This is a genomic window from Xanthomonas sontii (assembly GCF_040529055.1).
GTDB classification, from domain to species: Bacteria; Pseudomonadota; Gammaproteobacteria; order Xanthomonadales; family Xanthomonadaceae; genus Xanthomonas_A; species Xanthomonas_A sontii.
The window spans coordinates 4,563,477-4,621,147 of sequence record NZ_CP132342.1 but is presented as its reverse complement, the minus strand read 5'-3'; the positions used below and the strand labels follow the sequence as shown (position 1 = coordinate 4,621,147).

Genomic DNA, 57,671 nt, shown 5'->3' with positions numbered 1-57,671 from the left:
TGTCCGCCGGACAGCAGGGCGACAAACGCCATGCGCACCTGTTGCGGCTTGCCCAGGACCAGCGCGTTGACCTGCTGCTGTGCGCGCGTGAGCGCCTCGCGCAACGTATCGGTTAGCATTTCCGGCAAGCGGGGCGGAGTAGGCATCGCATTCTCGCAACGGTTTCAGGGAGTGTACGGGCAATGCAAGGGGAACAACGTGCACGCAGCGTCTTCATCGTGCTGTGGACGCTCGTCACCGCCGCCAAACTGCTGGTCGCCGCGCGCCTGCCGTTGTTCGTGGACGAGGCATTCTATTGGCAGGAAGGCCAGCATCTGGCGCTGGCCTACTCGGATCTGCCAGGGCTGACCGCGTGGCTAGCGCGGCTGGGCGTGGCGCTCGGCGGCGATCATCTGCTGGCGCTGCGTGCGCCGTTCCTGCTGCTGGGTGCGGCCGTGCCGTGGCTGATCGCACGCATCGCCACGCGCTGGTTCGGTGCGGTGGCGGGTTGGCGCGCCGGCAGCCTGGCCTTGCTGATGCCGTTGTCCGGCACCCTGGGCATCCTGGCGCTGCCGGACGTGCCGATGGCGCTGGCGACGATCCTGTGCATCGACGCCAGCGCGCGGCTGCTGCGCCAGACCGAGGCGCTGAGCGCGGTGGAGCTGGCGCTGGGCCTGGTCATCGGCGCGCTGAGCCATTACCGCTTCGTCGGCGTGATCGGCGTCGGCGCGATCGCGCTGCTGCTGATCCCGCAGGGCCGGCGCATGCTGCGCGATCCGCAGGTGTGGGTCGCGCTGGCGTTGGGCATGGTCGCCTGGCTGCCGCTGCTGGCCTGGAACGCGGACAATGGCGAGGCCGGTCTCAAGTTCCAGCTGGTCGACCGTCATCCCTGGAGTTTCCAGCCCGCCGGCATCGCCTTCCTGCTGATCCAGTTGCTGCTGGTCACGCCGCTGCTGGCGGTGGCGATGACCAAGGTGGCGCTGATGGCCACGCGCGGCGGCAGCAGCGGCACGCGCGTGCAGTGGCGGTATTTCGGCCTGCTCGGCGGGGTGTCCACGCTGGGCATCTTCCTGCTCGGGTTCTTCACCGACGCCGAGCGGGTCAGCTTCCACTGGCCGCTGCCGGGTTATCTGGCGCTGCTGATCGCCACGCCGGTGATCCTCAACGGCTGGAGCAAGCCGCTGCGCCGCGCCACCTGGCTGCTGGCCGGGCTGGGCCTGGTCGGTGCGTTCGGCTACTACCTGGCGGTGTCGGTGCCGGCGGTGCGCGAGCACACCGCCGGCGACAAGTACTACCCGCGCAACTTCGCCGGCTGGCGGCCGCTGGCCGGCGCGGTGCGGCGCGAACTGGCGAGCATGCCGCCCGGCACCCAGGTGCTGGCGGACAACTTCAAGGTCGGCGCCGAACTCGGCTTCGAACTGCGCGATCCCAACATCCAGGTGCTGCCGCATCCGTTGAACGACAAGCACGGGCGCAGCGCACAGCTGCAGCAGTGGGGTCTGCTCAGCGACGGCCACCGCGACGGTCCACGGCTGCTGGTGCTTTCGCCCAGCGACATGAAGTACCGGCTGCTGCTGCAGCGCTACCACGCGGTCTGCGACCTGGTCGGTCCGCTGCCGCCGTCGCGGGTGGTGTCCAGCGACCACGGCAGCCAGCGTTTCCTGCTGTTCGCGCTGCCGGCGCAGCGCGCGAGCGGGCCTTGCACCACGCCGGCGATGGCCTGGTTCAACACCCCGGACGTGGACGCCAGCGTCGGGCGTCGCTTCGACGTGTCCGGCTGGGCGTTCAAGGACGGGGTGGGGATCGACCGGATCGAGGTGCTGCTCGACGGCAAGGTCGCGGCGCAGGCGCACTACGGCGACGTGTACGACGTCACCAAGTTCTGGAAGATCTCCACGGATCCCAATCATCCGAACATCGGCTTCCGTGCCACCGTCGATGCCAGTGGCCTGGCACCGGGCACGCACTGGCTGGGCCTGCGCCTGCACGGCCGCGACGGCAGCGTCGAGGATTGGTGGGAACAACCGATCGTGCTGCGCCCGCACTGAGCTAGGATGGCGCGCCTTTCCACGCTGCCGCGCAGGACCGCACGCCGCCCATGTCCAGTTTCCCCTCCGATCGCCCCGCGGCCGCGCCGCGGATCGCGGTGTTGGTGCCCTGCCACAACGAGGCGGCCACCATCGGCCGGGTCGTGGCCGATTTCGCCACGCATCTGCCGGGCGCGCAGGTCCATGTGTTCGACAACAATTCCAGCGACGCCACCATTGCCCGGGCGCGGGCGGCCGGCGCGGTGGTGCGCGAGGTCGCGCTGCAGGGCAAGGGCAATGTGGTGCGGCGCCTGTTCGCCGACATCGAGGCCGACGTCTACGTGCTGGTCGACGGCGATGCGACCTACGATGCGGCGATGGCGCCGGCGCTGGTCGAGCGGCTGCTGCGCGACGGGCTGGACATGGTGGTCGGCGCGCGCCGCAGCGACGAAGCGGCGGCGTACCGCGCCGGCCATCGCACCGGCAACGTGCTGCTGACCCGCTGCGTGGGTTTCCTGTTCGGTCGCAGCTTCGACGACATGCTGTCCGGCTACCGGGTGTTCTCGCGACGCTACGTGAAGTCGTTCCCCGCGCATGCCGCCGGCTTCGAGACCGAGACCGAACTGGCGGTGCACGCGCTGCAACTGCGCATGCCGGTGGCGGAAGTGGACACCGCCTACGGCGCGCGTCCGGAAGGATCGCAGAGCAAGCTGCGCACCTGGCACGACGGCACCCGCATCCTGTTGACCATCCTGCGCCTGTTCAAGGCCGAGCGGCCCTTGCTGTTCTTCTCGCTCGGCTTCGGCGCCTGCGTGCTGCTGGCGCTGGCGCTGGCGGTGCCGCTGTTGCTGACCTATGCGCAGACCGGCCTGGTGCCGCGGTTTCCCACCGCGATCCTGTGTTCGGCGCTGGTGTTGCTGGGTGTGCTGCTGCTGGCCTGCGGGCTGATCCTGGACACGGTCACGCGCGGCCGCATCGAGGCCAAGCGCCTGGCTTACCTGGCGATCCCTGCCTGGCCGGCGGCGGACGCGCAGGGTGCGCATCATGGAGACGGCGCATGAGCACCACTGCTGCTGCGGCGCTGCGGCGCCCGACGCGCCGCCAGCGCCTGCTGGCCGCACTGGATCGCCGCTTCGCCTTCCACAGCCGCGGCAATGTGATCGCGGCGAGTGTGGCGGTCGCGCTCCTGGGTGGGCTGCTGTCGGTGTGGCTGGGTCAGGACGCCAACTGGGACCTGCGCAACTACCACCTGTACAACGGCTACGCCGCATTGCACGGCCGCCTCGGCATCGACCTGGCGCCGGCGCAGATGCAGAGCTACTTCAATCCGCTGCTGGACGTGTTGCATTACGCGCTGTTCGTTGGCTTGCCTGCGCCGCTGGCCGGATTCGCGATGGGCGTGCTGCATGCACTGGCGTTCCTGCTGCTGGCCGGCATCGTCTGGCAGGTGCTGGACCCGCGGCTGGACCGTGCGCGGCTGGTGCCGTGGCTGGCGCTGGCCGGGCTGTGCAGCGCCGCGTTCCTGTCCGAGTTCGCCGGCACCATGGGCGACAACACCAGCGCGCTGCCGGTGTTGGGCGCGCTGTTCGCCGCGCTGCACGCGCAACGCCGCCAGCAGGCCGCGGGGCAGGGCGTGGCGCTGGGCTGGTGGGCGCTGACCGGCGCCCTGCTCGGGCTGGCGATGGCCTGCAAGCTGACCAACGCCCTGTTCGCGCTGGCCCTGGGCGTGGCCGCGCTGGTTGCCGGCGGTCGCCCGCGGCAACGGATCGGCGGCGCCGCAGTGCTGACTACGGTGACGGTGCTCAGTTTCGCGCTGCTGGCCGGGCCGTGGCTGATGCGGGTGTGGCAGACTTTCGGCAATCCGCTGTTCCCGCAGTTCAACAGTCACTTCCTGGCGCCGCTGGCGCAGCCGGTGGCGGTCAGCGACACGCGCTGGTTGCCGAAGACGCTGTGGGAGTGGCTGACCTGGCCGCTGCAGTTCTCGTTGGCGCCGAACCGGGTCAGCGAGGTGCGCCTGCGGCAACTGGTGTGGCCGCTGCTATATCTGCTGGGCCTGGTGGCGTTTCTGCGCTGGGCGCTGCGGCGTCCGCGTGCCTCCGCGCCGGCGGAGGTGGTCGCGCCGGCGTGGCGCGCGGTGCTGGTGTTCGTGGTGGTCGCCTTCCTCGCCTGGCAGGCGGCCTTCAGCATCCAGCGCTACCTGGTGGTGCCGGAGCTACTGGCGCCGCTGCTGCTGTGGGTGGGGCTGCGGCGGCTGCTGCCGGCGCGCATCGCCGCGCCGGCGGCGCGTTGGACCCTGATCGCCTGTGCGGCCTTTGCGCTGTACGGCTGGGGCGAATGGGGGCACGAGCGCTGGGCGCGCGAGGCGTTCCGGGTGCAGGCGCCGCCGATGCCGCAACCCGAGCGCAGCCTGGTGCTGCTGGTCGGCGATGCACCGGAGTCCTGGCGCATTCCGTTCCTGCCCGGGCAGGCGGCGTACGCGTCGGTCGCCTCCAATTTCCCGGAAACGCCGGCCTACGCCACGCGGGTGCGCGAGATGCTGGCGGCGCGCGGGCAGGGCTACGCGATGCTGCCGGCGGAAGTGGATCGCAATGTCGAACGCCTGCAGCGGCTCAATGCGGTGGCCGCGCGCCTGGGCCTGGATCGCGGCCCCGATTGCGCGTTGATGCGGCGCCTGGCGCATCGCCCGGTGCGCGCCGGCGTGGAGGTGGATGCCGGTCGCTGTCGCTGGGTGCTGTTGCCGGAACGGGCCGTGGATGTCGCCGCCGCGGATCGCCAGACCCAGGCGCTGGCCGCACAGCAACTGGCGCGCTACGGCCTTGCGCTGCAGCCGGGGTCCTGTCGGATCTACCAATCCTGGGTCGGGCAGGCGCGCTTCCCGTATCAGTGGTGCCGGTTGCAGTGAGTTAGGGCAGCACGAAGCCCGCCTCGCGCAGCAACTCGGACAGCGCGATCAACGGCAGGCCGATCAGCGCGGTCGGATCCTGGGTCCGGATCGCGCGGAACAGGCTGATCCCCAGGCCTTCGCACTTGAAACTGCCGGCGCAGTCCAGCGGCTGTTCGGCGGCGACGTAGCGGGCGATGGCCTCGGCCTGCAGGTCGCGGAACTGCACTTCGGTGAGGTCGCAGGCGTGCAGGGTGCGCGCGCCGCGCTGCAGGCACACCGCCGTGTGGAAGCGCACGCTGCGCCCGGACATGGCCGCCAGCTGCGCGTGCGCCGCGGCCACCTCGCCTGGCTTGCCCAGCGGCTGGCCGTCCAGTTCGGCGACCTGGTCCGAGCCGATCACCCAGGCCTCCCCGGCAGTGGCCGCGACCGCCGCCGCCTTGGCCGCCGCCAGCCGCTGCGCCAGCGCCAGCGGCGCTTCGCCGGGCAGCGGGGTCTCGTCGACCTGCGGGCGCGCGCAGTCGAAGGGCAGACGCAGCCGTTGCAGCAGTTCGCGGCGGTAGGCGGAAGTGGAAGCCAGGATCAGCGCGGGCATCGGCGGAAGGGCGGGCGGCGGCAGGCCGGGGCCGGCAGTCTGCGGCGGCTGGCGCGGACCGGCAAGGCGGTTCGGTGCCGGGCTGGCAGCGGCCCAGGGGGCGGTTTGACAGCGGCCCCGGCAGTCCTTAACATTCTGCGGCTTATGTCCGCGAACGTGCCCGAACTGTTGGATGCCTGGCGGATGGTCGCAGCGCGCAGGGTCTTCGAAGACCGCCTGCCGCTCTCGGCGATGACCCGTCTGCAAGGCAGCCTGGCCGACACCGAAGGCGAATGCCGCTACACGCTGGAATTCGGCCGCGACGCTGTACTGCAAGTGTCCTATGTCGAACTGAAGATCGAAACCGAGCTGCCGCTGATCTGTCAGCGCAGCCTGCAGCGCTTCCTGCTGCCGGTGTCGAGCGTGCAGCGGCTGGGGCTGATCCGCAGCGAGGAAGAAGAAGCCGCGCTGCCGCCGGATCACGAGGCCTTGCTGGTGCCGGAAGACGGCATGCTGCGGCCGGCCGATCTGGTCGAGGACGAGCTGGTGCTGGCGGTGCCGTTGGTGCCGGTGGCGCCCGGAAGCGAGGCGGTCGATCGCGACTGGCCGGCGACCGAGGAAGAAACGAGCAAGGTCAACCCGTTCGCGGCGTTGGCGGCGCTGAAGAAACAGTAGCGGTCGGTCCGCCTGCCGCTGCCTGAGGTTGTTGCCGGACGCGCGCGTCCTGCGCGACGTAATGACGACAGATGTAAACGAACCGAGTTTGGAGCAATCCCATGGCTGTGCAGAAATCCCGTGTCACCCCGTCCCGCCGCGGCCAGCGCCGTTCGCACGACGCCCTCAGCGCCAAGCAGCTGTCGACCGATCCGACCAGCGGCGAGATCCACCTGCGCCACCACGTCACCGCCGACGGTTACTACCGTGGCAAGAAGGTGATCGCCACCAAGACCGCGCAGGTCGAAGAAGATTGATCCGTGCCCGTCCACCGCGCTGCGGCGGACGGAGTCACCCATCTTCACAGGCCGCGCCGCACCGGGGCGGCCTGCGTAACAGGCAACAGGAACCAGCATGAGCAAGCGGATCTATTCCAGGATCGCGGGCACCGGCAGCTATTTGCCTGAAAAAGTGTTGACCAACGACGATCTGTCGCACATGGTCGACACCAGCGACGAATGGATCCGCAGCCGTACCGGCATCCGCGAGCGGCACATCGCCGCCCCCGGCCAGACCGCCGGCGACCTGGGCTACGAGGCCGCGCTGAAGGCCATCGAAGCCGCCGGCATCGATGCCGCCGAACTCGACATGATCGTGGTCGGCACCACCACGCCGGATCTGATCTTTCCGTCCACCGCCTGCCTGATCCAGGCCCGCCTCGGCGTGGTCGGCTGCCCGGCGCTGGACGTCAACGCCGCCTGTTCCGGCTTCGTCTACGCGCTCAGCGTGGCCGACAAGTTCATCCGCAGCGGCGACGCGAAGACCGTGCTGGTCATCGGCACCGAAACCCTCAGCCGCATCGTCGACTGGACCGAGCGCACCACCTGCGTGCTGTTCGGTGACGGCGCCGGCGCGGTGGTCCTGCGCGCCGACGAAGACACGGGCATCCTCAGCACCCATCTGCATGCCGACGGCAGCAAGAAGGAACTGCTGTGGAATCCGGTCGGCATCGCCACCGGCCTGGGCGACGGCACCGGCGATCCGGCCGCCGGCGGCATCCAGATGAAGGGCAGCGAGGTGTTCAAGTACGCGGTCAAGGCGCTCGACGCCGTGGTCGACGAGACCCTCGAGGCCAACGGCCTGGACAAGCACGACCTGGACTGGCTGATCCCGCACCAGGCCAACCTGCGCATCATCGAAGCCACCGCCAAGCGCCTGGAGCTGCCGATGGAGCAGGTGGTGGTGACGGTGGACATCCACGGCAACACCTCCTCCGCCTCGGTGCCGATGGCGCTGGACGTGGCGGTGCGTTCGGGCCGCGTGCAGCGCGGCCAGTTGCTGCTGCTGGAAGCCTTCGGCGGCGGCTTCACCTGGGGCTCGGCGCTGCTGCGCTACTGAGCCTGTTTCCGCGCCCGGCGCCGTTGGCGGCGTCGCGGCGCGCGATCCGATGCCGGGCGCCGTGCGTCGTCGCCACGACGCGCGGTGATGCGCTGGCCGAACCCAATTCTCCTGAAGCCAGCGCGTCCGGCGCGTGCATCGCGTTGCGTGGTCGCGCGCGGCCTGTGCCGCGATGCGTCCGCGCCTGCCTTCCTTTCGCGACATCACGCCGCGCGCGAAAAGCGCGATTCGCCCAGCATGGGCGCCTGTGGGTGCGCGCTTTTTGCGTTGTCGCCTGGGCGTCCAGCCGCGCCCATCGGACATGCCCCTCGTTCCGCCTCTCCGCAGTGACGCGCTGCCAGCACCCTGGCCTGCGCGCACGATCGCAACGCCTTGCGCTGGCGTGCGTCCCGCGCTTCACGTGTGCTGTCGGCCTGGCACCGGGCGCCGACGAGCGAGGCACGACCGGCGGCACGCGATGGGTCGGCCGCCATTTCACATACGCCCGGGTACAGACGCCCGGCCGGTTTCGCCCGTATCATCGCCGCTCGATTTTCGCAGGGCCAACCGCGTGACCGATTCCACACTCGCCTTCGTCTTCCCCGGCCAGGGTTCGCAATCGCTGGGCATGCTGGCCGAACTGGCCGAATTGCATCCGCAGCTGCGCGACAGCTTCGCCGAAGCCTCCGAGGGCGCCGGCGTGGACCTGTGGGCGCTGAGCCAGGGCGGCCCGGAAGAGATGCTCAACCGCACCGAGTACACCCAGCCGGCGCTGCTGGCCGCCAGTGTGGCGCTGTGGCGGCTGTGGCTGGCCGAAGGCGGGGCGCGTCCGGCGCAGCTGGCCGGGCACAGCCTGGGCGAATACAGCGCGCTGGTCGCCGCCGGCGCCCTGTCGCTGCACGACGGCGCGCACCTGGTGCGGCTGCGCGGGCAACTGATGCAGGACGCCGCGCCGGCCGGCGTGGGCGCGATGGCCGCCGTGCTCGGCGCCGAGGATGCGCTGGTCGAAGAGGTCTGCGCGCAGGCCGCCGGCAGCCAGGTGGTGGTGCCGGCCAACTACAACTCGCCGGGGCAGGTGGTGATCGGCGGCGATGCCGCGGCGGTCGACCGCGCGCTGGCGCTGCTGGCCGAGCGCGGCGTGCGCAAGGCGGTGAAGCTGGCGGTCAGCGTGCCGTCGCACACCCCGCTGATGCGCGAGGCGGCCAACCGCCTGGCCGAAGCGATGCGTGGGCTGGCCTGGCAGGCGCCGCAACTGCCGGTGGTGCAGAACGCCGATGCGCAGGTGCACGAGGGCGTCGAGGCGATCCGCCAGGCGTTGGTCGAGCAGTTGTATCTGCCGGTGCGCTGGACCGGCTGCGTGCAGGCGCTGGCCGCCGGCGGCGCCACCCGCCTGGCCGAGTGCGGCCCGGGCAAGGTGCTGACCGGGTTGGTCAAGCGCATCGACAAGTCGCTCGACGGCCGCGCCCTGGGCACGCCCGCCGAGTTCGCCGGCGCGCGCGAGGCCTGGGCCTCCTGACCGCCGGTCGCCGCGCGGTGCGCCGTTCGCCCGCGCTGGTTTCCCTCCTTTCCCCCGGCGCCATGCGCCGTCCGTCTCCAAGGAAACGCAGATGAGCAAGCCATTGCAGGGCGAGATCGCGCTGGTCACCGGCGCCAGCCGCGGCATCGGTGCCGCCATCGCCGACGAACTGGCCGCGCAGGGCGCCACCGTCATCGGCACCGCCACCTCCGACGCCGGCGCGCAGGCGATCGGCGCGCGCCTGGCCGCCCATGGCGGTCATGGCCGCGCGCTGGACGTCACCGACGGCGCCGCGGTCGATGCGCTGATCGAGGCGATCGCCAAGGAATTCGGCCCGGTCTCGATCCTGGTCAACAACGCCGGCATCACCCGCGACAACTTGCTGATGCGGATGAAGGACGACGACTGGCAGGCGATCATCGACACCAACCTGACCAGCGTGTTCCGCACTTCCAAGGCGGTGCTGCGCGGCATGATGAAGGCGCGCAAGGGCCGCATCGTCAACATCGCTTCGGTGGTCGGCGTGACCGGCAATCCGGGCCAGGCCAACTACGCCGCGGCCAAGGCCGGCATCATCGCCTTCTCCAAGTCGATGGCCAAGGAAATCGGCTCGCGCGGCATCACCGTCAACGTGGTCGCGCCAGGCTTCATCGACACCGACATGACCAAGGCGCTGCCGGAAGCGCAACGCACCGCGCTGCTGGAGCAGATCGCACTCGGCCAGCTCGGCCAGCCGTCCGACATCGCCAACGCGGTGGCGTTCCTGGCCGGGCCCGGCGCCGGCTACATCACCGGCGAAACCCTGCACGTGAACGGCGGGATGTACATGCCGTGAGCCTGCGGCGCAACGGACGCGCCTAAGTGGCTGATCGGCCGGCATTTGTGCAGTGCTGCAAGGGCCAGTCGGTTTCCACTACACTACCCAACGCGGCCATCGCAGCCCGATGGCGTTTTGTGAGTCCCTCACAGGAGCACCGCACATCCGTGTGCGGGGATCCTAAAACTCGAACCACCACTACTCCATCTGGAGCGATATCCCAATGAGCACCATCGAAGAACGCGTCAAGAAAATCGTCGTCGAACAGCTCGGCGTCAAGGAAGAAGAAGTCACCAACAACGCATCGTTCGTCGATGACCTGGGTGCCGACTCGCTGGACACCGTCGAGCTGGTGATGGCCCTGGAAGAAGAGTTCGAGTGCGAGATCCCGGACGAAGAAGCCGAGAAGATCACCTCGGTGCAGCAGGCCATCGACTACGTCAAGGCGCACGTCAAGAGCTGAGGCTGCGTTCGCGATCGCCATCGGCGCCTGCGTGGGCCCGATGCGCGTGACAATCCCATGGGGCCGCGCATGCGGCCCTGTGTTTTTACAGCGTCAAGGCCGCGCGTATCGCGGTGAGGAGATTTCGCAATGAGCCGTCGTGTCGTCGTAACCGGCATGGGCCTGGTGTCGCCGTTGGGCAATGACCTGGCCAGCAGTTGGGAAGGGATCGTCAACGGACGCTCCGGCATCGGCCCGATCACCCAGATCGATGCGTCTCAGTTCACCACCAAGATCGCCGGCGAGATCAAGGATTTCGATCCGACCAAGTTCATCTCGTCCAAGGACGCGCGCAAGATGGATTCGTTCATCCATTACGGCGTCGGCGCCTCGTTCATGGCGCTGGACGATTCAGGCCTGGAGATCACCGAGGCCAATGCCGAGCGCATCGGCGCGATCCTCGGCTCCGGCATCGGCGGCCTGCTCGGCATCGAGGAACAGACCGTCAAATTCCACGAGGGCGGCGCGCGCAAGATCTCGCCGTTCTACGTGCCCAGCACCATCATCAACATGCTGCCGGGCCAGGTGAGCCTGATCAAAGGGCTGAAGGGGCCGACCTTCTCCGCGGTCTCGGCCTGCGCCACCTCCAACCATTCCATCGGCACCGCGATGCGCATGATCCAGCACGGCGACGCCGACGTGATGCTGGCCGGCGGCGCCGAGCGCGGCTCCTCGCCGACCTCGGTGGGCGGCTTCTGCTCGATGAAGGCGATGTCCACCCGCAACGACGATCCTGCCGCGGCCTCGCGGCCGTGGGACAAGGAGCGCGACGGCTTCGTGCTCGGCGACGGCGCCGGCGTGCTGGTGCTGGAAGAGTACGAACACGCCAAGGCGCGCGGCGCGCGCATCTACGCCGAGCTGGTCGGTTTCGGCGCCAGTTCCGACGCCTTCCACATGACCGCCCCGAGCGAGGACGGCGAAGGCGCCGCGCGCAGCATGGTGGCGGCGATGAAGGACGCCAAGCTCAACCCGGACCAGATCGACTACCTCAACGCGCACGGCACCTCCACGCCGCTGGGCGACCTGGCCGAGACCCTGGCGATGAAGCGTGCGCTGGGCGATCACGCCTACAAGACCATGGTCAGCTCGACCAAGTCGATGACCGGCCACCTGCTCGGCGCCGCCGGCGGTGCCGAAGCGATCTTCTCGGTGATGGCGATCCACGCCGGCATCATCCCGCCGACCATCAACCTGCACGAGCCGGGCGAAGGCTGCGATCTGGACTACGTGCCGAACGTGGCGCGCGAGAAGCAGATCGACGTGGCGATGTCCAATGGGTTCGGCTTCGGCGGGACCAACGGTACGTTGGTGTTCAAGAGGGTGTGAGGGGGCGTAGCCCCCTCGGGATTCGGGAGTAGGGATTCGGGATTGGGTAAAGCCGGCGCCTGATTGATGCCGCGCTTTTTCTCCCTGACACGGGTGCGCGGCATGTCCGCGCTGCCATCCCCGGCGCCGCGTCGCCCGGTGGCGCCTTCGCCGCCTCACGTTTTCATTCTTCCAGCGGATCTTCGATGCTGCGTACCGTTCCCTTGCCGGCCGAGGTCGATCTGCTGGCGCTGCATCGCCTGGCGCCGCAGCGGTATCCGGTGTTGCTGGAATCGGCGGCGTCGGGCACGGCGCAGGGGCGCTGGGATCTGTTGCTGGTCGCCGACGGGCAGGGCCTGCGGCTGGATCGCGATGGGGGCACCCGCGCGCTGGATGGCACGGCGGTCGCCGGCGATTTCCTCGATGCGCTGGACACGCATTGGCAGGCCGAACGCTGCGAGCGCGATGAGCCGCGCTGGCCGTTCCGTGGCGGCTGGGCGCTGCTGCTGGACTACGAACTGGCCGCGCAGGTGGAGCCGGTGCTGCAACTGCCGCCCTCCGCTGCGACCACGCCTGCGGCGCTGGCCTTGCGCTGTCCCGCCGCGCTGCTGCGCGATCACGTCACCGGCGACTGCGTCGCGCTGGCCGAGCCCGCGCATGCGGCGCTGCTGGACGCCGTGCTCGCCGATCTGCAGGCGCTGCCCGCGGCCGCACCGGCGCCGGCGTGGCAGGCGCCGCTGGCGATCGAGGAAGACCCGCCGCAGCGCTTCGTCGACGGCGTGCGCCGCATCCTCGATTACCTGCGCGCCGGCGACGTGTTCCAGGTCAATCTGTCGCGGCGCTGGTCGGCGCGCTTCGCCGCGCCGCTGGCGCCGGCCGCGCTGTACGCGCAGCTGCGCCGCGCCAATCCGGCACCGTTCGCCGGCCTGTTCGTCGGCCACGGCCGCGCCGTGGTCAGTTCCTCGCCGGAACGGCTGGTGTCGGTGCGCGGCGACGTGGTCGAGACCCGGCCGATCGCCGGCACCCGCGCACGCGCGCCGGGCGACGACGAGGCCGCGCGCATCCGCGAACTGGTCGGGCACCCCAAGGAGCGCGCCGAGCACGTGATGCTGATCGACCTGGAGCGCAACGACCTGGGGCGGATCTGCGCGCCGGGCAGCGTCGAGGTCGACGAGCTGATGACCGTGGAGAGCTACGCCCACGTGCACCACATCGTCAGCAACGTGCGCGGCCGGCTGCGTGCGGGCACCACCCCCGGCGAGACGATCCGCGCCACCTTCCCGGGCGGCACCATCACCGGCTGCCCCAAGGTGCGCTGCATGCAGATCATCGCCGAGCTGGAGCAGACCCCGCGCGGCGCCTACACCGGCGCGTTCGGCTGGCTCAACCGCGACGGCGACATGGACCTGAACATCCTCATCCGCACCGCCGAGGTGGACGGCGCGCAGGTGCAGTTCCGTACCGGCGCCGGCATCGTGTTCGATTCCGACCCGGAGCGCGAACTCGACGAGACCCGGGCCAAGGCGCGCGGCCTGCTGCGCGCGCTGGAGCCGTGAGCGGGGCCGCGCGATACCGGCCCATGCCGGCCGCGCGGTATCCTGCACGCCATTGAATTCGCTCCGAGGTGGTCGTGGCTTGGGCTAAACGCGGGTGTCTGACCCTGCTGGGAACATTGCTGGTGCTGGCGCTGCTGGTGGCCGCGGCCGGCGCCTGGTGGTGGCACAGCTATCGCGCCTTCGCCGAGCAACCGCTGCAGGCGAGCCAGCCCAGCGTGGAAGTGGCGCGCGGCGCCTCGCTCAACGGCGTGCTGCGCAAGCTGCGCGCCGCCGGCGTGAACCAGGGCAGCGACCTGCAGTGGCAGGTGCTGGCGCGCGAACTGGGCGTGGCCGGCAAGCTCAAGTTTGGCGAATACGCACTGCAGCCGGCACTGAGCCCGCGCGAACTGCTGCTGCGCATGCGCAAGGGCCAGGTGATCCAGTACCGCTTCACCATCGTCGAAGGCTGGAACGTGCGCCAGCTGCGTAGCGCCTTGAACGCGGCCACGCCGCTGGTACACACCACCACCGACCTCAGCGACAGCGAACTGATGGCCAAGCTCGGCCAGCCCGGCCAGCACCCGGAAGGCCGCTTCCTGCCCGAAACCTACCTCTACCAGCGCGGCGACACCGATCTGCAGGTGCTGCGCCGCGCGCATGCGGCGATGGACAAGGCCCTGGCCGAGGCCTGGGACGCGCGCGCCAAGGACCTGTCGCTGCAGTCGCCGGAGCAGGCGCTGATCCTGGCCTCGATCGTGGAGAAGGAAACCGGCCTGGCCGCCGAGCGCCCGCAGATCGCCGGCGTGTTCGTGCGCCGCCTGCAACTGGGCATGAAGCTGCAGACCGACCCGAGCGTGATCTACGGCATCGGCAGCGCCTACGACGGCAACATCCGCAAGCGCGACCTGGAGACCGATACGCCGTACAACACCTACACCCGCACCGGCCTGACCCCGACCCCGATCGCCATGCCCGGCCGCGAAGCGCTGCGTGCCGCCACCAACCCGGCGCCGGGCGACAGCCTGTATTTCGTGGCCATCGGCGACGGCAGCGGCGCGCATGCGTTCTCCGCCAACTACGCCGAGCACAACGCGGCGGTGGCGCGCTACCTGCAGCGCCTGCGCCAGGCGCGCAGTGACGCGGCGGTGTCGCCATGAGCGAGGCCGTGCTGCGTCACCATCGCTTCGTCAGCCTGGAAGGCGGCGAGGGCGCCGGCAAGACCACCGCGATCAACGCGATCCGCGATGCGTTGCAGGCGCAGGGCCACGAAGTGGTGCTGACCCGCGAACCGGGCGGCACGCCGCTGGCCGAGCGCATCCGCGCGCTGCTGCTGGACAAGACGCCCGGCGAGGTCGCAGAGCCGCTGGCCGCAGAGACCGAACTGCTGCTGGTGTTCGCCGCGCGCGCGCAGCACGTGCGCGAGGTGATCCGCCCGGCGCTGCAGCGCGGCGCCTACGTGGTCAGCGACCGCTTCACCGATTCCAGCTACGCCTACCAGGGCGAAGGCCGCGGCCTGGATCGCGCCTGGATCGCCGACCTGGAACGGCGCGCGGTCGGCCTGCAGCCGGGCCTGACCCTGCTGCTGGACCTGGACGTGCAGATCGGCCGCGCCCGCACCAGCGGCCGCGATCTGTGGCCGGACCGGATCGAGAGCGAGCAGGACGATTTCTTCCAGCGCGTGCGTGCCGGCTTCCGCCAGCGCGCCGCGCAGGACCCGCAGCGCTTCCGCGTCATCGACGCCAGCCAGCCGCCGCAGGCGGTCGCCCAGGCGGTCGCCGCCGCATTGGCGGCGTGGGTGCAGCAGCAACAGGAGCCAACGCCATGAGCGACGTGCCGTTCGCGCCGTGGCAGCAGCGCGCCTACGACCAGACCGTGGCCGCGCTCGATGCGGGCCGCCTCGGCCACGGCCTGCTGATCTGCGGGCCGGAAGGCCTGGGCAAGCGTGCGGTGGCGCTGAAGCTGGCCGCGCACGTACTGGGTCAGGGCGAGCCGGCCGCGGCGCTGCGCAGCGCGCAGTTGATCGCCGCCGGCACCCATCCGGACCTGCAGCTGATCTCGTTCATCCCCAACCGCACCGGCGACAAGCTGCGCACCGAGATCGTCATCGAGCAGGTGCGCGAGATCTCGCAGAAGCTGGCGCTGACTCCGCAGTACGGCGTGGCCCAGGTGGTGGTGGTGGACCCGGCCGACGCGATCAACCGCGCCGCCTGCAATGCCTTGCTGAAGACGCTGGAAGAGCCGCAGCCCGGCCGCTATCTGTGGCTGATCAGCGCGCAGCCGGCGCGCCTGCCGGCGACCATCCGCAGCCGTTGCCAGCGGCTGGAATTCAAGTTGCCGCCGGCCGACGAGGCGATCGCGTGGCTGCTGGCCCAGGACTTTCCCGAGAAGACCGCGCGCGAAGCGCTGGACGCCGCGCGCGGCCATCCCGGCCTGGCCGCGCAGTGGTTGCGCGAGGACGGATTGAAGCTGCGCCGGCAGGTGGCCGCGGACCTGGAGCAGGTCGCCGCCGGCAAGCTCGGCACGCTGGACGCCGCGCAGCGCTGGAGCGGGGACGCACTCGCCGAACAGCGCCTGGGCCATGCCGCCGACCTGGCGCTTGCCCAGGCGTCGCAGGCCGGCTTGACCGACCCGGCGCGATTGCACAAGCTGGCCGCGTGGTTCGACGCCGCCAATCGCACCCGCGACCTGCTGCGGACCACCGTGCGCGCCGACCTGGCGATCGCGGAACTGTTGCTGGCCTGGCGCGATGGCGATCGCCCGGCCCGGAGAGGGGCACAACGATGAGCGCGATGAGCGGACGCCAGGGCATTCTGTCGCTGGCGGTGAAGGACAAGGCGGCGCTGTACAACGCCTACATGCCGTTCGTGAAGAACGGCGGCATCTTCGTGCCCACCCCCAAGCGCTACTTCCTCGGCGACGAAGTGTTCCTGCTGCTGACCCTGCCCGATTCCAGCGAGCGCCTGCCGGTGGCCGGCAAGGTGATCTGGGTGACCCCGGTCGGCGCCCAGGGCAACCGCGCCGCCGGCATCGGCGTGCAGCTGCCGGACAACAGCGAAGGCGAGACCATCCGCACCAAGATCGAGACCCAACTGGCCGGCATCCTCAACGCCGACAAGCCGACCCAGACCATGTAGCGGCCGCGCGGCGACGCCGCGCCACCGACCTCGACAGGACCCATTGACGCCGCGCGCCACAGCCCTATAATGTGCGGCTCGCGACACGGGCGGTTAGCTCAGCGGTAGAGCATTGCCTTCACACGGCAAGGGTCGCAGGTTCGAACCCTGCACCGCCCACCACGGATTTGATTGTCATGAAAAAGCCGGCCTCGTGCTGGCTTTTTTGTTTTTGCAACTTTGGCGCCGGCTGCTCAATGGCCTGTTTAGGGTGTTTGGTGAAGCTGAAGAGGCTGATGCTAGAAGCCTTTCAGGCCAGTGCCGACGTGCCTCCCTTCCTGCCGCTTGCCACTCTGTGTGGCTGGCCCTGATTCCGCTAAAGTACCCACCATGACGAAAGACACCATCCCCGGGGGGCTGCTGATCGCCATCGAGGGTATCGATGGGGCAGGCAAGTCCACGCTCGCTCGAAGCCTTGCCGCAGCTCTTGAGGCAAACGGTGCGGTGGTTAATCTGAGCAAGGAGCCAACCACCGGCCCTTGGGGAATGAAGCTGCGAGATTCAGCTGCTGTGGGTAGGCTGAGCCCGGCGCAGGAGGTGGAGTACCTGCTTTTGGATCGCCAGCAACATGTGCATGAACTCATTGCGCCAGCGCTGGAGCGTGGCGAGATTGTCATCTTAGACAGATATTTTCCGTCGATGATCGCATATCAAGGGGCTGCCGGTTTGCCCGTAGATGAGCTCCTTCAGGCGAATAGCTTTGCACCTCGCCCGAATCTGCTGCTGTTGTTGGACTTGGATCCGCTAGTCGGCTTGCAGCGAATTCGCGCGCGCGGAGATGCTCCTAATCATTTTGAAACTCCTGATAATCTCGAGAAATGTCGAGCAATCTTTTTGGCGTTAGCAGACTCTCGCATGCGGCGTATCGATGCCAGTAAAGATGCAGAGGCTGTTCTGCTTGATGCACGTGCATATGTGGCTTGGGCTATAGGTGAACGATTGGCTGCCGCTGGCATGACAGTTGAGAATGTAGAGAAAATGGGAAGGCTTAATGCTGATGCATTTCTCTGATTGGTAGAGGGTGATCCTCAAATTTCGCGCTAATTATTTGATTGTCGTGCCGTGATGTGTCTTGGGTTTGGCTTCTTGGGTGGTTTTAATAATTTCAATATTTTTGATCGACTTCCTCAAGTTGATTAATTGAATTTAGCAAGCGAAGCGCATTATTTGGGTTGCGAAGTAGATAGGCGGTTTCCTCCATCGCTTTGTAGTCCTCTAGTGATAGCATGACTACGACTTTCTTGCGGCCACGCGTGATGATCACTGGCTCGTGGTTATTGACCACGCGGTCCATAATGTCCGCTAGAGAAGAACGTGCAGCACTGTAGGTGATTGTGTCCATGCTGTGCTCGAAGTTGTACAAGAATTTGTACGCTCATTAGGAGGCTTATCAATGGACATTATCAAACTAGCACTGTTGGTGACTGGCGATCTTCGGTCGAACGGATGGTGCTGTGGTTGGGCGCGTTAGGCTCACAGCCCGCTCACGGCATCGCTCGATACTGCACGCATGCCCGAAGGTCCCTCGATCGTCATCCTGAAGGAAGAAGCCGCCGCGTTCGCCGGGCGCAAGGTGTTGCGGGTGTCCGGCAACAGCAAGCTGGATCTGGAGCGGATGCGAGGGCGCAAGATCCTGTCGCTGCGCAGTTGGGGCAAGCATTTCCTGATCGAGTTCGATGCGTTCAGTGTGCGCATCCATTTCCTGCTGTTCGGCAGCTACCGGATCAATGCGCGCAAGGATGCGTCGGCGCGTTTGAGCCTGGGTTTCGCCAAGGGTGAGGAACTGAATTTCTACGCGTGTTCGATCAAGTTCATCGACGGTCCACTGGATGCGGCCTACGACTGGACCGCGGACGTGATGAATCCCGACTGGGATGCGGCGCAGGCGCGGCGCAAGTTGCGGCAGCGGCCGCATGCGCTCGCCGCCGATGCCTTGCTGGATCAGGACGTGTTCGCCGGGGTCGGCAACATCATCAAGAACGAGGTGCTGCACCGCATCCGTGTGCATCCCGAGAGCGAGATCGGCGCGTTGCCGCCTCGCAAGCTGGGCGAACTGGTGACACAGGCGCGTGAGTACAGCTTCGATTTCTATCGCTGGAAGAAAGCCTACGAACTGAAGAAGCACTACCAGGTGCACACCAAGACGGTGTGTCCGCGCGACGGTCATTTGCTCACGTATCGCAAGCAACTCGGCAGGGCGCAGCGGCGCGCGTTCTTCTGCGAGCATTGTCAGCGGCGGTATGCGTTGGCAGAGGTGCAGGCCGAGATTTTTAAGTAGTCCGTCCTGCCTGGTCAGTAGGTTCGAGGATGCGGGTGCCTCAAGCAGGAATGCACAGGTGCACCTTCAGCTGGCACGACGTTGATCCAGGCGCTACTGCGGCATTGACGCTTGCGACCTCAATGAAAATCCCGGCTGCGGATGTCCAGGCCGAGCAGCATGGGCGTCAGGTCTTCGAGGTGGGCGGCGATCAGGTGGCGGACCTTGCCCTCGGTCTCGACGCGGCCGCGCACCAGCAGCAGTTGGGATTCGAGCAGGGCCTGGCGCTGGCGTTCGGCCAGGCGCCGCCACACCACCACGTTGACCAGGCCATGCTCGTCTTCGAGGGTGACGAAAGTGACGCCGCTGGCGGTCTGTGGGCGTTGGCGCATGGTCACCAGGCCGGCTATGGAGACTGCACTGGCATGCGGCAAAGCGCGCAGCTCGCCGGAATGGCGGTAGCGGCGCGCGCGTAGCTGCGCGCGCAGCAGGGTCAACGGGTGCTTGCCCAGGGTGGTGCCGAGCGTCGCGTAGTCGGCGCGGATGTCTTCGCCCTGGCTGGGCAGCGGAAGCGCGACCTGCTGTTCGGGCGTCGCTGCGAGCGCTTCGAACAGCGGGCGCTGCGCCTCGACGCCGGCCACGGCCCAGCGTGCGCGATGGCGATGGCCGGCCAGCGCTTTCAACGCCCCGGCGTCGGCGAGCGCGGCGCGGGCCTTGTCGTCGAGTGCAGCGCGGTGGCACAGGTCGGCGAGGTCGTGGAATGGGGCGTGCGCGCGCGCCTGCTGCAGGCGCAGGGCGGCGTCCTCGGCCAGGCCGCGGACCAGGCGCAGGCCCAGGCGGATCGCCGGCTGCACCTGCGCGTCGGGACTATGCGCTTCCAGGCTGCAATCCCAGTCGCTGTAGCGCACGTCCACCGGTCGCACCTGCAGGCCGTGGCGACGCGCGTCCTGCAGCAACTGATCGGGGCTGTAGAAGCCCATCGGCCAACTGTTGATCAGCGCGCAGGTGAACGCGGCCGGTTCGTGGCACTTGAGCCAGCAACTGGCGTAGGTGAGCAGGGCGAAGCTGGCGGCGTGGCTTTCGGGAAAGCCGTAGCTGCCGAAGCCCTTGATCTGTTCGAAGATGCGTCCGGCGAATTCGGCGGTGTAGTTCCTCTCCAGCATGCCCTGCAACAACTTGTCGCGATGCGGTTCCAGCCCGCCGTGGCGTTTCCAGGCCGCCATCGAACGGCGCAACTGATCGGCCTGGCCCGGCGTGTAGCCGGCGGCGACCACCGCCAGTTGCATCACCTGTTCCTGGAACAGCGGTACGCCGAGCGTGCGCTTGAACACCTCGCGCAACTCGTCTGGCAGATCGTCGGTGGCCTCCTCGCCGCTGCGCCGACGCAGGTATGGATGCACCATGCCGCCCTGGATCGGGCCGGGGCGCACGATCGCCACCTGGATGACCAGATCGTAGAACTCTTTCGGCTGCAGCCGCGGCAGCATCGCCATCTGCGCGCGCGATTCGATCTGGAACACGCCGATGGTGTCGGCGCGTTGGATCATCGCGTAGGTCTCAGGGTCTTCGGCAGGAATGGTCGCAAGCGTGTAGTCGCGGCCGCGGTGCGCGCGCAGCAGGTCCAGGGTGCGCCGCAGCGCGCTGAGCATGCCCAGCGCGAGCACGTCGACCTTCATCAGTCCGACCAGTTCCAGGTCGTCCTTGTCCCACTGGATCACAGTGCGCTCGGCCATGGTCGCGTTCTCCACCGGCACCAGGGTGTGCAGCGCATGCTCGGAGATGACGAAGCCGCCGGGATGCTGCGACAGGTGCCGCGGGAAGCCGATCAGTTGGCCGGCGAGCACCAGCAGCCGCCGCATCACCGGCGTGTCCGGGTCGAAGCCGCGTTCGCGCAGCAGTTCCTGTGCAGACTCCACCGGATCGCGCTGGCCCAGCGCGGAGGACAGCGCATCGACGGTGTCGCTGGGCAGGCCCAGTGCGCGCGCCACGTCGCGCACCGCGCTGCGCGTGTGGTAGCTGATCGCAACCGCGGCCAGTGCGGCGCGCTCGCGGCCGTAGTGGCGGAAGATGTACTGGATCACTTCCTCGCGGCGGTCGTGCTCGAAATCGATGTCGATGTCCGGCCGCTCCTTGCGCTCTTCGGAGATGAAGCGCTCGAACAGCATGCCGATGCGGTCCGGATCGATCGCGGTGATGCCCAGCGCATAACACACCGCCGAGTTCGCCGCCGAGCCGCGACCCTGGCACAGGATGTCCTTGGAGCGCGCGAAGCGCACCAGGTCGTAGACGGTGAGGAAGTAGGACTCGTACTTCAGCCGCTCGATCACGCCGAGTTCGTGTTCGATCAGGCGCCGGGCCTTGTCCGGCACGCCGTGCGGCCAGCGCTGCGCCGCGCCGCGTTCGGTGAGGATGCGCAGCCACTGCGTGGGTGTGTGTCCGGGCGGTACCAGTTCGTGCGGGTATTCGTATTGCAGTTGGCCGAGGTTGAATGTGCAGCGCTGGGCGATGCGCACGGTTTCGGCCAGCAGCGCCGGCGGATACAGCGACGCCAGCGTGGTGCGCGGGCGCAGGTGACGTTCGCCGTTGGGATACAGGTGGGCACCGGCTTCGTGCAGTGGCAGGCGCTGGCGGATTGCGGTCAAGGTGTCCTGCAACGCGCGGCGGCCGCGCGCATGCATGTGCACGTCGCCGCAGGCCACGGCGGGCAGTTGCAGTGCATGCGCCAACTGCAGCCGCGCCTGCAGCAACGTGGCGTCGTCGGGGCCGCGCAGCAGTTCCACCGCCAGCCAGAGCCGCTGCGGGAAACCGGCTTGCAGCCAGGCGCCGTCCGCGGCGTCGTCGCCATCGCCGCGCGCTAGCCACAGGCACAGCAGGCCGGCGCCGTCGTCCGCGCTGGCCAGATCCTCGCGCAGCGCGCGGTAGCTGCCTTTGTCGGCGCGGCGCCGGGCCAGGGTGATCAGCCGGCACAGCCGCTGGTAGCCGTGCAGGGTCTCGGCCAGCAGCACCAGCTTGGGGCCGTGCTCGAACTGGATCTCGCTGCCGACGATGAGGTGCAGGCCCATGTCCCGGGCCGCCTGCCAGGCACGCACGATGCCGGCCAGGCTGCACTCGTCGGTGATCGCCAGCGCCCGGTAGCCGTGGTGCAGCGCGCGTTCGCACAGTTCCCAGGGGTGCGAGGCGCCACGCTGGAAGCTGAAGTTGGACAGGCAATGCAGTTCGGCGTAGTCGGGCAGGGTGGGGTCGGCTGGCGCGTGCGGCGTGCTGGTGGCGGGCGCGCTGGTTTGCGCAGGCGCCGGCGTCGGCAGCAGCCGCAGGCGCGGCGGCATGCGCGGATGCGGCGGGGTGTGGCTCATGCGAACCAGCCGTGCAGCATCAGTGCGTCCGGCGCGTCGGCCGGGGCGAAGGCCCAGGCGCGCTGGCCCTGGCGGGTGCGCACGACGTAGTAGTCGCGACGCACGTCGCCATCGTCCCACCAGCCGCTCTCGATGCGCTCCGGACCGGCCAGACGCTCGGGCGCGCGCTCGCGCAGCGGAATTGGCTGCTGCAGCAGCCAGCCGGGGCGTGGCGGTGCGGCGGCGGGTGTGCTCGTGCTGCGCGCCGTGCTGGATTCGGCGCGCCAGGCCAGTTCCGGGCGATGGTCGGCGTGCGCGCGCAGGCCGTGCACGGCGTCGTCGCCCAGGCGTGCGCGCAGGCGTTCGCGTAGTTGCTCCCACGGCAGCGCCTGTTGCGCGCGCTCGTCGAACAGTTCGCGCGCGGCCGGCACGAACGGCGGCAGTTCGTCGGCACACAGGCGCAGCGCCTGCACCGGCGCCGGCACGCTGGCCTGCTGCAAGCGCCCGCGCGCCAGCTCGAACAGCATCGCCGCATCGCGCTCGGCGGCGAGCAGGCCCACCGGCACCACGCTGGACTCCAGGTCCTCGTGTTCCAGCAGCAGGCGGAAGCGCTGCACGCCGCCGTCGCGTCCGGCCAGGAACGCGGCCAGGTCCTGGGTCAGGCGACGCAGCGGGAACAGCAGAGCCTGGTTGGATTCGGTGGCATAGCCCAGTTCCACGCGCGCATCGAAGCGGTCCGGCGGCAGGTAGTACTGCAGCGGCAGCGGCGCCTGCCCGCGCAACGCGTCCAGGTGCTGCAGCAGGGCCGGCGGATAGCGCCGCGCCAGCCCGGTGCGCGGCAGCGCGAACAGCTGCTGCAGGCGGCGCAGGCCCATCCGCGCGAAGCCCTCGGCCAGGGCCGGCGACAACCCGGCGCGGGCGATCGGCAACTGCCCCAGCGCGCGCTGCAGCGCGGCGTTGTCGAGCAGGGCGATGCCGTCGTGGGCATTGACCAGCGCGCGCGCGGCCAGCGGATGCGGCGCGACCACGATGCGGTGGCGGAAGCCCAGCGCGGTCAGTTCCTCGCGCAGTCGCGCCTCGAAACGCGGCCATGGCCCGAACAGGCCGAGGCTGGCCTCGATCTCCAGCAGCAGCGCGCCGGGGTAGTCGGTGCTGACCAGCGAACTGAAGCGGTACGCCCACGCCGCAAGGAACTGCTGGCTGCGGCGGCTTTCTTCGGCATCGTGCAGGGCTGTGGCGAAGCGATCGCACAGCGCTTGCGCGGTGACCAGCGATTGTCCGGGGCGCAGGCCGCGGGCGCGCGCGGCGGCGTTGACCGCCTTCAGCGTGCGCCGCTGCGGCGGGCCGTCGAGCAACGCCAGCGGTTCGTCCGGCGTCGGCCAGCGACGCAGGACGGTGTCCAGCGCCAGTTGCGGCAACAGGATGCAGGCCCAGCGCACGGCAGCGGCCTCACCCGGTCGCCAGGGCGGACAGGGCGATCGGCCGCGCCGGCGCCAGCCCGCCGCGGCACTTGAGCACGCGCAGTTGCGCCGGCGCGGCGTCGATGGCGATGCGCAGCGCGGCCGGCGACGGATTGGCGGCGGCCTTCAGCGGCCGGTAGGCGAAGCCCAGGGTGCGTCCGGTCTCGGCGGCCACCTGCAGCCGGCGCAGGGTCTTGTCGCCGGCCAGCCCCGGCCAGCACAGCACCGTCGCGCAACTGCCCGAACGCAGGCATTGCTCGGCGGCCCAGGCCGCATCCGCACCGGCACGGACGATCTGCACCTGCGCCAGCGCCACCCCGGCCTGGGCCCAGGCGGCGGGGTAGGGCAGGTACGGCGGATCGACCAGCACGATGCGGCCGCCGCCTTGCGACAGCCGTGCCAGGGTCGGCCACAGCAGCTGCAGCTCGCCGATGCCGTCGGCGGCGTGCAGCAGTTCGGTCAGGGCCATCTCCGGCCAGCCGCGCGCGGGCAGCACCGCGTCCAGCGCGGCGTGCCCGGTGGGCTGCGCGCTGGGCGGCAGCGCCGTCGGCTGGCCGCGCCAGACCCGGCGCTCGGCCAGCAGGCGATCGAGGGCGACGACGGCGGCCATCAGCCGGGCCGGATCAGGCCGCAGTAATGCCCTTCGATGGCGAAGTCCTGCCCGGGAGCGACCACGATCGGCGCATAGGCAGGATTGCGCGGCAGCAGCGCGATGCCATCGCCATCGGCGCGGTAGCGCTTGATGGTGAGTTCGCCGTCCAGCCGTGCCACCACGATCTGGCCGTTGCGCGCATCGGCGGCGCGGCGCACCCCGACCAGGTCGCCGTCGAGGATGCCGTCGTCGATCATCGAGTCGCCCTGCACCCGCAGCAGGTAGTCCGGGCGCAGCGCGAACACCGCGCGGTCCAGGCGCAACTGCTGGTCCAGGCCGATGTCGGCGCCGATCGGCACGCCGGCGGCGACCCGGCCCAGCACCGGCAACTGCAGTAGTTCGCTGCGGCTGCCGGCCTGCGCCGGGCGCAGGCTGCGCGCCTGCTGCGGCACCTGCGCCAGCAGCCCGGCCTCGACCAGCGCCTGCACGTGCTTGCGCGCGGCATTGCGCGAGGCGAAGCCGAAGCGTTCGGCGATCTCGGCCAGGCTTGGCGGCCGCCCGTCCTGCTCGATGCAGGCATGGACGTAGGCGAGGATGGCGGCGCGCTGCGGGGACAGGGTGGTCATGGTGTACATTTGTACACCTTTGGCGGTGCCTTTGGCGAGATGGGGGCGCTGAACGGGTTTGGCGTCTCCCGACGTGTCAGCTACGTCCAGCGCCATCCTCCGGCATCGCCCCGGCGTAGCGGGCGCGGGGGCGGATCAGCTTGCCCAGGGCCTGCTGTTCCAGGGCGTGGGCCAGCCAGCCGGCCTGGCGGGCGGCGGCGAACAGCACCAGGGCGTGCGCCGCCGGCAGGTCGTGGACGAAGCAGAGCGCGGCGAGCAGGCAGTCGATGTTCGGGCGCTGGCCGCTGCAGTCCTGGGCGGCGGCGATCACCGCGTCCACGTGCTGCATCCGCGCGCTGTCGCCGCTGCGTTCGCGCAGCAGACGCAGCACTTCGGCCGCGCGCGGGTCGCCGTCGGGGTACAGGGCGTGGTGGAAGCCGGGCAGGTCGTCGCCGCGCTGCCAGCGTTCGGCGATCAGGGCGGCGGCGCTGGGCGCGTCCTGGGCGTCGCGCAGCAGGGCGTGGGCGCGGGCGGTGGCGCCGCCGTGGCGCGGGCCGGACAGGGCGGCCAGGCCGGCGCTGACGGTGGCGTGCAGCGGCGCGCCGGTGGAGGCGACCACGCGGGCGGCGAAGGCGGAGACGTTGAGTTCGTGGTCGGCGCACAGCAGCAGCGCGGCGCGCACCAGTTCGGCGAAGTCGGCGTCGCCGGGACGCCAGTGGTCGGCGATCAGGCGATGCAGCGGGCGTGCGTCCGGCGCGGTGCCGACCAGCAGCGCGGCGTTCTGCCGCAGCAGGGTGGCGGCGATCTCGCGGCGCACGCCGGGGGCGGCGTTGAGCGACTGGCGCAGGTCCAGGGCCAGCAGCGGGATGCAGGCCATGGCGCGTTCCAGCGGCGGCAGCGCGACATGCCCGGCCAGCGGCGCCAGCACCGCCGGCCACGGCGCGACCGGGGCGCTGGCGAACGGGTCTTCGCCGTCGGGGCAGTCCCACAGCAGCCGCGCGACGTCCTCCAGGCTGGCGCCGGCGCGGACCATGGCCACCGCCGAGCGTCCGCGGTAGTAGGGGCCGTCCGGGCGGATCAGCGAGATCCGCGTCTCCAGCACTGGCAGGCCGCGGTCCAGGCTCTGCGCGGCACCGCGCGCGGCGCCGCGGCCGGCGCGTTTGCGCTGCGCCAGCCGCTCCACTTCGGCGCGCAGATAGGCGCGGCTGCGGTGGTCGGGACCAGCGCGCGAGCTGAGCAGGCCGCGGCTGACATAGGCGTACAAGGTGGCGCTGCTGATGCCGAGCAGGGCGCAGGCCTCCGCGGCGGAGATCAGGTTGCGGTCGGGGCTGTCGGACATGAAGGGATGATAGGTTGATTCATTGAATCAAGATTGATCCGTGCCGGCGAGAGTGCCAGATTGGCGCCCATCGCGGAACGCCCGGCGGGGTGTTGCCGCCTCTTCGTCAGGAGTCGCCCATGTCCCTCGTTTCCCCCGGCGCCGGTTTTCGCGCCGCCCTGGCCGCCGAAGCGCCGTTGCAGGTGATCGGCGCGATCAACGCCAACCATGCGCTGCTGGCGCAGCGCGCCGGCTACAAGGCCATCTACCTGTCCGGCGGCGGCGTCGCCGCCGGCTCGCTGGGCCTGCCGGACCTGGGCATCAACACGCTTGAAGACGTGCTGATCGACGTGCGCCGCATCACCGACGTGTGCCCGCTGCCGCTGCTGGTGGACATCGACACAGGCTTCGGCCCGAGCGCGTTCAACATCGAGCGCACCATCAAGGCGCTGATCAAGGCCGGCGCGGCGGCCTGCCACATCGAGGACCAGGTCGGCGCCAAGCGCTGCGGCCACCGCCCGGGCAAGGAGATCGTCAGCCAGGGCGAGATGGTGGACCGGGTCAAGGCCGCGGCCGATGCCAAGACCGATCCGGACTTCTTCCTGATCGCGCGCACCGACGCGATCCAGACCGAGGGCGTGGACGCGGCGATCGAACGCGCCATCGCCTGCGTGGAGGCCGGCGCCGACGGCATCTTCGCCGAGGCCGCCTACGACCTGGACACCTACCGTCGTTTCGTCGACGCGGTGAAGGTGCCGGTGCTGGCCAACATCACCGAGTTCGGCAAGACACCGCTGTTCACCCGCGACGAACTGGCATCGGCCGGCGTGGCGATCCAGTTGTTCCCGCTGTCGGCGTTCCGCGCCGCCAACAAGGCCGCCGAGGACGTATACACCGCGATCCGCCGCGACGGCCATCAGCAGGGAGTGCTGGAGCGCATGCAGACCCGCGAGGAGCTGTACGAGCGCATCGGCTACCACGCCTTCGAGCAGCGCCTGGATGCGCTGTTCGCCGGCAAGGGCGCATGATCGGCGGCGATTTTCCCGCCCGAGTCCGTCCATGAATCCCAATGCCGGTCCCTCTTCGTCGCTGCGCAGCCGCATCGATCGCCGCCAGACCGCGCGGCAGCTGCTGCAGACCGAACTGGAGAAGCTGCCCGAAGCCGAGCGCGAGGTGGTGGAGCGCTTCATCGCCAAGCGCCACGTGGCCCGCGACATCGTCAAGCAGGCCGACCGCGAGCGCTCGCTGGGCGAGCGCGTCGCCGACCGCGTCGCCGAGATCGGCGGCAGTTGGACATTCATCATCGGCTTCTGCGTGGTGCTGCTGGGCTGGATCGCGCTCAACAGCCTGGTGCTGGCGCACGCCTTCGATCCGTATCCCTACATCCTGCTCAATCTGTGCCTGTCGTGCCTGGCCGCGATCCAGGCGCCGGTGATCATGATGAGCCAGAACCGCCAGGCGGCGGTGGACCGCCTGCGCGCGCAGAACGACTACGAAGTGAACATCAAATCCGAACTGGAAATCCTGCAGGTGCACGAGAAGCTCAACCAGCTGCGCGAGCAGGACTGGGCGACGCTGGTGGATCAGCAGAACCGCCAGATCGCCATGCTGCAGCAACTGCTCGAGCGCGCCGGGGCCTGGCCACCGGCGCCGCACGCACCCTGATCCACTGCGTCCATCCGACCGCAACACCGGGAGATTCGCCATGAACGACACCGCTCCGCAGACCGCCCCCGCCTTCAAGCCGAAGAAATCGGTGGCCCTGTCCGGCACCGCCGCCGGCAACACCGCGCTGTGCACGGTGGGCCGCAGCGGCAACGACCTGCACTACCGCGGCTACGACATCCTGGACCTGGCGCGCACCAGCCAGTTCGAGGAGATCGCCTACCTGCTGGTGCACGGCAAGCTGCCCAGCAACAGCGAGCTGCGCGGCTACAAGGCCAAGCTGCGCTCGCTGCGCGGCATCCCCGCCGCGGTCAAGGCCGCGCTGGAGCAGTTGCCGCCGTCGGCGCATCCGATGGACGTGATGCGCACCGGCGTGTCGGTGCTGGGCTGCGTGCAGCCGGAGAAGGACGACCACAACCATCCCGGCGCGCGCGACATCGCCGACAAGCTGATGGCCAGCCTCGGCTCGATGCTGCTGTACTGGTACCACTACAGCCACAACGGCCGGCGCATCGAGGTGGAGACCGACGACGACTCGATCGGCGGGCATTTCCTGCGCCTGCTGCACGGCTTCAAGCCGCACGAGGAATGGGTGCAGGCGATGCACACCAGCCTGATCCTCTACGCCGAACACGAGTTCAACGCGTCCACCTTCGCCTGCCGGGTCATCGCCGGCACCGGCAGCGACATGTACAGCGCCATCGCCGGCGGCATCGGCGCGCTGCGCGGGCCCAAGCACGGCGGTGCCAACGAGGTCGCCTTCGAGGTGCAGAAGCGCTACGACACCCCGGACGAGGCCGAGGCGGACATCCGCGCGCGGGTCGAGCGCAAGGAAGTCATCATCGGCTTCGGCCACCCGGTGTACACGGTGTCGGACCCGCGCAACCAGGTCATCAAGGACGTGGCGCGCGAACTGTCCGAGGCGCAGGGCAGCCGCAAGATGTACGACATCGCCGAGCGCCTGGAGACGGTGATGTGGGACATCAAGAAGATGTTCCCCAACCTGGACTGGTTCAGCGCGGTCAGCTACCACATGATGGGCGTGCCGACGGCGATGTTCACCCCGCTGTTCGTGATCGCCCGCACCGCTGGCTGGAGCGCGCACATCATCGAGCAGCGCGTCGACGGCAAGATCATCCGCCCCAGCGCGAACTACGTGGGGCCGGAGGATCAGGCGTTCGTGCCGATCGATCAGCGCAAGTGATGCGCCTGTACGCCTCGACCCCGAGTGACACTCCCCTCTCCCACCGGGAGAGGGGTCGGGGGTGAGGGTACGGGCGCAGCCTCGTGGTGTTCGGTCGCAAGAGCTTCGCCCGTACCCTCATCCGCCCCTTCGGGGCACCTTCCCCCAAGAAGGGGGCCAAGGTCCCGAAGGGAGAAGGGGTTCCGTCTTCGCTTTTTCTCTACTGTAGCCAGCCATGAACAGCCACTACCGTAAATCCCTTCCCGGCACCGCGCTGGACTACTTCGACGCGCAGGCCGCAGTCGATGCGATCAGCACGGGCGCCTATGCCGGCCTGCCCTATGTTTCGCGGGTGTTCGCCGAGAACCTGGTGCGTCGCTGCGATCCGGATCTGCTGCACGACGCCTTGCTGCAGTTGATCGAGCGCCGCCGCGACCTGGATTTTCCGTGGTTTCCGGCGCGGGTGGTGTGCCACGACATCCTCGGCCAGACCGCGCTGGTCGACCTGGCCGGGCTGCGCGATGCCATCGCCGAGCAGGGCGGCGATCCGGCCAAGGTCAATCCGGTGGTGCCGGTGCAGTTGATCGTCGATCACTCGCTGGCGGTGGAGTGCGGCGGCGACGATCCGCAGGCCTTCGCCAAGAACCGCGCGATCGAGGATCGCCGCAACGAGGATCGCTTCCACTTCATCGACTGGAGCAAGCGCGCGTTCCGCAACGTGGACGTGATCCCGCCGGGCAACGGCATCATGCATCAGATCAATCTGGAGAAGATGTCGCCGGTGATCTACGTGCACGACGGCGTCGCCTTCCCCGATACCTGCGTGGGCACCGACAGCCATACCCCGCACGTGGATGCGCTGGGCGTGATCGCGATCGGCGTCGGCGGGCTGGAAGCGGAGAGCGTGATGCTCGGCCGCGCCTCGTGGATGCGCCTGCCGGACATCGTCGGCGTCGAGCTGAGCGGCCGGCCGCAGCCCGGCATCACCGCCACCGACGTGGTGCTGGCGTTGACCGAGTTCCTGCGCCAGGAGCGTGTGGTCGGCGCCTATCTGGAATTCTTCGGCGAAGGCGCCGCCGCGCTGACCATCGGCGACCGCGCCACCATCTCCAACATGTGCCCGGAATACGGCGCCACCGCGGCGATGTTCTACATCGACCAGCAGACGCTCGACTACCTGCGCCTGACCGGGCGCGAGGAAGCGCAGGTGGCGCTGGTGGAACAGTACGCGCGCACTACCGGGCTGTGGGCCGATGCGCTGGCCACCGCGCAGTACGAGCGCGTGCTGCGCTTCGACCTGTCGCAGGTGGTGCGCAACATGGCCGGCCCCAGCAATCCGCACAAGCGCGTGGCGACCACCGAGCTGGCCGCGCGCGGCATCGCCGACGCCAGCAAGCTGGCCGCCGGCCAGGCCGAGCAGGCGCAGGGGCGCATGCCCGACGGTGCGGTGATCATCGCCGCCATCACCAGTTGCACCAACACCTCCAACCCGCGCAACGTCATCGCCGCCGGCCTGCTGGCGCGCAATGCGCGCGCGCGCGGCCTGGCCCGCAAGCCGTGGGTGAAGACCTCGCTGGCGCCGGGTTCCAAGGCGGTGCAGCTGTACCTGGAAGAGGCCGGCCTGCTGTCGGACCTGGAGGCGTTGGGCTTCGGCATCGTCGCCTTCGCCTGCACCACCTGCAACGGCATGAGCGGCGCGCTGGATCCGCGCATCCAGCAGGAGATCGTGGAGCGCGACCTGTACGCCACCGCGGTGCTGTCGGGCAACCGCAACTTCGACGGGCGCATCCATCCCTACGCCAAGCAGGCGTTCCTGGCCTCGCCACCGCTGGTGATCGCCTACGCCATCGCCGGCACGGTGCGCTTCGACATCGAGAAGGACGTGCTGGGCACCGACGCCGACGGCCGCGAGGTGCGGCTGAAGGACATCTGGCCCAGCGACGCCGAGATCGATGCGGCGGTGCGGGCGGCGGTGAAGCCGGAGCAGTTCCGCCGCGTCTATGCGCCGATGTTCAACGTGCGCGTGGAGCAGGGCGCGCCGGTGGCGCCGCTGTACGCCTGGCGCCCGCGCAGCACCTACATCCGCCGCCCGCCGTACTGGGAAGGCGCGCTGGCCGGCGAACGCACGCTGCGCGGCATGCGCGCGCTGGTGGTGCTCGGCGACAACATCACCACCGACCACCTGTCCCCGTCCAACGCGATCCTGGCCGACAGCGCCGCCGGCGAATACCTGGCGCACATGGGCGTGCCGGAGGAGGACTTCAATTCCTACGCCACCCATCGCGGCGACCACCTCACCGCGCAGCGCGCCACTTTCGCCAACCCGAAGCTGATCAACGAAATGGCGGTGGTCGACGGCAAGGTGAAGCAGGGCTCGCTGGCCCGGCTGGAGCCGGACGGGCAGGTGCTGCGCATGTGGGAGGCGATCGAAACCTACATGGCGCGCAAGCAGCCGCTGATCGTGATCGCCGGCGCCGACTACGGCCAGGGTTCCTCGCGCGACTGGGCGGCCAAGGGCGTGCGCCTGGCCGGGGTCGAGGCGATCGTGGCCGAGGGCTTCGAGCGCATCCACCGCACCAACCTGATCGGCATGGGCGTGCTGCCGCTGCAGTTCCTGCCGGGCACCACGCGTACGACCCTGGGCATCGACGGCAGCGAGACCTTCGACGTGGTCGGCGCGCGCACGCCGGGCGCCACGCTGACCCTGCGCATCGTGCGCAAGGACGGCGCCGTGGTGGAGGTGCCGGTGCTGTGCCGCCTGGACAGCAACGAGGAAGTGTCCATCTACGAGGCTGGCGGCGTGCTGCAGCGCTTCGCCCAGGATTTCCTCGAGGACGCCCGCAGCGCCTGAGCCGGCTGCCGCTGTCATCGGGCGCGTGCCATGCTGGCCGCGCCCGCCACCGCCGAGGAGACCGCCATGACCACGTCCGCCGCCACCACCGCGACCGTCCACCTGCATCGCGTGCTGCGCGCGCCGGCCGAGCGCGTCTACCGCGCCTTCCTGGAGCCGGCGGCGCTGGTCAAATGGCTGCCGCCGCATGGCTTCGTCGCCACCGTGCATGCGCTGGACGCGCGGGTGGGCGGCAGTTACCGGATGAGCTTCACCAACCTCGGCACCGGCACCAGCAGCGCCTTCGGTGGAACCTACCTGGAACTGGTGCCCGGCCAGCTGATCCGCCACACCGACCGCTTCGACAACCCGGACCTGCCCGGCGAGATGATCGTGACCGTGCGGCTGCGGCCGGTGGCCTGCGGTACCGCGCTGGAGATCGTGCAGGAAGGCATCCCGCCGCAGATCCCGGTGGAGTTCTGCCATCTCGGCTGGCAGGAGTCGCTGACCCTGCTGACGCAACTGGTCGAGCCCGAGATTCCCGATTCGCCCTGATCCGCCGTCTCTTCTTTTCGTACGCACCCGGAACCGCCATGGCCCACGCTCCGCAACTCCGCATCCCCGCCACCTACATGCGCGGCGGCACCTCCAAGGGCGTGTTCTTCCGCCTGCAGGACCTGCCCGCGACGGCGCAGACGCCGGGCCCGGCGCGCGATGCGCTGCTGCAGCGGGTGATCGGCAGCCCCGATCCCTATGCCAAGCAGATCGACGGTATGGGCGGGGCGACCTCCAGTACCAGCAAGACCGTGATCGTGGCGACGAGCACGCGCCCGGACCACGACGTGGACTATCTGTTCGGCCAGGTGGCGATCGAGCGCGCGTTCGTGGACTGGAGCGGCAACTGCGGCAACCTGTCGGCGGCGGTGGGGCCGTTCGCGATCGCCGCCGGGTTGGTGGATCCGGCGCGGATTCCGCGCGATGGCGTGGCCACGGTGCGGATCTGGCAGGCCAACATCGGCAAGACCATCGTCGCGCAGGTGCCGATGACCGACGGCGCAGTGCAGGAAACCGGCGATTTCGAACTGGACGGGGTGACCTTCCCTGCGGCGGAGATCGCGCTGGAATTCCTCGACCCGGCCGCCGACGAGGACGGCGCCGGCGGCGCCATGTTCCCCACCGGCCACCTGGTCGACACGCTGGAGGTGCCCGGCGTCGGCAGCCTCCAGGCGACCCTGATCAACGCGGGTATCCCCACGATCTTTCTCGAGGCGCAGGCGCTGGGTTACCAGGGCACCGAACTGCAGGACGCGATCAACGGCGATGCGCAGGCGCTGCAGCGCTTCGAGACCATCCGCGCGTACGGCGCGCTGCGCATGGGCCTGATCGCCACGCTTGAAGATGCGGCGACCCGCCAGCACACGCCCAAGGTCGCCTTCGTCGCGCCGCCGGCCGACTACACCGCCTCCAGCGGCAAGCCGGTGGCGGCCGCCGACATCGACCTGCTGGTGCGGGCGATGTCGATGGGCAAGCTGCACCACGCGATGATGGGCACCGCGGCGGTGGCGATCGGCACCGCTGCGGCGATCCCCGGCACCCTGGTCAACCGCGCCGCCGGCGGTGGCGAACGCACCGCGGTGCGCTTCGGTCATCCCTCCGGCACCTTGCGGGTCGGCGCCGAGGCGCGCCAGGTGGACGGCCAGTGGGCCGTCACCAAGGCCTTGATGAGCCGCAGCGCGCGCGTGCTGATGGAAGGCTGGGTGCGGGTGCCGGAAACGCCGGCCGGTTGAGCCGGCAGGCCGTGCGGAGGCGCCAGCGCCGCACGGCGCAATCAACGGTGGCGGGACCGCTCAACTGCAGTCCGCGTTGAGCGACGGGTAGGCCGTGTTGAGCAGCCACTTGCCCGCCGTGCCTTTCGCGCCCGGAGAGTTGGCGTACCAGAAGCAGACCTTGACCGGGGTGAACTTGCGCCAGTTGGTGCAGATGCCGTCCCCGTCGGCGGAGGTGCAGGCCCATCCCGCGGTGATGCCGACACTGGCCGCATCGACGATGTCCTTCGCGCCGCCACCGGTGCCGCAGTCGACGTGCTTGCCGGTCTTGGCCGCTGCCCAGTTGTTGAAGGCGCCCTGGAACGTCGCCCAGTTGGCGAACGCCGATTTTCCGAGCTGACTCTGCGCGCCGCTGGGCGGCAGCGGCGTCGTGGCGTTCTGCATGTGCAGGCCGACATGCCCGCCAGTACCGCCAGCGTCGCGATTGGCGGTGTCCGACGCGGTGCTGGCCACGATGTTGTCGACCGCGGTGCAGGTCTTGGCCTGGGCGGAACAGGTGAGCAGCGTCGCGCAGAACGCGACGAGGGACAGGGATCGGGGTGTGAACATCGAGTCTCTCCAAAGGCAGCGCGGATGCGCGCTCTTCAGACGTCAGTGGCGGTCGCTGTGTGAAGCGGCGCGTGGCTTGCGATGCGATTTCGTGCGGCCCGGTTGGGCTTGCGGCAGCGGGATGGCCTTTTGCTGCTTGCCTTTCGGCCGCGGGCGCAGGACATGCGGTTTGGCATGGGTGCTCGGAGGAGCGGCGTGGCATGGTTGAAGCATTACCGGGGCGTGTTGCTTCCACCGGCGCTCAAAAACGGCCTGCAGCCTGAGAACTTCGCGCGTCGGGACTGAAGTCCCTCCCACAAGAGCATGCACAGCGCGCAGTCGCCGGCACCGGCACCGGCACCGGCACCGGTGGCGGTGGCGGTGGCGGTGGCGGAGCATGGGACCGCGAGATGCCTTGTGGGAGGGACTTCAGTCCCGACGCGACCAAAAGCGGCTGCGGCCATCCGAAAAGGGAAGCCGGCCCGGGCCGGCAGGCGAGCAGCCCCCGCAACGGCCCCGCTTTTGCCAATCCCGACTCCCCAATCCCAAATCCCCGCCTCCCCAGGTGACGCCGGCCGCCGCAGGTTGTATATTTTGTGTTAATTATGCTGCGGCGCGGCAAGGACTCGGCGCGCTCCCGATTACGCCCACCCATCCCGGAGTTCCCATGTCTGCCAGTTGGTCGCTGCGCGCCAGTGCGCTTGCCGTTGCCGTCGTTTCCGCGCTTTCGTTCCCCGCCGCCGCCCAGCAGGCGGACAGCACCGACGGGGTCGCCCGTCTGGACACGATCAAGGTCACCGCCGAGCGCCGCGCCGAGGACTCCAAGGACGTGCCGGTGTCGGCCAGCGTGCTGCGCCCGGAATACCTGGACGCCATCGCCACCAGCGGCTCGGACGTGCGCGTGCTGGCCGGCAAGGCGCCCAGCCTCAACGTCGAGTCGTCCAACGGCCGCGTGTTCCCGCGCTTCTACATCCGCGGCTACGGCAACACCGACTTCAACACCTACGCCTCGCAGCCGGTGTCGCTGATCTATGACGACGTGGTCGCCGAGAACGCGTTCCTGAAGGGCTTCCCGATCTTCGACCTGCAGAGCCTGGAAGTGCTGCGCGGTCCGCAGGGCACGCTGTTCGGCCGCAACACCCCCGCCGGCGTGGTCAAGTTCAACTCGGTCAAGCCGACCATCGGCGCCAACGACGGCTACGCCAGCCTGTCCTACGGCACCTACGGCACCATGACCATGGAAACCGGCCTGAGCGTGGCGATGGGCGACAAGTGGGCCGCGCGCCTGTCGGCGCTGGGCCAGCGCCGCGGCGATTGGGTCGACAACACCATCGACAACCGCTCCTTCGAAGGCTACATGGATTCGGCGGTGCGCCTGCAGGTGCTGTTCCAGCCGGGCGAGGACTTCAGCGCGCTGTTCAACGCGCATGCGCGCCACCTCGACGGCACCGCGCGGCTGTTCCGCGCCAACATCTTCCAGCCGGGCACCAACCAGCTGGTCGCCGGCTTCGACCCGGACAAGGTGTCCATCGACGGCAAGAACACCCAGGAACTGCAGACCTACGGCGGCAGCGCCAACCTGACCTGGGACCTGGGCGACATCGTGCTGCACTCGATCACCGGCTACGAGGGCATCGGCAAGTACTACAGCCGCGGCGACATCGACGGCGGCTACGGCGCGGTGTTCGCGCCGCCGTCCGGCCCCGGGGTGATCCCGTTCCCGGTGGAAACCGCCGGCGGCATCAAGAACCTGGACCAGTACTCGCAGGAGCTGCGCGCCGAGTCGCAGTACGCCGGGCCGCTGAACTGGCAGGCCGGCCTGTACTACTTCAACGATTCGGTGGAAGGCGAGAACTACACCTACAACACCCTGGCCGGCGGCACCCTGTCCAGCTACCAGCTGACCCGCCAGCGCAACACCTCGTGGGCGGCGTTCGGCTCGCTGAACTACGCGGCCACCGAGCGCCTGAACCTGCGCGCCGGCATCCGCTACACCTACGACAAGAAGACCTTCGACGTGCTCGCGCTGGACCGCGTGACCCTGCAGCAGCCCTCCAGCGGCAGCACCGACAATTCCAAGGTCACCGGCGATCTCAGCGCCACCTACACCATCAACGACGACGTCAACGTCTATGCGCGCGCCGCCCGTGGTTTCCGCGGCGCCAGCTTCGGCGTGCCGTCGGCCACCGCGCCGCTGACCGTGGCCGCACCGGAGACCGTGGATTCGTTCGAGGTCGGCATCAAGTCCGACCTGTTCGACAAGCGTGCGCGCCTGAGCTTCGACGTCTACGACTTCAAGGTGAAGAACCAGCAGCTGACCGCGGTCGGCGGCGCCTCCAACGACGTGCGCCTGCTCAACGCCAAGGCCTCCAAGGCGCGCGGCGCCGAGTTCGACTTCGAAGCGCTGCTGACCCAGAACCTGCGCATGACCCTGGGCGGCGCCTACAACTGGACCCGCATCGAGGACCCGACCCTGTCGGTCGGCGTGTGCCGCACCTGCACCGTGACCGATCCGATCAATGCCTCCGGCCGCGCGCTGATCGACGGCAACGTGCTGCCGCAGGCGGCCAAGTGGATGGGCAACGCGACCCTGCGCTACGGCATCCCGGTCGGCGACGACGCCGAGTTCTTCTTCTTCACCGACTGGTCCTACCGCAGCGAGATCAACTTCTTCCTGTACGACTCGCGCGAGTTCGTCGGCCAGCCGCTGCTCGAGGGCGGTGCCAAGATCGGCTACAACTGGGGCGCCGGCGCGTACGAGGTCTCGGTGTTCTGCCGCAACTGCACCAACCAGATCCGCGCCACCGGTGCGATCGACTTCAACAACCTCACCGGCTTCATCAACGATCCGCGCATCGTCGGCGCACAGTTCCGCGCCAACTTCTGATCCGCGGCCTCGCCGTTGCAACACCGACCGCCGGCTATCATGCCGGCGGTTCTTTTTTGGGAGACGCGCATGCGCGTGCTGAAGCAATGGGCGGCGTCGGCGCTGCTGATCGCGGCCGTGTGGGTGAACGATGCGACGGCGGCCACGGCGGCCACGGCGGCAACAACGGCCGCGTCGCTGCAGAAGGTGGTGGTGTCCACCGACGTCGGCGACGACATCGACGATGCGTTCGCGCTGGCGCTGCTGTTGCGCAGTCCGGAGCTGCAGGTGCTGGGCATCGCCTCGGCCTGGGGCGATACCGGCCTGCGCGCGCAGCTGCTGCAGCGGCTGCTGCAGCAGGCCGGCCGCAGCGACATCCCGCTGGCGATCGGGGAGCGCACCGACAGTACCATCCCCTTCAGCCAGGCGCGCTGGGCGGCGAAGGGCACGCTGCCGCGCAAGGTGCCGGATGCGGCGCAGTTCATCCTGGACCAGGCGCGGCGCCATCCCGGCGAAGTCAGCCTGCTGGTGCTCGGCCCGCTGACCGACGCGGCGCGCGCGCAGCAGCGCGATCCGGCCGGTTTCGCCCAGCTCAAGCAGGTGGTGCTGATGGGCGGCTCGGTGCGCGTGGGCTACGGCAAGTCGCGCTACCGCCCGCCGAGTCCGCCGGCGGCCGAGTACAACATCGCCGCCGACATTCCCGCCGCGCAGCGCGTGTTCGGCGCCGGCGTGCCGATCGTGATGCTGCCGCTGGACGCCACCCAGGTGACCCTGGAGGAGCCGGAGCGGGTGGCGCTGTTCGCCCATGGCGAGCCGCTGACCGATGCGCTGGCGCAGCTCTACTACCAGTGGCGCGACACCGACCAGCCCTGGGCCAGCGCCACCCCGACCCTGTTCGACGTGGTGCCGGTGGCGCAGTTGCTGGATCCCGGCCTGTGCCCCACCGTGCCGCTGCGCATCGTGGTCGACGACAAGGGCTATACCCGCGAGACGCCGACGGCGGACGCACCGGGCGCGGTGGCCAATGCGCAGGTCTGCCTGGCACTGGACCGGCCGCGGCTGATCGCGCTGTACATGCAGCGGCTGCTGCGCTGACGTGTGGTCGCGACAAGCGGGGCAGTGGGCCGATCCGTTGCACTGCAGTCGGGACTGAAGTCCCTCCCACAAGAGGCTCGTGCGCTGGTGCTGTGGATGTCGGCATGGCGCATGGGATTGCCCGCTCTGGAAGCAGCTTCATCGCGACAAGCGCAGCCACTGGCTGATCCGTTGCGCTGCAGTCGGGACTGAAGTCCCTCACACATGAGGCGCGTGCCTTCGGTGCTGTCGGCATGGGCGATCGGATTGACTCCCCTGTGGGAGGGACTTCAGGGCACCTCTAAAAACCCCGCCTTTGGCATCATTGGTCTGGAGAACACGCCGAGGACGCCACGATGATCAGCCTGTTTGCCGGCCACGAACGCGAAGCCAAGCGGCAGCAGATCGGCGATCCTCTGGCTCTGCTGTCACGGCATATCGACTTTGCCGGGATTGCTCACGTCGTAGACGCGAAGCTGTCCTTGGGTACTGGCAAGCGCGGTGGCCGTCCGGCTTGGCCGACGCAGGTGATGATCAAGCTGCTGCTGTTGCAGCAGTTGTACAACCTCTCCGACGATGCGCTGGAGTACCAGGTGCTGGATCGGCGCAGCTTCCAGCAATTCCTCGGACTGGAACACAGCGGCAAGGTGCCCGACGCCAAGACGATCTGGGTGTGGCGCGAACGGCTCAAGACCAAGGATCTGATGGGCGACATCAGCGCGGCGATCGGTGAGCAATTGCAACGTGCCGGGTTCATTGCCCGCGGCGGTCAGATCATCGACGCCAGCATCGTCAGCGCTCCGATCCAGCGCAACACGCGCGAAGAGAACGCGCAGATCAAGCAGGGCGATGACGTCGGCCAGGACTGGAGCGATGCCAAGCGTGCGCAGAAGGATATGCAGGCACGTTGGACCAGGAAGCATGGGGTGGCGTTCTACGGCTACAAGCTGCACGCCAGCACGGACCGTCGCTGGGGCTTCATCCGCCGCTACGACGTGAGCGCGGCCAACGTGCACGACAGCCGTCACTTCGAGCAGGTGCTGGACCCGGACAACACCGGCCGCACGGTATGGGCCGATAGCGGGTATGCCGATGCAGCGCGGGAAGCAGACCTGAAAAGGCGTGGTTACCGCCCCGCGATCCAACATCAAGGGCATGCGCGCAAGCCCTTGAGCGAGGCAGCAAAGCGCCGGAACCGTCGAATTGCCAAGGATCGGGTGTTCGGCGAGCACCCGTTTGCGCGCTTGGCCCAACAAGGCGGCAAGTTCGTACGCTGCATCGGCTTGGCGCGGGCAAAGGTGGTGATCGGGCTGAAGGTCGCCAGCCATAACGTGATGCGGCTGGCACGGCTACAGGAGCGGGCCATGGCGCCAGCGTGATCGGCTGAGGTAGCCCAGCGGCCACCTCAGCCTCCCAACCACCACGATCAGGCGCCGCTCTGGTGCCGTTGCGACAGATGCTACCCCTGGCTCCAGGTCGTGGCAGGTTGTTCGAGGTGCCCTTCAGTCCCGACGAGTGGAGCCATCGGCGCCTCCACTGCCGCCGCGCCGGGACCGAAGTCCCTCCCGCATGACCTCGAACGAAGGTGAGCGGGTACTCAGGGTAGAAGCGGCTTCGGCCGCGACGGGCGTTCCCGGGGATGCCTGTCGCGGCCGATGGCCTGGGGCCATGTAGAGCTGGGGGCTCCACGGCGGCCGGTGGCGCGGTTGCGGGGCGTGCTTCCGCGCCGACGGTGGCCTGCCGCGCACACGCCGACGGATGGCGCACCTTCGCCTCTCCAGCCGTCGCGCCGGCGCTTTATACTCGCGCCACATTCACGGAGCGAACGCATGCACACGGATTCGAAGCGGCGCTGGGCGGGCCTGCGCGCAGGGTTGATGGGAACGTTCTTGCTACTGGGCCTGGCGTTGGCGCTGGGCGGCTGCAAGCGCAACGAATCCGGGCAGCTGCCCGAGGCCAGCGGCGAGCCAGTGAAGGGGCAGAAGGAAGCGATGAAGGGCTTCGGCCTGGTCCGCGCCTATCCCGACCAGAAGAGCGACGGGCTGTCGCTGGCGCTGGAGTTCTCGCGGCCGCTGGTCGGCACCCAGGATTTCGACAAGCTGCTGCGCTTCGAGGAGAAGGTCGGCACCGACGAGAGCGCCTGGTCGCTGTCCGACGACGGCAAGACCCTGCGCTATCCCTACGTGGAGGCGGCCAAGGACTACACCGTGGTGATCTCGGCCGACCTGCTGGCCGCCGACGGCAGCCGCCTGGGCAAGCCGCTCAAGCAGAAGGTCTACACCGGCGAACTGACCCCGGCGGTCGGCTTCGCCTCGCAGGGCAGCGTGCTGCCGGCGCGCGAGAGCCGCGGGCTGCCGGTGGTCTCGCTCAACGTGCCGGAAGTGGACGTGGAGTTCATGCGGGTCAAGGAGGGCGCGCTGCCGACGTTCTTCGCCCAGTACCAGCGCGGCGGCCGCCGCGGCACCTGGGAGCTGGACAGCGACTACGGCGAGCACACCCCGATCTCGCAGATGGCCGACTCGGTCTACGTCAACCGCTTCGTGCTCGGTGGCGACAAGAACGAGCGCGCGCTGACCTACCTGCCGATCCAGGAGATCAAGGAACTGCAGGCGCCTGGCCTGTACTTCGCGGTGCTGCGCCGCCCCGGCAAGTTCGACAACGAATACGACACCGCCTTCTTCACCGTCAGCGACATCGGCCTGCACGCGCGCGCCTACAAGGACAAGCTGTTCGTGCACACCGCCTCGCTGCAGAGCGGCGAGCCGCTGAAGAAGGTGGAGCTGCGCGTGCTCGGCGCCGACGGCGAGCTGTTCCTGAAGGGCCAGACCGACGACAACGGCAACGCGCTGCTGAACTACACGCTCGACGCCGGCCAGGTGCTGGTGGCGCGCAGCGGCACCGACCTGTCGATGCTGCCCTTCAACCAGCCGGCGCTGGACCTCAGCGAGTTCGCCGTCGCCGGGCGCGAGAACGCCTGGTTCGACGTGTTCGCCTGGTCCGGCCGCGACCTGTACCGCCCCGGCGAGACCGTGCGGGTGTCGGCGCTGCTGCGCGACAACGACGGCAAGCCGGTGCCGACCACCGGCAAGGGCGCGCAGCCGGTGTTCCTGCGGCTCAAACAGCCCGACGGCAAGATCTTCCGCGAGACCCGGCTGCAGCCGGGCGAGCAGGGCTACTTCAGTTTCGAGCAGCTGATCCCCGCCGATGCGCCGACCGGGCGCTGGCAGGTGGAGTTCCGCACCGACCCGACCAGCAAGGAAGCGGTGCAGGGCATGACCCTGCGCATCGAGGAGTTCCTGCCCGAGCGCATGAAGCTGGACCTGGACAGCGCGCAGAAGACGCTCAAGCCGGGCGAGCCGTTCAAGCTGCAGGCCACCGCCGCCTACCTGTACGGCGCGCCGGCCGCGGGCAACCGCTTCACCGCCAAGCTGGCGGTGGCGGTCGAGCAGCATCCGGTGGAGGCGCTGCCGGGCTACTTCTTCGGCGACCCGACGCTGCAGTTGCCGCGTGAGGCCAAGGACGTGGTCGATACCGAGTTCGGCGCCGACGGCAAGCTCAGCGAGGACCTGGCGCTGCCCGACGAGGCCAAGCCGACCAGCACCATCGCCGCGTTGGTCTCGGCCAGCGTGTACGAGACCGGCGGCCGCACCGTCACCCGCACGCTCAAGCGCGTGCTGTGGCCGGCGCCGGCGCTGGTCGGCGTGCGCCCGCTGTTCGACGACAAAGACGGCGCCGACGCCAACGCCAATGCGCGCTTCGAACTGATGCGGGTGGATGCGCAGGGCAAGCCGCAGCCGGCCAAGGGCCTGAAGGTGACCCTGGTGCGCGAGCTGCGCGACTACCACTGGGCGTTCACCGACAACCGCTGGGACTACGACTTCACCCGTCGCTTCGAGAACAAGCAGACGCTCACCGTCGATGCCGGCGCCAGCGCCGCCAAGTTCGATTTCCCGGTGGAGTGGGGCGAGTACCGGGTGGACGTGTTCGACCCGGCCACCGGCCTGACCACGCGCTATCCGTTCCATGCCGGCTGGAGCTGGAACGACGAGAACCGCGGCCTCGATGCGCGTCCGGACAAGGTCAAGCTGGCGCTGGACAAGACCGGCTACAAGGCCGGCGACACGCTCAAGGTCACTCTGACCCCGCCGCACGCCGGCCCCGGCCTGCTGATGGTCGAGAGCGACCGCATGCTGTACGTGCAGGACATCGACGTGAAGCCGGGCAGCACGTTTGAGATCCCGGTGACCAAGGACTGGGAGCGCCACGACGTCTACGTCACCGCGCTGGTGTTCCGCGGCGGCTCGGCACCGAGCAAGATCACCCCGGCGCGCGCGGTCGGCGTGGCCTACGTGCCGATGGACCGCAAGGCCCGGCGCGTGGCGGTGGGCCTGGTCGCGCCCAAGCAGATGCGTCCGGAGCAGCCGCTGCCGGTGACGGTGAGCGTGCCGGAACTGGCCGGCAAGCAGGCGCACGTGACCATCTCCGCGGTGGACGTGGGCATCCTCAACATCACCCGCTTCCCGGTGCCCGACGCCAATGCGCAGTTCTTCGCGCAGCGGCGCCTGGGCGTGGATGCGTACGACATCTACGGCCGGGTCATCGAGAGCTTCGAGGGCGGCACCGGCAAGCTGCGCTTCGGCGGCGACATGGCGCTGGCGGCGTTGCCGCAGGCCAAGCGGCCGACCGCGCGGGTGCAGACCGTGGACCTGTTCTCCGGTCCGGTGCAACTGGACGCCAAGGGCAGCGCCCGCGTGCAACTGCCGGTGCCGGACTTCAACGGCACCCTGCGCGTGTCGGCGCTGGTCTATTCGGACGAGCGCTACGGCAACCGCGACGTGGAGACCCTGGTGCGCGCGCCGATCGTGGCCGAGGCCAGCATGCCGCGGGTGATGGCGCCGGGCGACCGCAGCACGGTGACCCTGGACGTGCAGAACTTCACCGGCCAGCCGGGCGAGTTCAAGGTGCGGGTGGATGGCGAAGGCCCGCTGGCGATCGCCGACAACGCGCGCAGCGCCAAGCTGGGCAAGGACGGCAAGGCCACCCTGAGCTTCCCGCTGGTGGCGCAGGAAGGCTACACCGTGGCCAAGGTGCGGGTGCGGGTGGAAGGCAATGGCTATGCCGCCGACCGCCGCTACGACCTGCCGGTGCGCGCGGCGTGGCCGTCGGTGCTGCGCACGCAGACCCGAGTGCTGGACACGCTGGCGCCGGTGACCCTGGGCGCCAGCGATGCCGAAGGCCTGATGGCCGGCTCGGTCAATGCGCGCATGCTGGTCAGCGCCTTGCCGCCGATCCCGTTCGCCAGCGCCCTGCAGGGCGCGCTGGAATACCCCTACGGTTGCGCCGAGCAGACCACCAGCAAGGGCTACGCGGCGTTGCTGCTCGACGACGCCACCGCGCGCCTGCTCGGGGTCAAGGGCCTGGATGCGGCCACGCGCCGCGCGCGCATGGAAGGCGCGTTCGGGCGGCTGGCCTCGATGCAGGTCTCCAGCGGCCACTTCTCGATGTGGGGCGACGACGGCTACGTCAATCCGGGGCTGACCCCGTACATCGCCGAGTTCCTGCTCGACGCCAAGGACGCCGGCTTCGCGGTGCCCGACAACGTGCTGCAGAAGGCGTTGAACCGGCTCAGCGAGGACCTGCTGTCCGGCGGCAACAACTTCTACGGCCAGGACCGCCGCGAGAACCTGAAGTTCGCCAACCAGGCCTGGTCCGGCTATGTGCTGGCGCGGGTCAACCGCGCGCCGCTGGGCACGCTGCGCGCGTTGTACGACAACGACCGCGGCAAGGCGCTGACCGGCCTGTCGCTGGTGCACCTGGGCGTGGCGCTGTCGCTGCAGGGCGACAAGAAGCGCGGCGAAGCGGCGATCGCCGCCGGGTTCGCCAAGGACAGCGCCGACCGGCCGCGCTACTTCGGCGACTACGGCAGCGTGGTCCGCGACGATGCGCTGATGATCGCGCTGCTGCACGAGCGCGGCCTGGCCAAGCCCGAGTACGACGCAAGGGTGATGGCGCTGGGCCGCGAGCTGGACGCGCGCCGCCGCGGTGGCTGGCTGTGGCTGAGCACGCAGGAGCAGGTGGCGCTGGCGCGCATGGGCAAGGCCTTGCTCAACAGCCAGACCGCGCAGGTGTCCGGGCAGTTGAGCATCGGCGACAGCAGCGAGGCGATCGCCCCGGCCAAGGCCTTCGGCCGCCAGTTCGGCGAGGCCGAGCTGGCGCGCGGCGTGCACTTCGTGCCGCAGGGCCAGCCGCCGCTGTACGCCAGCCTGGAAATCGCCGGCGTGCCGCGCACCCCGCCGGCGGCCGACGACAGCACGCTGAAGGTGGAGCGCAGCTTCTACGGCACCGACGGCAAGCCGTGGACGCCGCAGCCGTTGAAGGAGGGCGAGGCGCTGATCGTGCGCGTCACCATCACCTCCGACACCAGCATGCCCGACGCGTTGCTGACCGACCTGCTGCCGGCCGGCCTGGAGATCGAGAACTTCAACCTGGGCGACGCCAAGCAGTGGGCCGACGTGGTGGTGGACGGCATCGAGATCAGCGACCGCTCCAACGCCGCCGACGTCAAGCACGAGGAGTTCCGCGACGACCGCTACGTGGCCGCGCTGAGCCTGTCGGCGGGCAGCAAGGCGCAGGTGTTCTACCTGGTGCGCGCGGTGACCCCGGGCACCTACACGGTGCCGCCGTCGCTGGTCGAGGACATGTACCGCCCCGACCTGCGCGGGGTGGGGCGCAGCAACCCCGGCACGATCAACGTCGTGCAGCCCTGACCTGCTCCCCTCTCCCTTCGGGAGAGGGGCCGGGGGTGAGGGTCCGACCGCCAGGGAGCCCAACCAGCACGCCGCACCAAACTCCCCTCTCCCCCCGGGAGAGGGGTCGGGGGTGAGGGTACGACCGCCAGAGAACCCCACCAGAAACGCCGCACCAACCCCCTAGGGGCCGGGGGGGAGGGGCCGCCGACCAGCACTGTCAGCCAGAAGGGACGGCTACCATGACCGCCGCACCCAGCGCGCCGCCGCCGGCGCACGCCTGGTCCGCCTTTGCGTCCCCTCTCGTTCCTGGAGCTTGTCATGCCCCCCGCATCCTCCCCGCCTGCCGCATCCCACTTGGACACCGTGGTATTCGATCTTGGCGGCGTCCTCATCGACTGGAATCCGCGCCATCTGTACCGCCGCCTGTTCGACGACGAGGCAGCGATGGAAGCCTTCCTGCGCGAGGTGTGCAGTCCGCAGTGGAACGAGCGCCAGGATGCCGGGCGGCCATGGCAGGAGGCGGTGGCCGAACTGAGCGCGCTGCATCCGACGCACGCGCCGATGATCGCCGCCTACCACGCGCGTTGGCCGGAGATGCTCGGCGGGTCGCTGGACGCCACGGTGGCAGTGCTGGACGAACTGCGCGGGCAGGGCGTGCGGCTGTATGCGTTGACCAACTGGTCGCACGAGACCTTCCCGATCGCGCGCGAGCGCTACCCGTTCCTGCAGTGGTTCGAGGGCGTGCTGGTGTCGGGCGAGGAGCGCCTGGTCAAACCGGACCCGGCGATCTTCGCGCTGCTGTGCGAACGCTATGCGATCGACCCGGCGCGGGCGGTGTTCATCGACGACGCGCCGCGCAACGTGCACGCCGCCGCGGCCACCGGCATGCACGCGCTGCAGTTCCGCGACGCCATCACCTTGCGCGAGGACCTGGTCGCGCTGGGCCTGCTGCCGCCGCGCGCGCCAGCGCCCTGATCCACGCCGCGCCGTCGCCAGCGCAGCGTCCTGGCGGTCACGGTGCGGCGCCTTGCGCCGACAGCGATGCCATGGGCCGTTCCACGCCCTGCGAGCGGCCGGCCGTTGGCCGATGCCGTACAGAACGCCGTGGCCACTGCCGCGCGGGCGCTGTCGCCAGGCTTTCCGCTGGCCGCCATCGCAGCGTCATATCCCTGGGATTAAATAACGAACTTTAAGTTAATTAATTCGGTCAACCAGGGGACATCGCCATGCAACCACTCACCCATCGGCGCCGCGCGCTGATCGTCTGCGCGCTCGCCGCCAGCTGCCAGGCCGCGCTCGCGCAAGATGCCGCATCCACCACGGCGACGCTCGCTGCCGACGCCAGTGCCGTCGCGGCCGCCACCGCACCGGCCGTCGGCGACGCCACGCCCGACACCACGCCCGACACCACGCCCAGCGCCGCCGCCAGCGACGACGGCACCACCACGCTGTCCAGCGTGATGGTCACCGGCGTGCGCAAGGCCAATGCCGCCGCGATCGAGAGCAAGCGCGCGGCCACCAACATCACCGACGTGGTCAGCTCCACCGACGTGCGTGCGCTGCCGGACACCACCATCGTCGAGGCGCTGCGCCGCATCCCCGGCCTGTCGGTGCTGCCGGCCACCGACAACGAACATCCGCGCGACGAAGCCGCCACCCCGGTGCTGCGCGGCCTCGGCCCGTCCTACAACAACGTCACCATCGACGGCCTGACCGTGGCCTCGCCGGGCACGCCCAACGGCACGCTGGGCTCGATCACCCGCGGCGTGCGCCTGGACATCCTGCCGGCGTCGATGGTCAGCGAACTGCAGGTCATCAAGACCTTCACCCCGGACCTGGACCCGAACGCCACCGGCGGTGCGATCAACCTCAAGACCCGCAGCGCGTTCGAGAACGGCGGCAAGCCGTTCTTCACCGCCGAGGCCTCGCTGGGCCATGCCAACGACGTCGGCAAGCCGCGCGACCAGGACGACCCGGGCTACCGCCTGCTCGCCACCGGCAGCCGCACCTTCGGCAGCGAAGGGCAGTACGGCCTGACCCTGTCCGGCAACTACCAGACGCTGAGCAGCTACACCGAAACCCACATGACCACCGACACGGTGCACTACGGGTTCTACGACAGCACCGGCGCGCTGCAGAGCGGCACCAATCTGGGTAACGGCTGGGCCGTGCCGCAGCAGGACAAGTACTGGTACGTGATGGACAAGCGCGACCGCTACGGTCTCACCGGCAAGTTCGAGGCGCGGTTGAGCGAATCCCTCCAGGCCTACGCCATGGCCGGCTACTACTATTTCCGCGACAACATGGAGCGCAACGAGGTCATCCTCGATCCGCGCAACCGCAACCGCGTCTACAACCAGACCGCCACCAGCGGCACCTACCCGGTCGGCGACGTGGAAGTGGGCTACTCCAACCAGATCACCACCACCCGCACCAAGCTCGGCCAGACCGGCTTCGAATGGCGTCCGGACGACCGTCAGGTGCTGTCGGCGCGCGCGTCCTGGTCCGATGCCACCTATGCCGAACCGATCAAGATGATCAAGTACGTCACCGGCGCGCAGCGCCCGGCGGCGGTGCCCACCGGGCAGACCGGCCCCGGTGTCACCGTGGTGCCGACGGCGGCCTATGGCTTCAACTACGACACCTCCGCACTCAACCAGCGTTTCCCGATGGCGGCGCAGGCGTACTACAACTACGACAACTACAGCCTGCTGTACTGGCGCCCGGACTACCAGCGCAATGCGCGCGACAAGGTGCTCACCGGGCGCCTGGACTACGCCTTCAACCGTGGCGAGATGGACCGCGGCGTCGGCTTCGGCAGCGGCCTGAGCTACACCCGCGACGAACCCGGCTTCGATATCTACCGCGTCGAATACCAGCCCAACCGCAGCGCGCCGCCGCTGAAGATCGCCGACGTGCTGGCGCCGTCCAACGCGCCGATGCGCTACCTGGGCCTGAACCTGATCGCGATCGATCCGGACAAGGCCAGCCAGGTGCTGAGCGCCACGCCGCTGAGCGCGTTCAACCGCACCGACCAGAGCGCCTTCAGCAACCAGGACAACTTCAGCCATCGCGAGGAGATCTTCGGTGCCTACGGCCTGGTCGGCTATCGCGCCGACGATTTCGATGTGGAAGCCGGCCTGCACTACGACCATACCGACCAGTCCACGGTCGGCCGCCAGCGGCAACTGGATGCGGCCACCGGCAGCTACGTCTACGTCGATGCGCCGACCGAGTCGCGCTACGCCAAGGTGCTGCCGTCGGCGGTGATGACCTACCACGTCAACGACCGCCTCGACCTGCGCGCCGGCGCCAGCCGCACGCTCGGCCGTCCGCCCTACGACGCTTACGCCGCGCGCACTTCGATCGGCTTCGTCAACAGCAGCGACATGGGCAATCCCAACGCCCAGGGCGTGACCGTCACCATCGGCAACCCCGACATCAAGCCGCGCGTGTCCACCAACCTGGACCTGTCGCTGGAATGGCGCCTGCCCGACGATTTCGACGGCATGCTCGCCGCGGCACTGTTCGACAAGCGCATCCAGGACGAGATCTTCACCCTCTCGCGCACCGACCAGTTCAGCTTCAACGGCACCACCTATTCCAACGTGCTGATCAGCACCCCGGCCAACGCCGCCAAGGCGCACGTGCGCGGCCTGGAACTGAGCGCAGTGTTCAACACCCTGTTCCCAGGCGTGCCGGCGCTGTCCGGCCTGGGCGCCAGCGCCAACCTGGCGCTGCTCGATGGCGGCATGGACGTGCCGTTCACCAGCGGCAGCGCGCCCAACCTGGTGCAGAGCCAGCGCACCGTCGATCGCCTGGTCGGGCAGCCGGACTACACCGCCAACGCCTCGCTGTTCTACACCGTCGGCGGCGTCGAACTGCGTGCGGCCTACAACCGCCAGGGCAAGGCGCTGCGCGCCATCGTCAGCAACATCGCCTGGCAGGATCTGTACTGGGCGCCGCGTTCGCAGCTGGACCTGTCGGCGACCTGGGCGGTGAGCAAGCAGCTCAGCGTGGTCGGCCAGATCAGCAATGTCACCCACAGCCGCCTCACCAGCTTCACCGGCCCCGGCGAGAACCTGCTGAAGGACAGTTATTCGATGCCGACCACCTACTGGCTCGGCCTGCGTTTCACCCCGTCGCTGTGACCGTTGCCGGAGACCTTCCATGAACCTGCTTTTCTCGCGCGGCGCGATCATTGCCGCACTGCTGACCGCGACGGCCCCGGCCATCGCCGCCATCGCCCCGATCCAGGCGCGCCTGGCCGCACCCGACGGCGGCATCTTCGTCGTCGCCCACCGCGGCTGCCACAATCCCGCGCCGGCGCACGGCTTTCCCGGGCACGCACCGGAGAACTCGCTGCTGGGGCTGGAGCGCTGCGTGACGCTGGGCGTGGACATGCTCGAAACCGACATCCGCCGCGCCGGCGATGGCACCCTGGTGATGTTCCATGACGCCACCGTCGACCGCACCACCGACGGCACCGGCAAGGTCGCCGAACTGACCTGGCCGCAACTGTCGCGGTTGCGCCTGCGCGACGACGAGGGCGGCGCCGACGCGCCGCTCACCGACCAGCATCCGCTGACCCTGCAGCAGATGCTGGCCGCGGCCAAGGGCCGGATCATGCTCAACCTCGACGTCAAGGCGCCGATCTACGCCGAGGTGGTCGAGGCGGTGCGCCGCGCCGGCATGGAGCGGCAGGTGGTGGTCAAGACCGAAGTCGGCGTCGCCAGCCAGGATCTGGCATCGATGCCGCCGTTCGACCGGATCAACTTCACCCCGGTGCTGCTCAACCCGCCGGGGACCGACGACCTGGTGCAGACCGTGCGCACCCAGACCGACGGCAAGGTGCGGCCGGTGGCGATCGAACTGCCGCGGATGCGTCTGGCCCAGTTGCCGGCGGTGGCGGCGCTGGCCAGGCAGCGGCAGGTCCGGCTGCTGGTCAATACGCTGTGGGAGGGCTTCGTCGCCGACGTCGGTGGCGATGCCGATGCGGTGCGCGATCCGGAGGCGGTGTGGGGGCGGCTGTACCGCGCCGGCATCGGCGCCTTCCAGACCGACGAACCGGAAGCGCTGCTGCGCTATCGCGCGTCGCTGGAAAAGCCCTGACCGGCGCATGGCCGTTCAACTGTCCGTAATCGGTCGCTGCGCGACCGCTTGCGGACGCCGCGGCCGCGCGCGCCGCGGTCGCGGCGCAACGGATTCAATGGGTTAGCGCGGTTCGCCGATTGGCATGCAGCCTGCTGTACAGCAGGCATGGATATCGCGAAATCACCGAACCGTTCGTTCTGGCGCCACCGCCGCCGCTGGCTGGTGGCAGCCGCTGCCGTGGCGATCGTCCTGGGCGTGGCGCTGCTCGGCAGCGGCCGCGCCGCACCAAGGGTGGCGCGCAGCGAAGTGTGGATCGATGCGGCCACGCGCGGCGAGATGCGTCGCGAGGTCCGCGCCAACGGCGTGCTGGTGCCGCGGCAGATCCGCTGGATCACCGCCGGGGCCCCGGCCACCGTGCAACAGCAACGGGTCGAGGCCGGCGCGCGCGTGCTGGCCGATACGCCGATCCTGCAACTGGTCAATCCGGAACTGGAGGCCGGCCTGGATCGCGCACGCGCCGCGCTGGCCGGCGCCGATGCCGACCTGGCCGCACTGCACGCCGCGTTGGCCTCGCAACTGCTGGACCAGCAGGCGCTGCAGGCGCAGGCCGAGTCCGAGTTGCAGATCGCGCAGATCAAGGCCAAGGCCTACCGGCGCGGCCACGACGGCGGCGCGATCTCGGCGATCGATCTCACCCAGAGCCAGATCGTCGAGGCGCAGCAACGCGGCCGTGCCGATATCGAACGCAAGCGCGTCGCCGCGTTCCGGCAGAACATGGCCGCGCAACTGCGTGCGGCACAGGCACGGCGCGAGCAGGCCGCCAGTGCGCTGGCCATCGCCACGCAACAGGCCGACTCGCTGCAGGTGCGTGCCGGCAGCGACGGCATCCTGCAACAAGTGGACGTGGAGCCCGGCCAGCGCGTCGAGGCCGGCGCGAAGCTGGCGCGGGTGGCGCGCCCGGACGACCTGCTGGCACGCCTGCAGGTGCCCGAAGTCCTGGCCAAGGACGTGATCGAAGGCCTGCCGGTGGCGGTGGACACGCACAACGGCGTGGTCGGCGGGCAGGTGGCGCGGATCGATCCGGCGGTGCGCAGCGGCAGTGTGGCGGTCGACGTGCGGCTGACGCCGCCGTTGCCGCTCGGCGTGCGCCCGGACCTGTCGGTGGACGGCCGCATCGTGCTCGGCACGCTGCGCGACGTGGTCAGCATCCCGCGCCCGGCGCTGGCCGTGCCCAACGCCGCCGGCAGCCTGTTCGTGCTGCGCGACGGCGGCGACACCGCGCAGCGCATCCGCGTGCGCTTCGGCGCCGCCTCCAGCGACCGCATCGAAGTCCGCGCCGGCCTGCGCGCCGGCGACCGCGTCGTGCTGTCCGACACCAGCCAGTGGAATGCCGACGCCACCTTGCGCTTACGCTAGCCTCACCAGGAGAGATCCCGCATGACCGCAGTTCCCGCACCATCCGCCGCGCCGCTGATCCACCTGCACGGGCTCAGCAAGGTCTTCCACACCGAGGAAGTGGAAACCCACGCCCTGGCCGAGATCGCACTGGACGTGGCGCCTGGCGATTTCGTCGCCATCACCGGCCCGTCCGGCTGCGGCAAGTCGACCCTGCTGTCGATCCTGGGCCTGCTCGATGCGCCCAGCGGCGGCACCTACCGGCTCAACGGCCGCAGCGTCGCCGAACTGGACACGGTTGGCCGCGCACGCATCCGCAACGCCGAGATCGGCTTCATCTTCCAGGCCTTCAACCTGATCGCCGACCTCACCGTTGAAGAGAACGTGGCGCTGCCGCTGACCTACCGCGAGGGCGCCCAGCGCAGCCAGATCCGCCAGCGCGTGCGCGAGGTGCTGGAGCTGGTCGGCATGCAGCATCGCCAGAAGCACTATCCGGGGCAGTTGTCCGGCGGCCAGCAGCAGCGCGTGGCGGTGGCGCGCGCGCTGGCCGGCAATCCGACGATCCTGCTCGCCGACGAACCGACCGGCAACCTGGACAGCCGCAACGGCGAGGCGGTGATGCAGTTGCTGGAACAACTGCACGACAACGGCACCACCTTGTGCATGGTCACTCATGATCCGGCATTCGCGCGGCGCGCGCAGCGCATCGTGCACATGCTCGACGGCCGCATCGTCGACGAAGACACCTTCGAGCGTTTGCGCCACGAACAGGACGTGGCGCTGCCGGCACGCGCCGCGGGACAGGCACGATGAGCGCCGCCCTGCAGTGGGCCGAGATGCGGCAATCCTGGCGCACGCTCGCGCGCAAGCCGGGCTATCTGCTGCTGGCGGTGCTGACCCTGGCGCTGGGCGTGGCCACCACCACCGCGGTGTTCGCGCTGCTCGACCAGGCCTTGCTGAAGCCGCTGCCGTTCCCGCAGCCGGAGCGGCTGGTCACCCTCGGCCTGTCCAGCGACCCTGGCCGCAATGTCGCTGCACCCGGCTATTACCCGGTGTTGCGGCGCATGTCGAGCCTGCAGTCGGTGGGCATCGCGCGCGGGTTCCCGGTGCCGGCCAACGTCGCCCGCGGCGCTGCCAGCGAGGTGGTCGCCTCGATCAGTGCCGATGCCGGCTTCCTGCGCACGCTCGGCCTGCCGATGGCGGCCGGGCGCAACTTCAACGACGAGGAAAGCCGGCCCGGCGGGCCGCAGGCGGTGATCCTCAGCCATCGTTTCTGGCAGCGCTATTTCGATGGCGACCCGTCTGCGGTGGGACGCACCCTGCAGGTGGAAGGCAAGCCGGTGCAGATCGTCGGCGTGCTGCCGGCGGAGTTCCCCTGGGCCGAGCCGTTCGACCTGATCCGCAACATGCAGCCGGACCTGGCCGCGACCAACCTGTCCACCAACGAGATCGTGGTGGCGCGGTTGCGGCCCGGCATCAGCGTGGCCGCGGCGTCCGCGCAGACCGCGACGACGCTCCAGGCCCTGTTGCGTAACAGCCCGCACATGGACGCGTCGTGGTGGGCGTCGCTGCAGCGACGGCCGCCCAACGCGCTGCCGCTTCAGGACAGCCTGTACGACGCCAACAGCGGCAACACCCTGTGGCTGTTCTTCGCCGCGGCCGCCTGCGTGCTGCTGATCGCCGCGATCAACCTCACCAGCCTGATGCTGTTGCGCGCGCTCGGGCGCAGCCACGACAGCGCGGTGCGTGCCGCGCTGGGCGCCTCGTGGCTGCGCTTGAGCCTGCCGGCATTGGCCGAAGGCGTGCTGATCGGCGCGCTCGGCAGCCTGGCCGGCCTGGTGCTGGCCTGGCTGGGCCTGCGTCTGCTCGGCGGCTGGGTGCCGCTGATGTGGATGCGCGGCGAGGCGCCGCATCTGAGCGGCGCCAGCGTGCTGTTCGCGCTGCTCGCCGGCGGTGCGACGGCGCTGTTGGCCGCAGCGCTGGGCATCGTCCGCGGCCGCCGCCGCAATCTGGTGACGGAACTGGCTGGCGGTGGGCGCGGCGGCTGGAGCCTGCAGGCCGGCCGCCTCGGCCGTGTCCTGGTGATCGCGCAGGTGGCCATCGCCGTGGTGCTGCTGATCGGCGCGGCCCTGTTCACCCGCACCCTGCAGAAGCTGGCGGAGGTGCCGATGGGCTTCGAGAGCCGCTCGGCGGTGGTGTTCACCCTGGCGCCGGTGAAGGAGCGCTACATCACCGCGGCCGATGCGGTGGAGCAGACCCGGCGCATCGTCGCGCGCTTGCAGCAGGTGCCGGGCATCGACCGCGTGGGGGTGTCGACCAATCCGCCGACGGCGACGCGGTTGAGCTGGAGCGTGGAGATCGATGGCGCGTCGTCCGTCGACAGCCAGTACCGGTTGGCCACGCCGCAGTTCCTGGAGGTCTTCCGCATTCCCTTGCTGGCCGGGCGCGGGATCGCCGACAGCGATGTGGCCGGAGGCGAGCGGGTCTGCGTGGTCAGCGCGAGCTTCGCTGCGCGTTACCTGCACGGGCAGGCGCTGGGCAAGATCGTCAGCTTGCCCGACGACGGCGGCGACCACCGCGTGTCGATGCGCGTGGTCGGCGTGGTCGGCGACGTGCGCCACACCAGCCCGGCCGAGCCGCCGGAGCCGACCGTGTACCAGCCGCTGGCGCAGATGAGCGAGCCGATGTGGCAGATCCTCCGCGGCTTCGGCGCGCTGACCTATGCGGTGCATCTGCGGGCCGGCGCACTGGGTGCCGACGAGCGCGCGCTGCGTGCGGCGATCGACGAAGTGGCGCCGCAGCAGCCGATCGCCGAGCTGCAGCCGATGCAGGCGTTGGTCGCCAGCACCACCGGCGAACAGAAGCTCAACCTGCTGCTGGTCGGCCTGTTCGCTGGGCTGGCGCTGTTGCTGGCCGCGGTCGGCCTGTATGCGGTGATGGCAGTGGCGGTGGCCGCGCGCCAGCACGAGTTCGGCGTGCGCGCCGCGCTCGGCGCACCGCCGGCGCGGCTGCGGCGGCAGGTGCTGGGCGAGGCCGGCGTGCAGATCGGGGTGGGCCTGCTGCTGGGCCTGGGCGTGGCGATGGCGCTGTCGCGGCTGCTGCAGCGGTACTTGTTCGAGGTACGCGTGGCCGATCCGCTGGCGATCGGCGCGGTGCTGCTGGTGCTGTCCGCGGCCGGCCTGCTCGCCGCGCTGGCGCCGGCACGACGCGCGGCGCGGGTGCCGCCGATGCAGGCCTTGCGCGCCGAATGATGCGCTTTGCGTTCCGATGCGGGTACGCCACGCCCGGCGCCGTGGCGCCTGTCCGCCACGCCCGGCCGCTAGACTCTGCGCCATGACCGACGCCCGCACACCGCCCTTGCCGCGCATTCTCGTCGTCGACGACCAGGCCGACGTGCGCGAGGCCCTGCGCATGCTGCTCAAGAGCGCCGGCTACGGTATGGTCGGCGCCGAGTCGCCGGAGCTGGCGCTGGCCTGCCTGCGCGGCGACGCGTTCGCCGCGGTGCTGGTGGACATGAACTATGCGCGCGACACCACCTCCGGCGCCGAAGGCCTGGCCTTGATCGCGCAGGTCGCCGCGCAGTGGCCGGGGCTGCCGGTGATCGCGATGACCGCCTGGGCCAGCATCGAACTGGCGGTGGCGGCGATGCGCGAGGGCGCGGTGGATTTCATCGAAAAGCCCTGGCAGAACGCGCGGGTCCTGGCGGTGCTGGAGAGCCGCATCGCATTGGATCGCAGCCGCCGCGCCGCGCAACGGCTCGGCGAGGCGCAGGCGCTGTTGCTGCAGGACGGCGCGGCCGGCTTCGTTGCCGAATCGGCACCGATGCAGCGCCTGGTCGAGGATCTGCTGCGCATCGCCGGCAGCGGCGCCAACGTGCTGCTGCTGGGCGAGAACGGTACCGGCAAGAGCCTGCTGGCGCAGTTGCTGCACCAGTGGTCGCCGCGCCGCACGCAGGCCTTCGTCAAGGTCAACATCGGCGGCCTGGCGCCGACCCTGTTCGAGGCCGAACTGTTCGGTCACGTGCGCGGCGCCTACACCGACGCGCGCCAGGACCGCGCCGGCCGTTTCGAACTGGCCGATGGCGGCACCCTGTTCCTGGACGAGATCGGCAACCTGCCGCTGCAGCAGCAGCCCAAGCTGCTGCGCGCGATCGAGGACGGTGAGTTCGAGCGGCTCGGTTCCTCGCGCACGCAACGGGTGGACGTGCGCATCGTCGCGGCGACCAATGCCGATCTGGAGGCGGACGTGGCGGCCGGCCGCTTCCGCCAGGATCTGCTGTACCGGCTCAACACCTTCCAGGTGCGCGTGCCGCCGCTGCGCGAGCGCGGCGCCGACATCCTGCCGCTGGCGCGGCATTACCTTGCCGCCGCCTGCACCCGCTATCGGCGGCCGCTGCCGACGCTGGCGCGCGACGCCGAGCGCGCCCTGCTCGGTTACGCCTGGCCCGGCAATGTGCGTGAGCTGGCGCATGCGATGGAGCGTGCGGCGCTGCTGGCCGACGGCAGTACCCTGGGCAGCGACGACCTGCGCCTGCAGCCGGCGACGAATGCCGTGCCGGCACTGTCGACGCAACTCACCCTGGAAGAAGCCGAGGCGCTGCTGCTGAAGCAGGCGCTGGCGCAGCACCAGGGCAATCTGCAGCGCACCGCCGACCAGCTCGGCATCACCCGGCAGAGCCTGTACCGGCGCCTGGGCAAGCACGGGCTGCGCAGCGATGACGCCGGCTGAGCGACAGCGCTTCCGGCCGCTGTGGCTGGTGGCGCCGGCCGCGCTGGCCTTGGTGCTCGTGCTCGTCGCCGGCGCGCCGCGGCTGCCCGAGGCGATCGTGCTGCTGCTGTGCGTGCTGGTGCTGACCATGGCGCTCTGGCGCTGGCAGCAGCGCGATGCCGGGCAGCGCCTGCGTACCCTCGGCGGCCTGCTGGACGCGCTGCGCGAGGGCGATTACAGCGTGCGTGCGGCGCAGGACGCGCGCGATGCCGACGGCCTGCTGGCGCGGTTCAACGCCCTGGCGCAGCGCCTGCAGGACGAACAGCGCGATTCGCACGAAAGTCTGCAACTGCTGAGCAAGACCCTGGCGGCGCTGGACGGGGCGGTGTTCGCCTTCGAACAGGACCAGCGCCTGCGCCTGGTCAATCCGGCCGGCGAGCGCCTGCTCGGCGTCGCCGCCCCGCAGGCCATCGGGCAATCCGCGCAGGCGTTGGGACTGGCCGGCTTGTTCGATGTGCCGTCGGGCAGCATCCAGGCGCATGCGTTCGCCGGACAGCAGGGGCGCTGGCAGATCGGCCACGCCGCCCTGCGCAGCCGCAGCCAGGCCGGGCGGCTGCTGCTGGTGCAGCCGATGGAGCGCGCGCTGCGCGAGGAGGAGGCGCAGGCCTTCCGCCGCCTGCTGCGCGTGCTCAGTCACGAGATCAACAACTCGCTGACGCCGATCGCCTCGATCGCCGACACCCTGGCGCGCCTGCTGACGGCCGCGCCGCAGGCGCTCGACGCCGAGCTGCAGACCGATCTGCACAACGGACTGGGCGTGATCGAACAGCGCAGCGCGGCGCTGCAGCGGTTCCTGGGCGGCTACGCGCGGTTGGCCAGGCTGCCCGCGCCGGTCCCGGCGCCGGTGGCGCTGGCGCCGCTGTGCGCGCGCGTGCAGCGGCTGCTGGACGATGCACGAGTGCAGGTCGAGGTCGCGCCGTCGCTGCATGCGTGCGCCGACGCCGATCAGCTCGAGCAGGTGCTGATCAACTTGCTGCGCAACGCCCTGGAAGCCGGCGGCAGCGCGCCGGTGACGCTGCGCGCGAGTGCCGACGGCGCCAGCGTGTCGATCGAGGTGAGCGACGGCGGTGCCGGCCTGCCGCCCAGCGACAATCTGTTCGTGCCGTTCTTCACCACCAAGCCCGGCGGTTCGGGCATCGGCCTGGTGCTGTCGCGGCAGATCCTGGAAGCGCAGGGCGGCAGCCTGAGCCTGGAGGCCCATACGGACGCGCAAGGCAGCGTGGCGACGCTGCGATTGCCGCTGGCGTAGTGGCAGAAGGAGCGCATTGTTGCTGGTGCCCCGGAGCAGTTGGGCACCCATCGTCGGCGATACCGAACGGGCAGGGGATATCCCGCTCGCCGCGTCGCCACCGCAACAGGCAAAATGGCCGCTTCCATCGGGAGCCCGCATGCCACTGGACGACACCGCCGCCCCGCACGCCGCGCGGCGCCCCCGGCGCTGGACGCGCCTGCTGCCGTGGCTGCGCTGGGGCACGGTGGCGCTGCTGTCGAGTCTGTTGTTGCTGGACCTGGCGTTTCCGCTGCCGCTGCCGAAGTCGCGCGACACCTCGACCCTGGTGGTGGCCGCCGACGGCACCCCGCTGCGTGCCTTCGCCGACAGCAACGGCGTCTGGCGTTATCCGGCCACCCCGGACAGCGTCTCGCCGCTGTATCTGCAGGCGCTGCTGAACTACGAGGACCGCTGGTTCTGGCGGCATCCCGGGGTCAATCCCTGGGCGCTGCTGCGCGCGGCCAAGCAGTGGCTGTTCTCGCGCCACATCGTCTCCGGTGGTTCCACCCTGACCATGCAG

At 69.7% G+C, this 57,671-nt stretch carries 45 protein-coding genes and 1 tRNA gene (2 of these 46 cut by a window edge); 37 read left to right on the top strand and 9 right to left on the bottom strand.

What is annotated here, in order from left to right:
- Positions 1-146 carry the 5' end (the start) of a MoxR family ATPase gene (locus RAB70_RS19450; protein WP_026144543.1) on the bottom strand. 808 nt of this gene lie to the left of the window's left edge, so 146 of the gene's 954 nt are visible here — the first part of the coding sequence; its start codon is at positions 144-146; its stop codon lies beyond the left edge, outside the window.
- 36 nt (positions 147-182) lie between these two features.
- On the opposite strand from RAB70_RS19450, the gene RAB70_RS19445 reads away from it, so the two are divergent.
- Genes RAB70_RS19445 through RAB70_RS19435 form a run of 3 tightly spaced genes read left to right on the top strand, consistent with a single transcriptional unit; the run spans position 183 to position 4,908 of the window.
- The gene (locus RAB70_RS19445; protein ID WP_148828578.1) at positions 183-2,027 is read left to right on the top strand and encodes a glycosyltransferase family 39 protein; all 1,845 of its coding nucleotides are present in this window, start codon (positions 183-185) and stop codon (positions 2,025-2,027) included.
- 50 nt (positions 2,028-2,077) lie between these two features.
- Positions 2,078-3,067, top strand: a complete 990-nt coding sequence (locus tag RAB70_RS19440; RefSeq protein ID WP_017912660.1) for a glycosyltransferase family 2 protein — start codon at positions 2,078-2,080, stop codon at positions 3,065-3,067.
- A complete protein-coding gene (locus tag RAB70_RS19435) occupies positions 3,064-4,908 on the top strand; it encodes a glycosyltransferase 87 family protein (protein WP_148828579.1) in 1,845 nt (614 codons plus the stop codon). The genes RAB70_RS19440 and RAB70_RS19435 overlap by 4 nt, the downstream gene beginning before the upstream one ends.
- 1 nt (position 4,909) lies before the next feature.
- Here RAB70_RS19435 and RAB70_RS19430 read toward each other — a convergent pair whose 3' ends face one another.
- Positions 4,910-5,482, bottom strand: a complete 573-nt coding sequence (locus RAB70_RS19430; RefSeq protein WP_148828580.1) for a Maf family nucleotide pyrophosphatase — start codon at positions 5,480-5,482, stop codon at positions 4,910-4,912.
- Positions 5,483-5,626: 144 nt separating this feature from the next.
- Here RAB70_RS19430 and RAB70_RS19425 point away from each other — a divergent pair, with 144 nt between their 5' ends.
- The 14 genes from RAB70_RS19425 (at position 5,627) to tmk (RAB70_RS19360) (ending at position 17,351) form a co-directional block, all read left to right on the top strand.
- Positions 5,627-6,136 carry a DUF177 domain-containing protein gene (locus RAB70_RS19425; protein WP_010342480.1) on the top strand — a complete coding sequence of 170 codons (510 nt, stop codon included), beginning with the start codon at positions 5,627-5,629 and terminating at the stop codon, positions 6,134-6,136.
- 101 nt (positions 6,137-6,237) lie between these two features.
- Positions 6,238-6,432, top strand: a complete 195-nt coding sequence (rpmF, locus tag RAB70_RS19420; protein ID WP_010342479.1) for a 50S ribosomal protein L32 — start codon at positions 6,238-6,240, stop codon at positions 6,430-6,432.
- Between the two features lie 97 nt (positions 6,433-6,529).
- Positions 6,530-7,513 carry a beta-ketoacyl-ACP synthase III gene (locus tag RAB70_RS19415; RefSeq protein WP_010342478.1) on the top strand — a complete coding sequence of 328 codons (984 nt, stop codon included), beginning with the start codon at positions 6,530-6,532 and terminating at the stop codon, positions 7,511-7,513.
- Between the two features lie 550 nt (positions 7,514-8,063).
- Entirely contained in the window at positions 8,064-9,008 is a 945-nt protein-coding gene (gene fabD / locus RAB70_RS19410) for an ACP S-malonyltransferase (protein WP_043092930.1), read from the top strand.
- A gap of 91 nt (positions 9,009-9,099) precedes the next feature.
- Entirely contained in the window at positions 9,100-9,843 is a 744-nt protein-coding gene (gene fabG, locus RAB70_RS19405; RefSeq protein WP_010342476.1) for a 3-oxoacyl-ACP reductase FabG, read from the top strand.
- 205 nt (positions 9,844-10,048) lie between these two features.
- Positions 10,049-10,288 carry an acyl carrier protein gene (gene acpP, locus RAB70_RS19400; protein WP_010342475.1) on the top strand — a complete coding sequence of 80 codons (240 nt, stop codon included), beginning with the start codon at positions 10,049-10,051 and terminating at the stop codon, positions 10,286-10,288.
- A 129-nt stretch (positions 10,289-10,417) separates the two neighbouring features.
- Positions 10,418-11,653: a beta-ketoacyl-ACP synthase II gene (gene fabF, locus RAB70_RS19395; RefSeq protein ID WP_010342474.1), complete on the top strand. Its 1,236-nt coding sequence runs from the start codon at positions 10,418-10,420 to the stop codon at positions 11,651-11,653.
- A 185-nt stretch (positions 11,654-11,838) separates the two neighbouring features.
- Positions 11,839-13,188 carry an aminodeoxychorismate synthase component I gene (locus RAB70_RS19390; protein ID WP_148830287.1) on the top strand — a complete coding sequence of 450 codons (1,350 nt, stop codon included), beginning with the start codon at positions 11,839-11,841 and terminating at the stop codon, positions 13,186-13,188.
- A 68-nt stretch (positions 13,189-13,256) separates the two neighbouring features.
- Complete coding sequence (mltG, locus tag RAB70_RS19385; protein ID WP_408068846.1) at positions 13,257-14,324, top strand: endolytic transglycosylase MltG; 1,068 nt, start codon at positions 13,257-13,259, stop codon at positions 14,322-14,324.
- Entirely contained in the window at positions 14,321-14,992 is a 672-nt protein-coding gene (gene tmk, locus RAB70_RS19380; protein WP_017917512.1) for a dTMP kinase, read from the top strand. The genes mltG and tmk (RAB70_RS19380) overlap by 4 nt, the downstream gene beginning before the upstream one ends.
- Entirely contained in the window at positions 14,989-15,951 is a 963-nt protein-coding gene (locus RAB70_RS19375) for a DNA polymerase III subunit delta' (protein ID WP_148830285.1), read from the top strand. The genes tmk (RAB70_RS19380) and RAB70_RS19375 overlap by 4 nt, the downstream gene beginning before the upstream one ends.
- A complete protein-coding gene (locus tag RAB70_RS19370; RefSeq protein ID WP_010342469.1) occupies positions 15,948-16,301 on the top strand; it encodes a PilZ domain-containing protein in 354 nt (117 codons plus the stop codon). The genes RAB70_RS19375 and RAB70_RS19370 overlap by 4 nt, the downstream gene beginning before the upstream one ends.
- Before the next feature lie 87 nt (positions 16,302-16,388).
- A tRNA-Val gene (locus tag RAB70_RS19365) sits at positions 16,389-16,463 on the top strand.
- Positions 16,464-16,670: 207 nt separating this feature from the next.
- On the top strand, positions 16,671-17,351 hold the full coding sequence (tmk, locus tag RAB70_RS19360) for a dTMP kinase (protein ID WP_148830284.1): 681 nt from the start codon (positions 16,671-16,673) through the stop codon (positions 17,349-17,351).
- Between the two features lie 94 nt (positions 17,352-17,445).
- On the opposite strand, the gene RAB70_RS19355 is transcribed toward tmk (RAB70_RS19360), so the two are convergent.
- On the bottom strand, positions 17,446-17,682 hold the full coding sequence (locus RAB70_RS19355) for a type II toxin-antitoxin system Phd/YefM family antitoxin (protein WP_148830283.1): 237 nt from the start codon (positions 17,680-17,682) through the stop codon (positions 17,446-17,448).
- Positions 17,683-17,850: 168 nt separating this feature from the next.
- Here RAB70_RS19355 and RAB70_RS19350 point away from each other — a divergent pair, with 168 nt between their 5' ends.
- Positions 17,851-18,618, top strand: coding sequence for a DNA-formamidopyrimidine glycosylase family protein (locus tag RAB70_RS19350; protein WP_148830282.1), 768 nt, complete (start codon positions 17,851-17,853; stop codon positions 18,616-18,618).
- A 119-nt stretch (positions 18,619-18,737) separates the two neighbouring features.
- On the opposite strand, the gene RAB70_RS19345 is transcribed toward RAB70_RS19350, so the two are convergent.
- The 5 genes from RAB70_RS19345 to RAB70_RS19325 form a co-directional block, all read right to left on the bottom strand.
- A complete protein-coding gene (locus RAB70_RS19345; protein ID WP_249042203.1) occupies positions 18,738-21,950 on the bottom strand; it encodes an error-prone DNA polymerase in 3,213 nt (1,070 codons plus the stop codon).
- Entirely contained in the window at positions 21,947-23,368 is a 1,422-nt protein-coding gene (locus RAB70_RS19340; protein WP_148830281.1) for a DNA polymerase Y family protein, read from the bottom strand. Before RAB70_RS19340 ends, RAB70_RS19345 begins: the two co-directional genes overlap by 4 nt.
- A gap of 10 nt (positions 23,369-23,378) precedes the next feature.
- The gene (gene imuA, locus RAB70_RS19335) at positions 23,379-23,999 is read right to left on the bottom strand and encodes a translesion DNA synthesis-associated protein ImuA (RefSeq protein ID WP_148830280.1); all 621 of its coding nucleotides are present in this window, start codon (positions 23,997-23,999) and stop codon (positions 23,379-23,381) included.
- Positions 23,999-24,607 carry a transcriptional repressor LexA gene (gene lexA / locus RAB70_RS19330; protein ID WP_148830279.1) on the bottom strand — a complete coding sequence of 203 codons (609 nt, stop codon included), beginning with the start codon at positions 24,605-24,607 and terminating at the stop codon, positions 23,999-24,001. Before lexA ends, imuA begins: the two co-directional genes overlap by 1 nt.
- A gap of 76 nt (positions 24,608-24,683) precedes the next feature.
- Entirely contained in the window at positions 24,684-25,925 is a 1,242-nt protein-coding gene (locus RAB70_RS19325) for a citrate synthase family protein (RefSeq protein ID WP_265530779.1), read from the bottom strand.
- Between the two features lie 119 nt (positions 25,926-26,044).
- Between RAB70_RS19325 and prpB the strand changes: the two genes are divergently transcribed.
- The 6 genes from prpB to prpF all read left to right on the top strand — a co-directional run bounded on the left by prpB (position 26,045) and on the right by prpF (position 33,369).
- A complete protein-coding gene (prpB, locus tag RAB70_RS19320) occupies positions 26,045-26,932 on the top strand; it encodes a methylisocitrate lyase (protein WP_010342451.1) in 888 nt (295 codons plus the stop codon).
- 31 nt (positions 26,933-26,963) lie between these two features.
- On the top strand, positions 26,964-27,569 hold the full coding sequence (locus RAB70_RS19315; protein WP_148830584.1) for a DUF1003 domain-containing protein: 606 nt from the start codon (positions 26,964-26,966) through the stop codon (positions 27,567-27,569).
- Between the two features lie 40 nt (positions 27,570-27,609).
- Positions 27,610-28,773, top strand: coding sequence for a 2-methylcitrate synthase (gene prpC, locus RAB70_RS19310; protein WP_148830582.1), 1,164 nt, complete (start codon positions 27,610-27,612; stop codon positions 28,771-28,773).
- 214 nt (positions 28,774-28,987) lie between these two features.
- Complete coding sequence (acnD, locus tag RAB70_RS19305; protein ID WP_148829862.1) at positions 28,988-31,603, top strand: Fe/S-dependent 2-methylisocitrate dehydratase AcnD; 2,616 nt, start codon at positions 28,988-28,990, stop codon at positions 31,601-31,603.
- Between the two features lie 30 nt (positions 31,604-31,633).
- Complete coding sequence (locus RAB70_RS19300) at positions 31,634-32,137, top strand: SRPBCC family protein (protein ID WP_148829861.1); 504 nt, start codon at positions 31,634-31,636, stop codon at positions 32,135-32,137.
- Positions 32,138-32,175: 38 nt separating this feature from the next.
- Positions 32,176-33,369 (top strand): 2-methylaconitate cis-trans isomerase PrpF, encoded by a 1,194-nt coding sequence (gene prpF, locus RAB70_RS19295; RefSeq protein ID WP_148829860.1) that lies wholly within the window; start codon positions 32,176-32,178, stop codon positions 33,367-33,369.
- Positions 33,370-33,429: 60 nt separating this feature from the next.
- On the opposite strand, the gene RAB70_RS19290 is transcribed toward prpF, so the two are convergent.
- A complete protein-coding gene (locus RAB70_RS19290) occupies positions 33,430-33,957 on the bottom strand; it encodes a hypothetical protein (RefSeq protein WP_148829859.1) in 528 nt (175 codons plus the stop codon).
- Between the two features lie 646 nt (positions 33,958-34,603).
- On the opposite strand from RAB70_RS19290, the gene RAB70_RS19285 reads away from it, so the two are divergent.
- From RAB70_RS19285 to pbpC, 13 genes are all read left to right on the top strand, one after another.
- Entirely contained in the window at positions 34,604-36,823 is a 2,220-nt protein-coding gene (locus tag RAB70_RS19285) for a TonB-dependent receptor (RefSeq protein ID WP_148830101.1), read from the top strand.
- Positions 36,824-36,892: 69 nt separating this feature from the next.
- Positions 36,893-37,897 carry a nucleoside hydrolase gene (locus RAB70_RS19280; protein WP_148830102.1) on the top strand — a complete coding sequence of 335 codons (1,005 nt, stop codon included), beginning with the start codon at positions 36,893-36,895 and terminating at the stop codon, positions 37,895-37,897.
- Between the two features lie 335 nt (positions 37,898-38,232).
- The gene (locus RAB70_RS19275; RefSeq protein ID WP_148829423.1) at positions 38,233-39,255 is read left to right on the top strand and encodes an IS5 family transposase; all 1,023 of its coding nucleotides are present in this window, start codon (positions 38,233-38,235) and stop codon (positions 39,253-39,255) included.
- 498 nt (positions 39,256-39,753) lie between these two features.
- On the top strand, positions 39,754-44,643 hold the full coding sequence (locus RAB70_RS19270) for an alpha-2-macroglobulin (protein ID WP_192578964.1): 4,890 nt from the start codon (positions 39,754-39,756) through the stop codon (positions 44,641-44,643).
- 336 nt (positions 44,644-44,979) lie between these two features.
- Positions 44,980-45,600 (top strand): HAD family phosphatase, encoded by a 621-nt coding sequence (locus tag RAB70_RS19265; protein WP_148829419.1) that lies wholly within the window; start codon positions 44,980-44,982, stop codon positions 45,598-45,600.
- Positions 45,601-45,851: 251 nt separating this feature from the next.
- Positions 45,852-48,776 (top strand): TonB-dependent receptor, encoded by a 2,925-nt coding sequence (locus tag RAB70_RS19260; RefSeq protein WP_148829418.1) that lies wholly within the window; start codon positions 45,852-45,854, stop codon positions 48,774-48,776.
- 19 nt (positions 48,777-48,795) lie between these two features.
- Positions 48,796-49,737, top strand: a complete 942-nt coding sequence (locus RAB70_RS19255) for a glycerophosphodiester phosphodiesterase family protein (protein WP_148829417.1) — start codon at positions 48,796-48,798, stop codon at positions 49,735-49,737.
- A 147-nt stretch (positions 49,738-49,884) separates the two neighbouring features.
- Positions 49,885-51,135, top strand: coding sequence for an efflux RND transporter periplasmic adaptor subunit (locus tag RAB70_RS19250; RefSeq protein ID WP_148829416.1), 1,251 nt, complete (start codon positions 49,885-49,887; stop codon positions 51,133-51,135).
- Positions 51,136-51,156: 21 nt separating this feature from the next.
- Complete coding sequence (locus RAB70_RS19245) at positions 51,157-51,927, top strand: ABC transporter ATP-binding protein (RefSeq protein WP_148829415.1); 771 nt, start codon at positions 51,157-51,159, stop codon at positions 51,925-51,927.
- Complete coding sequence (locus tag RAB70_RS19240; protein WP_148829414.1) at positions 51,924-54,365, top strand: ADOP family duplicated permease; 2,442 nt, start codon at positions 51,924-51,926, stop codon at positions 54,363-54,365. Before RAB70_RS19245 ends, RAB70_RS19240 begins: the two co-directional genes overlap by 4 nt.
- 82 nt (positions 54,366-54,447) lie before the next feature.
- Entirely contained in the window at positions 54,448-55,842 is a 1,395-nt protein-coding gene (locus tag RAB70_RS19235) for a sigma-54 dependent transcriptional regulator (RefSeq protein ID WP_148829413.1), read from the top strand.
- Positions 55,843-56,641: 799 nt separating this feature from the next.
- Positions 56,642-57,130, top strand: coding sequence for a PAS domain-containing sensor histidine kinase (locus RAB70_RS19230; RefSeq protein ID WP_211352189.1), 489 nt, complete (start codon positions 56,642-56,644; stop codon positions 57,128-57,130).
- 139 nt (positions 57,131-57,269) lie between these two features.
- Positions 57,270-57,671, top strand: the 5' portion of a protein-coding gene (pbpC, locus tag RAB70_RS19225) for a penicillin-binding protein 1C (protein WP_148829411.1). 1,992 nt of this gene lie beyond the right edge of the window; 402 of the gene's 2,394 nt are visible here — the first part of the coding sequence; the start codon lies at positions 57,270-57,272; the stop codon falls past the right edge of the window.

Coding starts and splice junctions, on each gene's coding strand:
- RAB70_RS19445 (WP_148828578.1), top strand. CDS start 183: ATGCAAGGGGAACAACGTGCACGCAGCGTCTTCATCGTGCTGTGGACG.
- RAB70_RS19440 (WP_017912660.1), top strand. CDS start 2,078: ATGTCCAGTTTCCCCTCCGATCGCCCCGCGGCCGCGCCGCGGATCGCG.
- RAB70_RS19435 (WP_148828579.1), top strand. CDS start 3,064: ATGAGCACCACTGCTGCTGCGGCGCTGCGGCGCCCGACGCGCCGCCAG.
- RAB70_RS19430 (WP_148828580.1), bottom strand. CDS start 5,482: ATGCCCGCGCTGATCCTGGCTTCCACTTCCGCCTACCGCCGCGAACTG.
- RAB70_RS19425 (WP_010342480.1), top strand. CDS start 5,627: ATGTCCGCGAACGTGCCCGAACTGTTGGATGCCTGGCGGATGGTCGCA.
- rpmF (WP_010342479.1), top strand. CDS start 6,238: ATGGCTGTGCAGAAATCCCGTGTCACCCCGTCCCGCCGCGGCCAGCGC.
- RAB70_RS19415 (WP_010342478.1), top strand. CDS start 6,530: ATGAGCAAGCGGATCTATTCCAGGATCGCGGGCACCGGCAGCTATTTG.
- fabG (WP_010342476.1), top strand. CDS start 9,100: ATGAGCAAGCCATTGCAGGGCGAGATCGCGCTGGTCACCGGCGCCAGC.
- acpP (WP_010342475.1), top strand. CDS start 10,049: ATGAGCACCATCGAAGAACGCGTCAAGAAAATCGTCGTCGAACAGCTC.
- fabF (WP_010342474.1), top strand. CDS start 10,418: ATGAGCCGTCGTGTCGTCGTAACCGGCATGGGCCTGGTGTCGCCGTTG.
- RAB70_RS19390 (WP_148830287.1), top strand. CDS start 11,839: ATGCTGCGTACCGTTCCCTTGCCGGCCGAGGTCGATCTGCTGGCGCTG.
- tmk (WP_017917512.1), top strand. CDS start 14,321: ATGAGCGAGGCCGTGCTGCGTCACCATCGCTTCGTCAGCCTGGAAGGC.
- RAB70_RS19375 (WP_148830285.1), top strand. CDS start 14,989: ATGAGCGACGTGCCGTTCGCGCCGTGGCAGCAGCGCGCCTACGACCAG.
- RAB70_RS19370 (WP_010342469.1), top strand. CDS start 15,948: ATGAGCGCGATGAGCGGACGCCAGGGCATTCTGTCGCTGGCGGTGAAG.
- tmk (WP_148830284.1), top strand. CDS start 16,671: ATGACGAAAGACACCATCCCCGGGGGGCTGCTGATCGCCATCGAGGGT.
- RAB70_RS19355 (WP_148830283.1), bottom strand. CDS start 17,682: ATGGACACAATCACCTACAGTGCTGCACGTTCTTCTCTAGCGGACATT.
- RAB70_RS19350 (WP_148830282.1), top strand. CDS start 17,851: ATGCCCGAAGGTCCCTCGATCGTCATCCTGAAGGAAGAAGCCGCCGCG.
- RAB70_RS19345 (WP_249042203.1), bottom strand. CDS start 21,950: ATGAGCCACACCCCGCCGCATCCGCGCATGCCGCCGCGCCTGCGGCTG.
- imuA (WP_148830280.1), bottom strand. CDS start 23,999: ATGGCCGCCGTCGTCGCCCTCGATCGCCTGCTGGCCGAGCGCCGGGTC.
- lexA (WP_148830279.1), bottom strand. CDS start 24,607: ATGACCACCCTGTCCCCGCAGCGCGCCGCCATCCTCGCCTACGTCCAT.
- RAB70_RS19325 (WP_265530779.1), bottom strand. CDS start 25,925: ATGTCCGACAGCCCCGACCGCAACCTGATCTCCGCCGCGGAGGCCTGC.
- prpB (WP_010342451.1), top strand. CDS start 26,045: ATGTCCCTCGTTTCCCCCGGCGCCGGTTTTCGCGCCGCCCTGGCCGCC.
- RAB70_RS19315 (WP_148830584.1), top strand. CDS start 26,964: ATGAATCCCAATGCCGGTCCCTCTTCGTCGCTGCGCAGCCGCATCGAT.
- prpC (WP_148830582.1), top strand. CDS start 27,610: ATGAACGACACCGCTCCGCAGACCGCCCCCGCCTTCAAGCCGAAGAAA.
- acnD (WP_148829862.1), top strand. CDS start 28,988: ATGAACAGCCACTACCGTAAATCCCTTCCCGGCACCGCGCTGGACTAC.
- RAB70_RS19300 (WP_148829861.1), top strand. CDS start 31,634: ATGCTGGCCGCGCCCGCCACCGCCGAGGAGACCGCCATGACCACGTCC.
- prpF (WP_148829860.1), top strand. CDS start 32,176: ATGGCCCACGCTCCGCAACTCCGCATCCCCGCCACCTACATGCGCGGC.
- RAB70_RS19290 (WP_148829859.1), bottom strand. CDS start 33,957: ATGTTCACACCCCGATCCCTGTCCCTCGTCGCGTTCTGCGCGACGCTG.
- RAB70_RS19285 (WP_148830101.1), top strand. CDS start 34,604: ATGTCTGCCAGTTGGTCGCTGCGCGCCAGTGCGCTTGCCGTTGCCGTC.
- RAB70_RS19280 (WP_148830102.1), top strand. CDS start 36,893: ATGCGCGTGCTGAAGCAATGGGCGGCGTCGGCGCTGCTGATCGCGGCC.
- RAB70_RS19275 (WP_148829423.1), top strand. CDS start 38,233: ATGATCAGCCTGTTTGCCGGCCACGAACGCGAAGCCAAGCGGCAGCAG.
- RAB70_RS19270 (WP_192578964.1), top strand. CDS start 39,754: ATGGGAACGTTCTTGCTACTGGGCCTGGCGTTGGCGCTGGGCGGCTGC.
- RAB70_RS19260 (WP_148829418.1), top strand. CDS start 45,852: ATGCAACCACTCACCCATCGGCGCCGCGCGCTGATCGTCTGCGCGCTC.
- RAB70_RS19255 (WP_148829417.1), top strand. CDS start 48,796: ATGAACCTGCTTTTCTCGCGCGGCGCGATCATTGCCGCACTGCTGACC.
- RAB70_RS19250 (WP_148829416.1), top strand. CDS start 49,885: ATGGATATCGCGAAATCACCGAACCGTTCGTTCTGGCGCCACCGCCGC.
- RAB70_RS19245 (WP_148829415.1), top strand. CDS start 51,157: ATGACCGCAGTTCCCGCACCATCCGCCGCGCCGCTGATCCACCTGCAC.
- RAB70_RS19240 (WP_148829414.1), top strand. CDS start 51,924: ATGAGCGCCGCCCTGCAGTGGGCCGAGATGCGGCAATCCTGGCGCACG.
- RAB70_RS19235 (WP_148829413.1), top strand. CDS start 54,448: ATGACCGACGCCCGCACACCGCCCTTGCCGCGCATTCTCGTCGTCGAC.